Source organism: Methylobacterium sp. A49B, assembly GCF_053346215.1.
Genome location: NZ_JBKFBO010000136.1, coordinates 1 through 52,576 on the forward strand (window position 1 = coordinate 1; position 52,576 = coordinate 52,576).

The 52,576-nt window shown below is 67.1% G+C and carries 61 protein-coding genes; 52 read left to right on the top strand and 9 right to left on the bottom strand.

Going from position 1 to position 52,576, the window contains the following annotated elements; translation table 11 throughout:
* Positions 1 to 11 precede the first annotated feature (11 nt).
* The 5 genes from ACLBX9_RS27595 (at position 12) to ACLBX9_RS27615 (ending at position 4,485) form a co-directional block, all read left to right on the top strand.
* Positions 12 to 464, top strand: a complete 453-nt coding sequence (locus ACLBX9_RS27595; protein ID WP_447718774.1) for a MucR family transcriptional regulator — start codon at positions 12 to 14, stop codon at positions 462 to 464.
* A 248-nt stretch (positions 465 to 712) separates the two neighbouring features.
* Complete coding sequence (locus tag ACLBX9_RS27600; RefSeq protein ID WP_447718775.1) at positions 713 to 1,804, top strand: hypothetical protein; 1,092 nt, start codon at positions 713 to 715, stop codon at positions 1,802 to 1,804.
* 100 nt (positions 1,805 to 1,904) lie between these two features.
* Entirely contained in the window at positions 1,905 to 2,477 is a 573-nt protein-coding gene (locus tag ACLBX9_RS27605) for a TadE/TadG family type IV pilus assembly protein (protein WP_447718776.1), read from the top strand.
* Positions 2,478 to 2,492: 15 nt separating this feature from the next.
* Positions 2,493 to 3,125 carry a TadE/TadG family type IV pilus assembly protein gene (locus ACLBX9_RS27610; RefSeq protein ID WP_447718777.1) on the top strand — a complete coding sequence of 211 codons (633 nt, stop codon included), beginning with the start codon at positions 2,493 to 2,495 and terminating at the stop codon, positions 3,123 to 3,125.
* A gap of 460 nt (positions 3,126 to 3,585) precedes the next feature.
* Positions 3,586 to 4,485 (top strand): SPFH domain-containing protein, encoded by a 900-nt coding sequence (locus tag ACLBX9_RS27615; protein ID WP_447721169.1) that lies wholly within the window; start codon positions 3,586 to 3,588, stop codon positions 4,483 to 4,485.
* A 115-nt stretch (positions 4,486 to 4,600) separates the two neighbouring features.
* Here ACLBX9_RS27615 and ACLBX9_RS27620 read toward each other — a convergent pair whose 3' ends face one another.
* From ACLBX9_RS27620 to ACLBX9_RS27645, 6 genes are all read right to left on the bottom strand, one after another.
* A complete protein-coding gene (locus ACLBX9_RS27620) occupies positions 4,601 to 5,509 on the bottom strand; it encodes a hypothetical protein (RefSeq protein ID WP_447721115.1) in 909 nt (302 codons plus the stop codon).
* Between the two features lie 381 nt (positions 5,510 to 5,890).
* Complete coding sequence (locus tag ACLBX9_RS27625) at positions 5,891 to 6,844, bottom strand: hypothetical protein (RefSeq protein ID WP_447721116.1); 954 nt, start codon at positions 6,842 to 6,844, stop codon at positions 5,891 to 5,893.
* Between the two features lie 456 nt (positions 6,845 to 7,300).
* Positions 7,301 to 9,661 carry a bifunctional diguanylate cyclase/phosphodiesterase gene (locus ACLBX9_RS27630; protein ID WP_447721117.1) on the bottom strand — a complete coding sequence of 787 codons (2,361 nt, stop codon included), beginning with the start codon at positions 9,659 to 9,661 and terminating at the stop codon, positions 7,301 to 7,303.
* Between the two features lie 497 nt (positions 9,662 to 10,158).
* Entirely contained in the window at positions 10,159 to 11,223 is a 1,065-nt protein-coding gene (locus ACLBX9_RS27635) for an HD-GYP domain-containing protein (RefSeq protein WP_447721118.1), read from the bottom strand.
* 69 nt (positions 11,224 to 11,292) lie between these two features.
* Positions 11,293 to 12,777, bottom strand: coding sequence for a methyl-accepting chemotaxis protein (locus ACLBX9_RS27640; protein ID WP_447721170.1), 1,485 nt, complete (start codon positions 12,775 to 12,777; stop codon positions 11,293 to 11,295).
* A 234-nt stretch (positions 12,778 to 13,011) separates the two neighbouring features.
* Positions 13,012 to 13,491, bottom strand: coding sequence for a PAS domain-containing protein (locus ACLBX9_RS27645; RefSeq protein WP_447721119.1), 480 nt, complete (start codon positions 13,489 to 13,491; stop codon positions 13,012 to 13,014).
* A gap of 480 nt (positions 13,492 to 13,971) precedes the next feature.
* Here ACLBX9_RS27645 and ACLBX9_RS27650 point away from each other — a divergent pair, with 480 nt between their 5' ends.
* The 10 genes from ACLBX9_RS27650 to ACLBX9_RS27695 all read left to right on the top strand — a co-directional run bounded on the left by ACLBX9_RS27650 (position 13,972) and on the right by ACLBX9_RS27695 (position 18,254).
* Complete coding sequence (locus ACLBX9_RS27650; RefSeq protein ID WP_447721120.1) at positions 13,972 to 14,274, top strand: hypothetical protein; 303 nt, start codon at positions 13,972 to 13,974, stop codon at positions 14,272 to 14,274.
* Between the two features lie 132 nt (positions 14,275 to 14,406).
* A complete protein-coding gene (locus ACLBX9_RS27655; protein ID WP_447721121.1) occupies positions 14,407 to 15,291 on the top strand; it encodes a hypothetical protein in 885 nt (294 codons plus the stop codon).
* A gap of 800 nt (positions 15,292 to 16,091) precedes the next feature.
* Positions 16,092 to 16,358 carry a hypothetical protein gene (locus ACLBX9_RS27660; RefSeq protein ID WP_447721122.1) on the top strand — a complete coding sequence of 89 codons (267 nt, stop codon included), beginning with the start codon at positions 16,092 to 16,094 and terminating at the stop codon, positions 16,356 to 16,358.
* Between the two features lie 181 nt (positions 16,359 to 16,539).
* On the top strand, positions 16,540 to 16,686 hold the full coding sequence (locus ACLBX9_RS27665; protein ID WP_447721123.1) for a hypothetical protein: 147 nt from the start codon (positions 16,540 to 16,542) through the stop codon (positions 16,684 to 16,686).
* Positions 16,687 to 16,699: 13 nt separating this feature from the next.
* Entirely contained in the window at positions 16,700 to 16,930 is a 231-nt protein-coding gene (locus ACLBX9_RS27670; RefSeq protein ID WP_447721124.1) for a hypothetical protein, read from the top strand.
* Between the two features lie 147 nt (positions 16,931 to 17,077).
* Complete coding sequence (locus ACLBX9_RS27675; protein ID WP_447721125.1) at positions 17,078 to 17,233, top strand: hypothetical protein; 156 nt, start codon at positions 17,078 to 17,080, stop codon at positions 17,231 to 17,233.
* Entirely contained in the window at positions 17,230 to 17,523 is a 294-nt protein-coding gene (locus ACLBX9_RS27680; RefSeq protein WP_447721126.1) for a hypothetical protein, read from the top strand. The genes ACLBX9_RS27675 and ACLBX9_RS27680 overlap by 4 nt, the downstream gene beginning before the upstream one ends.
* On the top strand, positions 17,520 to 17,723 hold the full coding sequence (locus tag ACLBX9_RS27685; RefSeq protein WP_447721127.1) for a hypothetical protein: 204 nt from the start codon (positions 17,520 to 17,522) through the stop codon (positions 17,721 to 17,723). The genes ACLBX9_RS27680 and ACLBX9_RS27685 overlap by 4 nt, the downstream gene beginning before the upstream one ends.
* Positions 17,720 to 18,124 (top strand): hypothetical protein, encoded by a 405-nt coding sequence (locus ACLBX9_RS27690; RefSeq protein ID WP_447721128.1) that lies wholly within the window; start codon positions 17,720 to 17,722, stop codon positions 18,122 to 18,124. The genes ACLBX9_RS27685 and ACLBX9_RS27690 overlap by 4 nt, the downstream gene beginning before the upstream one ends.
* Positions 18,114 to 18,254 carry a hypothetical protein gene (locus ACLBX9_RS27695; RefSeq protein ID WP_447721129.1) on the top strand — a complete coding sequence of 47 codons (141 nt, stop codon included), beginning with the start codon at positions 18,114 to 18,116 and terminating at the stop codon, positions 18,252 to 18,254. Before ACLBX9_RS27690 ends, ACLBX9_RS27695 begins: the two co-directional genes overlap by 11 nt.
* A 72-nt stretch (positions 18,255 to 18,326) precedes the next feature.
* On the opposite strand, the gene ACLBX9_RS27700 is transcribed toward ACLBX9_RS27695, so the two are convergent.
* A complete protein-coding gene (locus ACLBX9_RS27700) occupies positions 18,327 to 18,566 on the bottom strand; it encodes a hypothetical protein (protein ID WP_447721130.1) in 240 nt (79 codons plus the stop codon).
* A 211-nt stretch (positions 18,567 to 18,777) separates the two neighbouring features.
* Between ACLBX9_RS27700 and ACLBX9_RS27705 the strand changes: the two genes are divergently transcribed.
* From ACLBX9_RS27705 to ACLBX9_RS27865, 33 genes are all read left to right on the top strand, one after another.
* On the top strand, positions 18,778 to 19,638 hold the full coding sequence (locus tag ACLBX9_RS27705; protein WP_447721131.1) for a recombinase family protein: 861 nt from the start codon (positions 18,778 to 18,780) through the stop codon (positions 19,636 to 19,638).
* Between the two features lie 4 nt (positions 19,639 to 19,642).
* Positions 19,643 to 19,903 (top strand): hypothetical protein, encoded by a 261-nt coding sequence (locus ACLBX9_RS27710; protein ID WP_447721132.1) that lies wholly within the window; start codon positions 19,643 to 19,645, stop codon positions 19,901 to 19,903.
* Positions 19,904 to 19,966: 63 nt separating this feature from the next.
* Positions 19,967 to 20,707, top strand: a complete 741-nt coding sequence (locus ACLBX9_RS27715) for a hypothetical protein (protein WP_447721133.1) — start codon at positions 19,967 to 19,969, stop codon at positions 20,705 to 20,707.
* A gap of 494 nt (positions 20,708 to 21,201) precedes the next feature.
* Positions 21,202 to 21,768 carry a terminase small subunit gene (locus ACLBX9_RS27720; RefSeq protein ID WP_447721134.1) on the top strand — a complete coding sequence of 189 codons (567 nt, stop codon included), beginning with the start codon at positions 21,202 to 21,204 and terminating at the stop codon, positions 21,766 to 21,768.
* Positions 21,728 to 23,836: a terminase gpA endonuclease subunit gene (locus ACLBX9_RS27725; RefSeq protein WP_447721135.1), complete on the top strand. Its 2,109-nt coding sequence runs from the start codon at positions 21,728 to 21,730 to the stop codon at positions 23,834 to 23,836. Before ACLBX9_RS27720 ends, ACLBX9_RS27725 begins: the two co-directional genes overlap by 41 nt.
* Entirely contained in the window at positions 23,833 to 24,078 is a 246-nt protein-coding gene (locus ACLBX9_RS27730; protein WP_447721136.1) for a phage head-tail joining protein, read from the top strand. Before ACLBX9_RS27725 ends, ACLBX9_RS27730 begins: the two co-directional genes overlap by 4 nt.
* A 12-nt stretch (positions 24,079 to 24,090) precedes the next feature.
* Positions 24,091 to 25,686 carry a phage portal protein gene (locus ACLBX9_RS27735; protein ID WP_447721137.1) on the top strand — a complete coding sequence of 532 codons (1,596 nt, stop codon included), beginning with the start codon at positions 24,091 to 24,093 and terminating at the stop codon, positions 25,684 to 25,686.
* An 11-nt stretch (positions 25,687 to 25,697) separates the two neighbouring features.
* Positions 25,698 to 28,259, top strand: coding sequence for a phage major capsid protein (locus ACLBX9_RS27740; protein ID WP_447721138.1), 2,562 nt, complete (start codon positions 25,698 to 25,700; stop codon positions 28,257 to 28,259).
* 81 nt (positions 28,260 to 28,340) lie between these two features.
* Positions 28,341 to 28,679 (top strand): DUF2190 family protein, encoded by a 339-nt coding sequence (locus ACLBX9_RS27745; RefSeq protein WP_447721139.1) that lies wholly within the window; start codon positions 28,341 to 28,343, stop codon positions 28,677 to 28,679.
* Between the two features lie 68 nt (positions 28,680 to 28,747).
* On the top strand, positions 28,748 to 28,981 hold the full coding sequence (locus ACLBX9_RS27750) for a hypothetical protein (RefSeq protein WP_447721140.1): 234 nt from the start codon (positions 28,748 to 28,750) through the stop codon (positions 28,979 to 28,981).
* Positions 28,978 to 29,331, top strand: a complete 354-nt coding sequence (locus ACLBX9_RS27755; RefSeq protein WP_447721141.1) for a head-tail joining protein — start codon at positions 28,978 to 28,980, stop codon at positions 29,329 to 29,331. The genes ACLBX9_RS27750 and ACLBX9_RS27755 overlap by 4 nt, the downstream gene beginning before the upstream one ends.
* Positions 29,331 to 29,921, top strand: a complete 591-nt coding sequence (locus tag ACLBX9_RS27760) for a hypothetical protein (RefSeq protein WP_447721142.1) — start codon at positions 29,331 to 29,333, stop codon at positions 29,919 to 29,921. Before ACLBX9_RS27755 ends, ACLBX9_RS27760 begins: the two co-directional genes overlap by 1 nt.
* Positions 29,922 to 29,959: 38 nt before the next feature.
* The gene (locus ACLBX9_RS27765) at positions 29,960 to 30,208 is read left to right on the top strand and encodes a hypothetical protein (protein ID WP_447721143.1); all 249 of its coding nucleotides are present in this window, start codon (positions 29,960 to 29,962) and stop codon (positions 30,206 to 30,208) included.
* Between the two features lie 6 nt (positions 30,209 to 30,214).
* Complete coding sequence (locus ACLBX9_RS27770) at positions 30,215 to 31,747, top strand: phage tail sheath C-terminal domain-containing protein (protein WP_447721144.1); 1,533 nt, start codon at positions 30,215 to 30,217, stop codon at positions 31,745 to 31,747.
* A gap of 65 nt (positions 31,748 to 31,812) precedes the next feature.
* On the top strand, positions 31,813 to 32,172 hold the full coding sequence (locus ACLBX9_RS27775; protein ID WP_447721145.1) for a phage tail tube protein: 360 nt from the start codon (positions 31,813 to 31,815) through the stop codon (positions 32,170 to 32,172).
* A gap of 2 nt (positions 32,173 to 32,174) precedes the next feature.
* Complete coding sequence (locus ACLBX9_RS27780) at positions 32,175 to 32,504, top strand: phage tail assembly protein (RefSeq protein WP_447721146.1); 330 nt, start codon at positions 32,175 to 32,177, stop codon at positions 32,502 to 32,504.
* 129 nt (positions 32,505 to 32,633) lie between these two features.
* Positions 32,634 to 35,210, top strand: a complete 2,577-nt coding sequence (locus ACLBX9_RS27785; RefSeq protein WP_447721147.1) for a hypothetical protein — start codon at positions 32,634 to 32,636, stop codon at positions 35,208 to 35,210.
* 45 nt (positions 35,211 to 35,255) lie between these two features.
* A complete protein-coding gene (locus ACLBX9_RS27790) occupies positions 35,256 to 35,729 on the top strand; it encodes a DNA circularization N-terminal domain-containing protein (RefSeq protein ID WP_447721148.1) in 474 nt (157 codons plus the stop codon).
* Between the two features lie 6 nt (positions 35,730 to 35,735).
* Positions 35,736 to 36,410, top strand: a complete 675-nt coding sequence (locus tag ACLBX9_RS27795; RefSeq protein ID WP_447721149.1) for a hypothetical protein — start codon at positions 35,736 to 35,738, stop codon at positions 36,408 to 36,410.
* A gap of 2 nt (positions 36,411 to 36,412) precedes the next feature.
* Positions 36,413 to 37,528 carry a phage baseplate assembly protein gene (locus ACLBX9_RS27800; protein ID WP_447721150.1) on the top strand — a complete coding sequence of 372 codons (1,116 nt, stop codon included), beginning with the start codon at positions 36,413 to 36,415 and terminating at the stop codon, positions 37,526 to 37,528.
* Complete coding sequence (locus ACLBX9_RS27805; RefSeq protein WP_447721151.1) at positions 37,525 to 38,616, top strand: phage baseplate assembly protein domain-containing protein; 1,092 nt, start codon at positions 37,525 to 37,527, stop codon at positions 38,614 to 38,616. The genes ACLBX9_RS27800 and ACLBX9_RS27805 overlap by 4 nt, the downstream gene beginning before the upstream one ends.
* 24 nt (positions 38,617 to 38,640) lie before the next feature.
* On the top strand, positions 38,641 to 38,874 hold the full coding sequence (locus ACLBX9_RS27810; RefSeq protein ID WP_447721152.1) for a hypothetical protein: 234 nt from the start codon (positions 38,641 to 38,643) through the stop codon (positions 38,872 to 38,874).
* The gene (locus ACLBX9_RS27815) at positions 38,871 to 39,395 is read left to right on the top strand and encodes a phage GP46 family protein (RefSeq protein WP_447721153.1); all 525 of its coding nucleotides are present in this window, start codon (positions 38,871 to 38,873) and stop codon (positions 39,393 to 39,395) included. The genes ACLBX9_RS27810 and ACLBX9_RS27815 overlap by 4 nt, the downstream gene beginning before the upstream one ends.
* 72 nt (positions 39,396 to 39,467) lie before the next feature.
* Positions 39,468 to 40,541 (top strand): baseplate J/gp47 family protein, encoded by a 1,074-nt coding sequence (locus ACLBX9_RS27820; RefSeq protein ID WP_447721154.1) that lies wholly within the window; start codon positions 39,468 to 39,470, stop codon positions 40,539 to 40,541.
* Complete coding sequence (locus tag ACLBX9_RS27825; RefSeq protein ID WP_447721155.1) at positions 40,538 to 41,251, top strand: YmfQ family protein; 714 nt, start codon at positions 40,538 to 40,540, stop codon at positions 41,249 to 41,251. The genes ACLBX9_RS27820 and ACLBX9_RS27825 overlap by 4 nt, the downstream gene beginning before the upstream one ends.
* Before the next feature lie 100 nt (positions 41,252 to 41,351).
* Positions 41,352 to 42,386 carry a hypothetical protein gene (locus ACLBX9_RS27830; RefSeq protein WP_447721156.1) on the top strand — a complete coding sequence of 345 codons (1,035 nt, stop codon included), beginning with the start codon at positions 41,352 to 41,354 and terminating at the stop codon, positions 42,384 to 42,386.
* On the top strand, positions 42,386 to 42,991 hold the full coding sequence (locus tag ACLBX9_RS27835) for a hypothetical protein (protein ID WP_447721157.1): 606 nt from the start codon (positions 42,386 to 42,388) through the stop codon (positions 42,989 to 42,991). The genes ACLBX9_RS27830 and ACLBX9_RS27835 overlap by 1 nt, the downstream gene beginning before the upstream one ends.
* A 35-nt stretch (positions 42,992 to 43,026) precedes the next feature.
* A complete protein-coding gene (locus ACLBX9_RS27840; protein WP_447721158.1) occupies positions 43,027 to 43,692 on the top strand; it encodes a hypothetical protein in 666 nt (221 codons plus the stop codon).
* 9 nt (positions 43,693 to 43,701) lie between these two features.
* The gene (locus ACLBX9_RS27845) at positions 43,702 to 44,979 is read left to right on the top strand and encodes a hypothetical protein (RefSeq protein WP_447721159.1); all 1,278 of its coding nucleotides are present in this window, start codon (positions 43,702 to 43,704) and stop codon (positions 44,977 to 44,979) included.
* A gap of 95 nt (positions 44,980 to 45,074) precedes the next feature.
* Complete coding sequence (locus ACLBX9_RS27850) at positions 45,075 to 48,266, top strand: hypothetical protein (protein ID WP_447721160.1); 3,192 nt, start codon at positions 45,075 to 45,077, stop codon at positions 48,264 to 48,266.
* An 11-nt stretch (positions 48,267 to 48,277) separates the two neighbouring features.
* A complete protein-coding gene (locus tag ACLBX9_RS27855) occupies positions 48,278 to 48,841 on the top strand; it encodes a hypothetical protein (RefSeq protein WP_447721161.1) in 564 nt (187 codons plus the stop codon).
* 55 nt (positions 48,842 to 48,896) lie between these two features.
* Positions 48,897 to 49,178: a hypothetical protein gene (locus tag ACLBX9_RS27860; RefSeq protein ID WP_447721162.1), complete on the top strand. Its 282-nt coding sequence runs from the start codon at positions 48,897 to 48,899 to the stop codon at positions 49,176 to 49,178.
* Positions 49,179 to 49,180: 2 nt separating this feature from the next.
* On the top strand, positions 49,181 to 49,594 hold the full coding sequence (locus ACLBX9_RS27865) for a hypothetical protein (protein WP_447721163.1): 414 nt from the start codon (positions 49,181 to 49,183) through the stop codon (positions 49,592 to 49,594).
* A gap of 146 nt (positions 49,595 to 49,740) precedes the next feature.
* Here ACLBX9_RS27865 and ACLBX9_RS27870 read toward each other — a convergent pair whose 3' ends face one another.
* On the bottom strand, positions 49,741 to 49,923 hold the full coding sequence (locus tag ACLBX9_RS27870; RefSeq protein ID WP_447721164.1) for a hypothetical protein: 183 nt from the start codon (positions 49,921 to 49,923) through the stop codon (positions 49,741 to 49,743).
* The gene (locus tag ACLBX9_RS27875) at positions 49,916 to 50,059 is read right to left on the bottom strand and encodes a hypothetical protein (RefSeq protein WP_447721165.1); all 144 of its coding nucleotides are present in this window, start codon (positions 50,057 to 50,059) and stop codon (positions 49,916 to 49,918) included. Before ACLBX9_RS27875 ends, ACLBX9_RS27870 begins: the two co-directional genes overlap by 8 nt.
* Positions 50,060 to 50,358: 299 nt before the next feature.
* Between ACLBX9_RS27875 and ACLBX9_RS27880 the strand changes: the two genes are divergently transcribed.
* The 4 genes from ACLBX9_RS27880 to ACLBX9_RS27895 all read left to right on the top strand — a co-directional run.
* Positions 50,359 to 50,592 carry an RlpA-like double-psi beta-barrel domain-containing protein gene (locus ACLBX9_RS27880; protein WP_447721166.1) on the top strand — a complete coding sequence of 78 codons (234 nt, stop codon included), beginning with the start codon at positions 50,359 to 50,361 and terminating at the stop codon, positions 50,590 to 50,592.
* A 315-nt stretch (positions 50,593 to 50,907) separates the two neighbouring features.
* Positions 50,908 to 51,129 (top strand): hypothetical protein, encoded by a 222-nt coding sequence (locus tag ACLBX9_RS27885; RefSeq protein WP_447721167.1) that lies wholly within the window; start codon positions 50,908 to 50,910, stop codon positions 51,127 to 51,129.
* 15 nt (positions 51,130 to 51,144) lie between these two features.
* Positions 51,145 to 52,200, top strand: a complete 1,056-nt coding sequence (locus ACLBX9_RS27890) for a peptidoglycan-binding protein (RefSeq protein WP_447718184.1) — start codon at positions 51,145 to 51,147, stop codon at positions 52,198 to 52,200.
* A partial coding sequence (locus ACLBX9_RS27895; RefSeq protein ID WP_447721168.1) for a hypothetical protein occupies positions 52,200 to 52,576 on the top strand: 377 nt, incomplete at its 3' end. The genes ACLBX9_RS27890 and ACLBX9_RS27895, both read left to right, overlap by 1 nt.

The window sequence follows — 52,576 nt, forward strand, 5'->3', positions numbered from 1 at the left end:
AGGAGAGCACCATGCCTGAGACCCTCGACCCCATCCTCGACCTCACCGCCGGCATCGTGGCGGCCTACGTCGGCCGCCAGGCCGTGGCACCCGAGACGCTGCCTGGGCTGATGCGCACGGTCCGCGACGGGCTGGTGGCACTGCAGGGGCTGCCCGTGACGATCGCCGTCCCGACCCCGCACGAGGCGGCGATCGACCGCCCGACGCCTGCTCAGATCCGCAAGTCGATCCAGCAGGACGGCATCGTCAGCTTCATCGACGGCCGGTCCTACAAGACGATCCGGAGGCATCTCACCGCCCACGGCCTCACGCCGGCGACGTACTGCGAGCGATACGGCCTGCCGGCGGACTACCCGATGATCGCGCCGAGCTACGCCGCGCAGCGCTCGAAGATCGCGAAGGCGATCGGGCTGGGCGTGCCGGGGGCACAGGCGAAGCGGCGGGCGGCGGTGGGGGCGGGCTGACGTCTTAGCCTCAGAGTTCCAAAGGACGTCAGGCCGTATGCCGCCCGTTTTGCAGGAACCCAGACAAGCTGACAGCAGACCAACATTTAGTTTTCATTAACCATACCAAAACTGGGAAGCGCACCTAATGCTTCAATATGATCGTCTAAATAACGGCAACAACCTGGAATTAATATTGTAACGCCAACGTGATCCCGCACCGTCTGCGCTCGCTGGTGAATGGTGGGACGCGCGTTGGGAGATCTCACATGCGTGGAAGCCTGTCGCGCTGGCTTCGTCCCTTCGCTGATGATCAAAGCGGCAACGTCGTGATGATCTTCGGGCTCAGCCTGCCGCTGCTCCTGGGCGCGGGCGGCCTCGTCATCGACTACGGCAATGCCGTGCGCATCCGGGCGGTCGAGTCCAGCATCGCCGATGCAACCGCGCTGCTCGTCGCCAACGCGGACACAGTCGCAGCAGCCACCGAGGGGCTACGTCTCGCAAGTGCTCAGCTCACCTCTCGCTTGGGCACCGCTGGCACGACCGGCGGGTATCAGGTGAACGGAAGCTGGATCGATGGCGCAAACTACCGGGTGACAATTTCGACGACAGTCAAGACGAACTTGCTCCATCTCCTGCCAGGCATGCCCCGACAACTCGTCGTCGGCACCGCGACCACCGTCAACCGAGTCGCGCCGGTCTACCAGACCAGTCCGCCGACTTTCAGCCAGCTGTCGCCCGAAGCAGCGGATTACAACCGCATCTACATGTACTGCTATTCGTCCGATCCCAAGCGTCAGGCAGAAGCCGATAAGGGCCGACGCGGCTTGGTCGCGATCGCCGACAACGGCACTCCTCCGACCGACTACTCGAAGGCCGCTCTACCCACCTGCGGCGCCAACGAGGCTCCGAGCTACATGCTGCACAACGTGCGCAACGCCCGAAGCAATAAATCGATCTGGAACGATCCAAGCCAGGAAACTTATGAATACTACACTGACACGACTATCGATACCGGGCTGCGGGTTCAGTCAATGAGCATGAAGGGCTATCGCGTTAATACGACCGGCAGCCTGACGACTGTGAACATGGTCTCGAACCCGATCTTGGAGACGATCGTCTGCGATAGCCTCAGCGCCTGCAAGAGCAAATCCGACGGTGGGATCCTGCCGAACAGCCACACGACCCACGATCCAGCGACGTCGACTGCGAGCTGCAGCGATGGCAAGTACATGTATTACGGTTGGGAGGACCGCCCACCCAACGCTGGCAGTGATCGGGATTACGACGACATCCGCGTTATCGTCTCATGCCCAACCTTGATCAAGGTAGCTGATAAGAAGCTCAGGATTGTTGAGTAATCCGAGTTCAATCGTTCATCTCTTCAACAGTATCATTCTGGGGCTGTAAATGCCATCCCGCTGCAGAGATCAGCTTCACTCGATCCGAGCGCGATTGCGTTTGGCAGCAAACCACCTCATCCGGAAGGAAGATGGTGCGGCCGCTGTCGAGTTTGCCCTGATCGCAACGCCGTTCCTGAGTCTGCTTGCGGTGATCCTCCAAACCGCCCTGCTGGTCTGGACGGCGCGAAACCTCGATGATGCTCTCCAGCGCGCCGGCCGAAAAATCTACACGGGTCAATTCCAGAAGGCGAATACAGGCCAGACGGACAGCAGCAAACTGCTCTCCGCAATGAAAGCGTCCATGTGCGGCACCAACACTGCACAGGTCGCGACGGCATTCGATTGCAGTTCACTCAAGCTCAACATCGCGTTGAGTACTTCCTTCGCGGCCGGCAGCGTGCCGACACCGCTCGATACGATGACGAAAGATTGGTCCACCGGTTTCGGGACCAGCTACGCTTGCGCGCAGCCGGGAGCGATCGTTGTCTTCACCGCCGCAGTCAAATACCGCGTCGCTTTTAGCTTCCTCTATGCCGGTCTGCCCGGCTTCGGTGATGGGGCGCGGCTACTTCAGTCGACGGCCGTTTTTCGTACGGAACCCTATGACACCTCGTCGGGACAGGGGTGCTGACCCATGAGATGGCCAATGCCCGACAGGATCCGTTACATCCGCAGGTTGTCCGACCTGCGTGACGACACCTACGGTGTCTCAGCCATCGAGTTCGCGCTAATCCTGCCGGTAATGCTGACGCTATTGTTTGGCATCACGGAATTTGGCCGCGCGTTCGATCACTATCGTAAAGTGACACTTCTGGCGCGTACTTTAGCGGACATCACCTCCCAGGGAGACACGCAGACACCGATGGCGGCGGCGACGTTGAGCGACATCTTCGCGTCAGCCAAACTTGTTCTGACGCCCTATCCGAACAGCACAGCTCAGATCGTGATCAGCGCGCTCGGCGTCGCAGCGGACGGTTCAGGGCAGCTGCCTCGAGTGTGCTCCAGTTACGCGACGAGCAACGGCACAGCACGGGCCGTCGGCGCGGCAACAGATCTGAAGGTGCCGGAGGGCTTCCAGCTCGCCGGAATGCGCTACGTCTTGGCCGAAGTGAGCGTGCCGTATCCAGCTTTATTCGGAAGCAATATTATGCGGCTTGTGGGTGGCGCCAATAACCAGTTCACGTTCAAAGCCAGCGTCCCCTGGCCGACCCGCGGCGGTCAAGCGGTAAAATCCACCTACAATGAAATCGTTTTACCCAATGGCAAGGCGTGCTCCTGATCCAACTTGCGATGCCCGAAATGATGCAAATCGAGCTTTAGGTATCCATCACCTTGTCTCAATCGACGCGTGCTGCAGCGATTATTCTGGCATTGTGTTCGAGCTTCGATTGAGCCGTGCGGCAACACTGAACGCGCATGAGCGGTATCCTGGCAACCGCGCTTGATCCAAGAACATGCAAGGAACGACCGGCGGCGCTTTCGGCCGCTCCACCGCGATTGATGCTCGCCCGCCCAGAAGGTCTCGAGCCCTTTCGTGAGCACGCGTCCTGCGCCGACGTCGGGCGCCGGCTGATAACGGCGTTCCGGGCGATGCCGTGCATCGCAATCTATGCGCCGCGCGGTTGGGCCCTCAAACGACATCGAATGGCACCAGTCGCGCTGTACAGTAGACGCGGACGGCAGCGTCGTGTGGATGCGATGAGGGGCCGATGGCCAAAGGCACACAACTGGAACGACAGATGGGTGATCGCGGTCCGACGCAGAAGGGAGCGAAGAAATTGAACTACGGCAGGCTCGGCCTCATCGGCATCGCGGGCCTCGTCGCCCTCTCCATCGTCGGCGGCTCGTTCTATACGGTCGACCAGCGCGAGCGCGTGGTGCTGCTCACCAACGGCGCCGTGGTCGGCGAGGCCGATCCTGGCCTGCACTGGAAGCTGCCGTTCGTGCAGTCGGCCGTGTCGATCAGCGTCGAGTCCCACCGGGTCGAGTTCGACAAGATGGAGGCCTACTCCCGCGATCAGCAGCCGGCCGTGATGAAGCTGTCTGTGCTCTACCACGTGCCGACCGACCGGGTGTCCGAGGTCTACAGCCGGTTCACCTCGACCGCGAACCTCGAAGACCGCGTAGTCGAGCCCAAGGTGCTGGAGCAGTCCAAGAACGTGTTCGGCCAGTTCGATGCGGTCACGGCCGTCCAGGAGCGCGTGCGCCTCAACGCCCAGATGGCTAGCGCCATCCACGAGGCGATCGGCGGCATGAACGCGCCGATCGTGATCGAGGCCGTGCAGATCGAGGACATCCAGTTTTCGCCGGAGTACATGCGCTCGATCGAGCAGCGGATGCAGGCCTCCGTCGAGGTCGACCGGCTCAAGCAGAACGCTTTGCGCGAGAAGGTCCAGGCTGAGATCGTCGGCACGAAGGCCGGCGCGGAAGCGAACGCGATCCGCCAGCGTGCCCAGGCCGAGGCCGACGCGACCAAACTCCGGGGCGACGCGGAGGCCAGCGCAATCCGGGCCCGAGCTGAGGCGCTCGGTTCGAACCCGGGCCTGGTCGCGCTCACGCAGGCCGAGCGCTGGGACGGCAAGTTGCCGACCACGATGGTGCCGGGCGCCACGATGCCGATGATGAACGTTGGTAAGTGATCATGGCGACGTTCCAGAGCACCTACCTCGCCACAGCGTCGACCTTGACAAGCAGGGCGCTGACCACCGCCGGGCACGTATCGTCAGTTGCCTATGACGCAGCGTATAGCTGTCGCTAATTGCGATCTGCAAACACCTCTAAATAAGCGACGTTGCGTGGCTGATCGCGGAAGATCCTATAGGAAGCCTTTGGGAAAGCGGCATCAGCAAGTGTTTGCAGGTCTTGCTCGTTGCGATAGATCAAGCACCAATCCATGAAACCGGCCATAAACCCGCGACCATGACTGTCTCGAGTGAAATTCGCAACCGAAAGCACACCCCCCGGCTTGAGCCGACTGAACATCGCTTTCATGAGCGCGACTGCCGTCGTGTCTTGGAGATAGTCAAATAACCCAGCAGAATACACGAGGTCGTACTTTTTGTGAATTGATCGACCTTTTAGAAGGGAGGTAAAATTCTTGTTTTCTCCAAATATATTATATTCCTTGTATGTCGCTCGAGCTTCTGAAATTGAAGATACATCTTGGTCGAGCGCTGTAAATATGATGTTTGTATCAGAAGTTATCTCTCTCAATCGGTCGAGTTCCCGCATGTGGCCTGAGGCTACCGACAGAACCTCTGCGATTTCGCGAGAACGCATAAGGCTTCCTAATAGAGTGGCCAGATAGTCCCTGCGCCATAAGATGCTTTTTGCATTAGGCAACGTTGTCGTCGCCTCATGTATCAACCCTGCTAAGCCGTCCAGCGACGATCGAGCCGGCCTATAGATGTAATCCAACATTACGGCGTCGCCGGCATAACCGCGCGGCTTCTCGAATGCGCGCCGCGAATATGGATCCGTCAACAGAAGTTTTGACAGCGGATGGTCGAGGCAGGATGATTGGAAGGTCTTTAGGCATCCATCAGCGATCGCCTCATCGAACGATGTCCCGAGTTCTGTCGCGAGCCAATCTATGACTGCGAGCCTCGGCTCGGTCGACAGGCTTGTATGAGCCTCATTCAGAATGCTCTTCAAGCGATCCATGTCCCGCTCCGAAGGTTAACGCTTGTTAACCTCGGATAGTGGGTATCATAAAGGTTTTGTTAACCACAATGGTTGCTGTCGGAATACCAACCCATATCCGAGAGCATGGTTAATTTGCCTGCGGACGATCAGCCGAAGTGGCCTTTTTGACGGGCAAAGGTGCCATTTGCTGTAAGATTGACTGTGGCTTATTGCGAAGCCCTGCCGGTCTTCCGCACCCGAACTCAATTGATGGCGAAAGATCAGGTCTCGATCGCAGCGTCAAAATCCGCCCCAGCCAATAATAGGCTCTGAGCAGGTCGGCTTCTAGGCCGTCAACGAACCGTCAGTCTACAATCAAATCTGAGTGAAAGCAGTCTGCGAGGCTTGCATATTCTCCAATCAGCCGCGCTTTGTGGCCGTGAGATAGACCACCGTATCTAACGGATCGATCCGGACGTCGATGCTCGCTATGCTTTCCTGAGAAAGCTTAGATGTAAGTGCTAACATATCATTCTTTGTCCGATATATTAGCCTCCAATCCATGACGATATCCATGTAGCCCCTTTCCCTGATGCTCGGAAGGAAATTCGCGAAGGATATCGATCCCCCGGGATTAAGAGCTTCAAAAGCTACGGAGATGACCTTTCTGGCAACGCGATCATCGAGATAATCGAAAAGACCTGCCGCATATATGAAATCATAGGTCTCACGCCATGATCTATTGCGTATGAAATCTATAATTGATCTGTGCCGAATTTCCACATTTCTGCCAATCAGTGACCTTGTTGCCTCATTAACAGCTAACACGTCACTGTCTGCGCCAACAATTCTGATTGTATCCTCGGTAACCGCACGAGAGAACAACGCTTCTCGCAAATGCCCGCAGGCAAGCGCCAGAGCCTGCGCACGCCCACTCCGCTCAGAAGCGATCCGATCTAGGAATGCTCCGTAGTACCCTCTTCGGAAGCGGATAGCATCACAACTGGGCGATCGCATAAATGTTTCGAAAATGAAGCGGCCTTGTTCAGTGATTGTCTGGCGGCCAGCTCCGTGGCCATAGAACAAGTCGATTAGCGATGCATCGCCGGGAAAACCGCGCGGCTTGTTGAAGGCGTGATATGAATACGGGTCTTGCATTAGCAGCGCGAATGATTTGTGCGCTCTGACAATATCTTGTATGTCGGAGATATTTTTATTGCTTTGAAGGTTTGATCTAAAATCATTCATCTTATCAAGTAGTAAATAAAGTCGATTGCCATCTGATCCATTTATTGCATCATACACTTCGTCAAGAAGTGTAATCAATTCGAGATTATTGGTTTCACCCAAACTATGATGCGCTAATTCGTCCATGAACCATGCTCGACTCACCACTGCTTTAGCCGTAAGTCACATGAAGAGCGTCATTCGGCAAGCCGTTTGTAATTCAAAATTCAGTCACATGCAGCGACAATGGGACGGCTGCAGACGTTTAGGACTAAGCAACCTGCATCGGCGTCAATTCAGGATTGATGCGCAATAGCCGCAATGATCCCGAGACGGGTTATCCGCTTCAGGAGCAAGAACCAAGATTTTCTTGCTCCTATCGAACGCAGATATGTTCACACACGCCGCTCCGCGGCCAGTGCGGTCGAAGCAGCCTTGAACGCAACCTCCGGAAGCTCACCTGCAAGGGTCACGTCGTCCAGAACTTGCTAGGAACGACAAATGGCGCTTTGGGCCGCGCCACTTTCGATATCGTCGCCCTCACCGGCATTGTGTCGAGTGCTTGATCCAAACTTCGATGCAGTGAGCTATTCTGAGAGCGCTTCAGGCTGCCTGCTTCATCTCGTTCAAGAACAGCTGGAATGCCGCGGCGGGTAGCGGCCGGCTAACGTGATAGCCTTGAACTTGGCCGCAGTGTTCCGCAGCGACAAATGCGTACTGCTCGGCCGTCTCCACGCCCTCCACCGTCGTCGACATGCCTAGGCCTGCGCCCATGGTGATGATAGCCCGGACGATCGCTGCACTTTCGGCATCGCCTGGCAGCATGCGAACGAAAGAACGGTCGATCTTGATTTTGGAAAAGGGAAAACGGCGCAGATAGCTGAGTGATGAGTATCCCGTTCCAAAATCGTCCATCGCGAGACCGACGCCGATCGACCTGAGCCGTGTCAGCATCCCGAGGGTACGTTCCTCGTCGTCGAGGAGGACACCCTCTGTAATCTCGAGTTCGAGCCTTTCGGCCTCCAAACCTGTCGCTTTCAGGACGGCAAGGACGGTCTCCGGAAGCTTGTCGTCGCGAAATTGCACCGGCGAGAGGTTGACGGCGATTTTGATCGCTTGGGGCCATGAAACAGCTTGCGAGCATGCTGCGTGCAGCACCCAAGCCCCCATCTGCATGATGAGCCCGGTTTCCTCGGCGAGCGGGATGAAGTCCGCCGGGGGGATTAGTCCATTCTTAGGATGACGCCAGCGGATCAGCGCTTCCGCCGCAGTCACAAACCCGGTCTGCACGTCGACGAGGGGCTGGAAGTGCAGTTCGAACTCACCGTCGCTGAGAGCGCGGCGCATATCGACTTCCATCCGGCTGCGAACCTGGATCCGCTCGGCCATCGCCGGCTCGAACACCCGGAAGGTCGCCCTTCCCGCCGCCTTGGCCTTGTACAAGGCGAGGTCGGCGTTCCGCAGCAGATCCTCCAACCTGCTTTCACTGGTCAATGCGAGCGCGATGCCAACGCTCACGCCCACATGGACGAGGTGGGTATCGAGCAGAAAGACACGGTTGATCGTCTCCACGATGCGCGCTGCGACGCTTTGCGGCTCCTGGTCATCCGCGACACGCATGAGCAGGACGCCAAATTCATCGCCGCCTAGGCGCGCGAGAACGTTTCCTTCGCCGATGATGCCCTGCAGACGCGCGGAGACCTTGCGCAGTAGCTCATCCCCCATGGCATGGCCAAGCGTATCGTTGACGGTCTTGAAGCGATCGAGATCCAGCATCAACACCGCGAGACCACCGTCCTGCTCACGCAGAGCCGCGATATGATGGACCAGAAGATCGTCGAACCGAGCGCGGTTCGACAGGCCTGTCACGGCGTCGGTGAACGCGAGGGTGCGCAGGCGAGCTTCGGATTGGAGGCGCTCCCGTTGATCGCGGAAGGCGATGACCGTCTGACGCTTGTGGCCGAGGGAGATTTCCTTGCGTAGGACTCGGACTGGCACGCCCTCGCCGTCTGCACCGACGAGTTCAGCGTCGCGTTCAACTTGCTCCGGGAGGTCGTCAAGAACGAGGCCTGGCAAAAGGCGCGCGATGCTGCAACCGATCAGGTCCGCCTGTGTCATACCCGAGAGCTGCTCAAGGCTCCGGTTGGCGGTCGTGATCACGGCCGCGTCGCAAACCGCGAGCCCTTCCAGGGCGAGGCTGGCCAGTTCGCGCAATCTCTCGCGATCCCGGCGGAGTCGGGCCTTCGCATTGAGGGTCATGCGTAGGCCGACGAACGCCAAGACCAGGAGGCCCAACGAGACAGCCGCGATGATCGGCGCGATGGTCGATGGCGATATAGCGGAGTCCGGCAGCGCAACCTGTGGATCGTAGGTCAGGACCAGCGCGGTCATGCCGCCGAGGTGCAGGATCACGATCGAGCCGAGCAGAAGTGCCACAGCGCAGTGGCGCAACATGCGGCTGCGTTCGCCGGCGACGATCATCGCTAGAGATGACAGGGCGAGGCTGATGACGATGGACCCAATCACGAGGTCCATGTTCCATGTGGCGTACCCGGTTACGCGGTGGGACACCTGTCCAACATAGTGGAGGCCCGTGACTCCGAGACCCAGGATCGCGCCGGCAGCGGCGCGACGTGTCCGGCTGCGTCGGCCGATGACAAGGCCGACCCCTGCACCGATGCCAGCGACTACGATCAGGAGGGAGAGCGCCGCCAGGGTGGGTTCGAAACCGGCGTCCATGCCAGGTCTGAAGGCGAGGAGGGCAATCATATGTGTCGCCCAGGCCGTACATCCGGAAGCGACGATGCTGGCGACCGCCCATTTGCGCCGTACCGCGCCCTCAGAACGAGCTGCATGCGCCGCTATGGCGGAGGCCGCGTAGATGCCGATGGCGCAGACGGAAGCCGCAAGGAACAATAATGCTTCATCGTGACGCTCTGTAATGCATGTAAATATCGTATGCATATCGGCCTCGCTTCCGTCCCAATAGAAGCAACGGGCGTTAATATAATCCAAAGAAACGTTTTAATGTCTGCCAATGAACAAACGAAGGTCCAGTGGTCGGGGTAAAGCAGCATATGTTAGTCTATAAAATGCCAGTTCACCGCTGACGAGCGGCGCTAAGCAGGTGGAGAAGATCACACAGCATAAGCGTCATGACATTTGCTTCGCAGTCGGTCGGGCCCCACGACTCGCCCGATCGGAGGTGACTGCCTCGATCAACGTGGCCGCGGAGCGACGGCAGACCTCCTTGGAACTTGCTGGGAACAACAAGCGGCGCATTGGGCCGCGCCACCGCGTTCGATGCTCGTCCGAGCAGAAGGACTCGATCCTATTCGTGAGCCCTGTGCTGGAGTTCGCAGTGAGCAATTTCAGTCGGTCCGCTCCAGAGCAGCTGAGGCTTCTGAGCGAACATCCGTAGCTCCAGTCCAAGCCGCGGTACGGATCTTCTCAGCGCGCCGTCAGCTCGGCAACGTCGCTGGGGGCAGCGATGGATCGTAGGCCGTCGCCACCGGCTGGAACGCCCGCACGAGGTCGCCGTCGAGACGATCTGTCATGCCGCTTAGGATACTGAAGGCCTTCGCGCCGGCCAGCGGAGCGCGGTAGGGACGGCGCTCGATCAGCGCACCGTAGACGTCGCAGACCGTGACCAACCGTACGAGGTCGGGGATCTCGCAGCCTTTGAGACGATCCGGGTAGCCGGTGCCGTCGAGCATCTCATGGTGTGAGCGCACCACCGTCAGCATCGTTTCCTCAAAGCCCCGGCCGACGAGCATCGCGTGGCCGTGGCTGGGATGCGTCCGCATGATCCGCATCTCGGCCGCATTCAAAGGGCCGGGCTTGTTCAGGATCGCGGGCGGGACGGCGATCTTGCCGACGTCGTGGAGCAGCGCGGCTTTCGCCAAGCTGTGGCGGTCCGGCGCGCCCAGGCCCAGTGACCCGGCGAACGCGACGGCGAGGCCAGCGACGAGCAGGCAGTGCTGGTGCGTGGCGTCTTCGAAGCGCCGGACCGCACGGATCCAATTCCGGATCCCGCTCTCGCGCACCGCTCCCGACACGATCTCTGTGCCGGTGTCGATGATCGCCGAGGACAGATCCCGGCCGGGCACGAACGTCTCGCGCAGGAACTGCCGCGCTTGATCGGCCTGCCGCCTCGTCTTCGACGGCGTAGCCTCGGTTTGCTCCTGCAGGCAGGCCAGCGCCTCATCGAGCAGACGCATGGCGGCCGCGCCGCTCAAGGTCCCTGACGCGCCGAGCAGATCGGCTTGGATGTGCGTGCGGGCCGAGTTGTCGTGCAACAGGAAGAGAAAGGGCGTGCCGGAGCTGCGGACGTGGGGGAGCACGCCGCGCAGGCGCAGGATCGCCTCGGACGTGAGATCCTTCACGTCGCTGATGATCAGTTCGGCTCTCGGCGGCGGCGCGTCGTCGTAGAGGTCGTGGATGCGGCAGGTCCGGAAGGCGCCAAGATGACGGGCGAGGCGCTCCGTTCGGCTCAGGTCGTCGCTGATCAGCAGTAACTCACTCATGGCGCGAACGTGATCGTCTCCCCGCGAGCCCCCTTGCGATAGTCCCAGTCCGATAGTGTCGGCGTGTGCTCAACCGACCGCGCGGGCCGCTTCGCGAACTTGGCGCGTCGCGAGATCGACCTGCTCGCTCGCCCTGGCGATCGCCTCCATGCCGCCGGCGATCGTCGCCACCCCGTGCGCGGCCGTGTGCATGCTGCCCGACATCTCGCGCGTGACGGCCGACTGCTCCTCGACCGCCGCCGCGATCGCGGCCGAGACCTCGTCCAGCGCTCGGATCGTGCCCTGGATCGAGCCGATCGCGCCGACAGCCTCGCGCGTGGCCCCCTGCGTCGCAGTGATTTGCACCCGGATCTGGTCCGTCGCTTTGGCCGTCTGCTCGGCCAGGGCCTTCACCTCAGAAGCCACCACCGCGAAGCCCTTGCCGGCGGCGCCCGCGCGGGCCGCCTCAATGGTGGCATTGAGCGCCAGCAGATTGGTTTGAGAGGCGATCCCCTGGATCATCGTCACCACTTCGCCGATCTGCGCCGCCTGCCCGCTCAGGCCCTCGACGATGCTGCTCGTGTGCCGGGCCTGTTCCACGGCCTCGCCGGCCATGCGCGCGGCGTGACTGACCTGCTGACTGATCTCGCCGACCGAGGCCGACAGCTCCTCCGCGCCCGAGGCCACAGACTGGATGTCGTTCGAGACTTGGCCCACCGTGCCGACGGCCTCGGCCGTCTGCCGTGTGACATCCTCGACCGCGGTACCGATCGCGTCGAGATCGGCGCCGATTGATCGCTGAGCATCGACCCGACGCTGGCGCTCGTGCACTTGCGCGGTGATGTTGGCGGCGAACTTCACCACCTTGAACACCCTTCCGTCCGCGTCGGTGATGGGGTTGTAGGTGGCCTGGATCCAGACCTCACGGCCGTCCCGGGTGATGCGCCGGAACTCGCCGGCCGCGAACTGACCCCGCGCGAGATCGGCCCAGAACCCACGATACTCCGAACCAGCCTGTTCAGCGCCGTCCACGAACAGGCTGTGATGCCGGCCGCGGATCTCGTCGAGGCGGTAGCCGACGGCGTCGAGGAAGTTCTGGTTGGCGTCGAGGATCGTGCCGGTCGGATCGAACGCGATCACCGCCTGCGAGCGGTGCAGGGCTGCGATCTGGCCGTCGCTGTCCAGCGCCCGCAGTTTCTGCGCGGTGACGTCGGTGGCGACCTTGACCACTTTCACGACATGGCCGGCACGATCGCGCACTGGGTTGTAGCTCGCCTGAAGCCACACGGTCCGGCCGCCTTTGGCGACGCGCTTGAACTCGGCGGTTTGGAACGTGCCTTGTCGCAGGGCGTCCCAGAATGCGCCGTACTCGATGCTGGCGCGCTGCTCCGCCTCGACGAACATCGCGTGGTGCTGCCCCCGCACCTCGGGCAGGGTGTAGCCCATCGCGGTCAGGAAGTTGGTGTTAGCTGTCAGGATAGTGCCGTCGGTCAGGAACTCCACAATGGCCTGCGAGCGCTCCATAGCCTCGAACTTGGCCGCGAGGTCGGCATGCTTTCCCGTCCCACCGAACATGGCTTTTCTCTCTCGGGCGCGCTGAGATCGCTGGACGACGGATCGAGCTTCCACGACCGGCGAGGCATCACGCTTGCGGGCCGCGTTGCCATAAAGGCTCTTGATCACAAGCTGCGCGATAAGCGTTACTTGCTGCTTAATCACAGCACGAAGCCGCATCTAAAATCACGAATGTAACTCAAGTTACATTTCAAACACTGCTATTACCAAGTCCTCAGCGGCTATCGATAGGGCTCATGCGTGCTCGAATACGGCGAGCGCGCGGAGCAGCCCGGTTAATAGAGTCTTGCTTTCAAAGGCGGGCTCGTAGCGGCCAGCGCCGTTGACGGCGGGGCGGCCGATCCGGCGGAGCACCTCGCGCTCGAACGAGACGAAGTTCTCGATGCGCCCGTCGGCCGCGCGCAGGGGGCGGCAATCGATCTCGGCGCGGTACTTGGCGCCGTCGGCGCGGTAGTTGGTCAGATAGCCATGGAAGCGCTCACCCGACGCCAGGGCGCGGTGAAAGGCATCGAGTGTCGCGCGACGTGTCTCTCTGCCCTGCATGAAGCGCGGGCTGCGGCCGATGACGTCGGGCAGATCGCGACCAACTAGGTGCCCAAAGGCGGGATTGGCGTAGAGGATGGTCGGGCCTGGTGCGTCGACCACTGCGTCAGTGACGAGGACGCCGATATCGGCATCTTGCGCCAGGGCGCGGATGAGTTCGAAGGCTGTCATGACGCCATAACGCTACAGTCGTGCTAGCCCTAGTAGATCCATCGCACGCATAGCCGTTGAGCGGAATGCGCGCTAACCTCAACGCAGGCACGACGCATCGCTAATCGCCCGGGTGGTATCGAGACTTTCATAACCCCATCAGAGGGTAGGCGCCCACGCCAACGGCCGGCGTTTGGTCGCCTTCTGGAAGCCCTAACGATCATCGTCATGCCCGCCTCGGGTCGCAAGCGGCCCCGGCGTGACATTTAGCTGTGGGGCGAGGCTAATTACGGATCTTTCGCGGCGCTGAAGCCACCTCGCTGGAGGCTTGCTTCAAACCCTCTACCTGGCGGCATCCCGGCAACGGTCAGGCCGCCTGAAACATGGTAGGAACTGAATGCGGCAGTTTGGGCCGCGTCTCCGCGCTCGATGCCGCTTCGCCAGGAAGGCCCGCCGCTCCACCCCGCCCTCGGCCACACACCCAGCTGGACGAGCGGAGACGTGTTGCTCTGGATGAAGCGGGCGATGCACACGGATCCGCGCGTGCGCGGTCCCGCGGAGATCCGGCCCGTCATGTGGCCGAACGATTACCTCGACATCCTCGACCCGCTCTGGGCCCGCAAACGGGATATTCTACTGGCCTGGGCCAGGTGCCGAGCTGCCAAGGAAAGCTTCCAGGAGTTCATCCGCGGACGCGGCTGGGGTTCGGCGGCGACGATCTACCGGCTTCGTGATGAAGCCGCCGAACAGATCGCTGATGGGATCAACGCGGCGATCGTGCGCAGCCTCGCCGGTAAGAATTGAGCTTGACACTGAGAAAACCAGCACCGGATCAACGGTGCGTTGCTGCTTCGTTTTTGAACCGGCACAGCATTGGGGACCGCCGTGCCGGCAACGACGCAGAGGACCGCCCAGAGCGCAGGCAAGCGCCGTAAGATGACGATTGAGGACGCCCTGCGCTGGGCGATCCGCGACGAACTGCCGAAGCGCCGCCAGGACGCCCCAATCCGCGGGCCGCAGTGCGCGTCGGACCCGGTCTGGCGCATGGTGGCCATGGGCGGTCCGGTCGACAACTGGTCCCGCGAACCCGGCATGCCGCCGGCGATGGGCGACCCGCATCCCGACGCGATCACGATCGAGGCGCACCTTCAGGTCCTCAGCGAGACGCTGAAGCGGGCGGCTGTCGGATCCGCGGTCTGCCCGCTCGATCTCTCACCCTATCCCATCCAGGTCGCGCTGCGTGGCAAGGCCAGCCTCGAGGTAATGATCTCCGCCGCGATGGACGCCACGCCCTCCTGGCTCGTGACCGGCGCGATCCGCAGGCCTCCCGAGATCGCCGGCGGCATTGAGGTCGAGCCGGTGAAATCGACGAACGGCAAGATCACCCTCTGGCGGACCGTGCGCACGCCCTGCGGGGAAGGACCCGACGGCCAACCGTGGTTCACCAGCCACGATGAGATTGCGACGTCCAAGGGCGACAGCCGCGACGCCGGCCTGTTCTGCAAGCTGAATTACACTCGCACCGGCATCGAGGTCCTGGAGGAGCAGCTGCGCTACGGTTACTGGCACGCCGCGCTCGTCTACCTCGTGCCAGCGCTTCAGTTCCTCACCAGCATCGAGGTCTTGCCGCCGAAGGCGCCGATCGCGCCGTGGCTGGAGCCGGAGGAAGAGGGGCGCGCCCCGCTGCCGAACCTGCGCCCACGCCGTCACATCGAAAGGGATCGCCGAGTTGCCGGGCGCCGTGCTGCGCCGCTGCGCGCCTCGCCGGTTCGGAAGATCGACCCGCGGGACTGGACGCTGCAGAGGGAGTGGCGCGCCTAATCAAGCCAAAAATCAAATTAGGCATTTGACTACTGCTTAGGCGTCTGCTGTCTTGAACCGACTATAAGTCCGGTTCGAGTGGATGCCGCGATTATGGCTATCTTCCAAGGTACGCTTGAAGAATACATGAGGCATGTTGGCCCACGTATTAGAAATAAGGTGCAATCGTATGCTCGCTCCGAACGATCCCGTAAAAAAGGAGTTTGCGACGCGTGTGGCAAGGGCGACCTTAAACTTGAGGCTGCTCACTTAATGAATTTAGGACGTTCGATCTTCATTAAAATGGCTCTTGCGCCCTACTCAGACTGTTACGGTGTTATAACTTGCGATTTAGAGGCCGCCGAAGATCGGATCATGGAACTCCATGATCGACACGGTGGGCTTGCCGGTGCATTCCGATACCTCTGTTCATCATGTCACTCTGAGTACGATAAGGTGCGGCCGGCACCCTTTTTGGGAGCCTGAGGCATCCTGGAAGTGGCAATCGAGCTTGACCGGGAGAACAGCTTGCGTTAGTTCGGACCCTGCAGAGATTTAGAAGGCCCTGGCGGACCCCCGCCGGGGCCTTCGTCGTTCCGGGCCTTGTCCGGACGAGTGGTGCGGCGGCGCTGACGTCGCAGAAGCCCGGGCCCGGCACCGCGCCGGCTCGGTGGATGTCCCGCAAGAGGCTCCACGTCGGCGTTGCGCCCCGGCCCGCACCTTCCCCCTTCGCCCGATCGCGACCCGCTTCACTCCCTCAGATCTTGGTGTGACGCGACGGGCGAACTCTATATGGTCAGAGCCATGCCGGATCCGCTGCCGTGACAGAGCGCGAGATCGCCGAGCGCCTCAGGCTGCTCTGCACCCAGGCCGACCGGCTGAAGATGCCGAGCCATCGGCACAGCGCCGAGTCGTTCATGGTCGACCGCGACGAGATCCGCGACGGCCTGCGGCGCTTCTATCGCGAGCTCACCGGCCACTGGCCCGGCCAGGAGCCCTCCGGCCCGCCACGCCGCGCGCCGGCGCCGATCCCGGCCGCCGTCCTACGCCACCGAGAGCGCGTTCGGAGCGCCGCGAAGTCGGCGTGATCGGTAGCAGCGGACCGGGCTATGCTGAGGGGCATGAACGCCCGGCCCGCCGGCTTCACGGGGCTGCCTGAGCGGCCTCGATCCGCTCGAATACAGTATTTCGCCCGCGGGACCGTCACAACCGAGCCGCGACGATAGATCTCATGCCCCGCTTCGGCGGGGTTTTTCTTTGCGAGTATCCATGAATGCCGCCCAGCGCGCCGCGCTCCTCGACCTGTGCGTGGCGATCCTGCGCTGCGACTGCGCCATGCCGGACATGCGCTTCCGCGCCCGCAACCTGCAGATCTGGGTGAGCCTCGAAGGCTCGCTGGGCAGCATCTTCGCCTGAGGGCCGCGCTCGCATGAACCTCAGCGCCTCCGACCTCGTCGACCAGGCGGTCGAGCAGCTCGCTCCGATGGTCGGCACCTCAGCCGCCAGCCTGCGTGAGGCGGCCGACGCCTTCGACGCCTACGCGGCCAAGGCTCCGACCGCAATGCACGAGCGGATCGCCGCCGTCGTCAGCGAGGAGTGCCGCAACGCCGCTGACTGCATTCAGGTCCGCCGCGCCTTCCTCCAGGGCTTCCGATCGTGAGCCTCCTGGCACGCGTGGCCTTGCTGATCGGTCTGCGCCGCGCTGATCCTGCTCCAGCCCGCTCCTGGCGTGATCCGGCGCCGGCGCTCTGTGTCGGCCGTCCGGTGCACGCCGGCCGCGCTCTGTCCGTCGGCGAGGCCCCCTGACATGGACGGTCTCATCCTCGACGTTCCCGCCCCCGAGCACGTCGCGCCCTTTGTCCCGCCGGTCTGCCTGTCGCCGCTGACCACGCAGGTCCTGGCGATCGCGCTGGTACTGCTGCTCGGCGTCGTCCTGTTTCCGGGCAAGAGCTCACGGCGATGACGATCCGCGGCCTGCTGGCGCTTCTCATCCTGGAGATGGCGCTGGCGGTCGCGATCCTGCTCGGCGCCATGGAACTGGGCCACGCCGCCGTCCTCGGGTGGCGCATCGAGGTCCAGGCGTGCACCAAGGCCTGCCGGGTGATGCTCGGCCGCGAGCGGACCGAGAGCAAGTACGTCTGCATGACGCGCGCCGGCCGCATCGCCGAGTTCGCCGACCTCACCAAGCTGCTGCCGGCCGGAGCGCGGATCACCGCCCGCTGCCTGCCCGTCGAAGAGATGCCCGGCGCATGAACACGGTCTTCGCCCTAATCCTGGTGTGCGCTGCCTCGACCGCGCAGCCCGAGTGCACGCGCGAGACCGCGCTCAACGTCGCCACCATCAAGGTGCCGTCCGTCTTCGCCTGCCTGATGACCGGCCAGACGACGGTCGCCCGTGAAGAGCTGCTCGGCGATGGCCGCTACACCAAGGTGGTGTGCGGCGGACGGCCATGAGCTCGCGTCGCCGCCTCGCATGGTCGAACGAACTGAGCCGGATCCGGTCCGATCGCTCGACCCGCCCCGAGGTCCGTGAGGAGCGCCTTCGCGCGACCCGCTCGTCGGCTGTCGCCCTGTCCGCGTGGCGTGGTGTCTCCGGACGCCGCTACGTCGTCGCCGTCTTCACGCTCGACCAGGCCGTCTCATCCGACGCGCCCGGCGCCGTGTTCCTGGCGGTCCGCCGCGGTGATGACGGCCTCGCCCGCATCGTCGGCGCCGGACATCGCGGCGCGATGTGGGAGGCCCTGGACTGGGTCCGGGCCGACCGCGCCAACGAACTGCACCTCTACCAGCTCGCCGAGTCGGACGAGGAGCGCGATCGCATCGTCGAGGACCTGGTGGGCGACGATGTCCTCTGAACCGCGCCACCAGCTCGACCTCTGGTCCCTCCTCGACGTCTACCGCTGCACGGCGGAGATCTGGATCGAGGCCAACACCCAGCTGCCGTTCGCGATCGCGGACGCGTGGCTGAAGCTGATGCGGGCCTGACCGTGTTTCGGGCTTGGTACCGTTGCTTCGCGCTGGGCGTCGCCCTGGCGCTCACCGAGTCGACCTGATCAGTTACTTCGGGCCGCACCCGATGCAGATGCCTCTGGCGATCGTGTCCTGATTGAGCTGGTTCTGAGTGCGCCGACCGGGATCGTTCCGAGAGGTGGGGCTCGCGTTGCGGCTCGGTGGTTTGGTCTGCCCAAGCGCAGTCGTATCGCGGACCGGCGTGATGGACGCGCCGGTCGTCTGTGCCTGTGCGGCGCTGCCGCCGGCGAGGATGAGTGCGAACGCCGTGATGCGCAGGAAGGTCATGGGGCTCTCCAATCATCAGGGTAACCCCTGAGCCCCCACGGATTGCGTGCGGCCTCTTGACCGGGTGCAGGCCTGCGCCGTGAGCGAGGCGTCGTCACCCGATTTGACCAGGATTTGATCCTGTAATCCGCAGGCTGGAACGGGCGATTTCCAAGGTCTTAAAAGACCTTGGAATATTTCGCTATTTAGAGCCAAAAAGCGCAGCAATTACATGGGCTTGCAGCAGGTTTCGGGCTCGCGCCGCGTGGCCCGGTTGCGGGCCCGGAATAAAGTCCAGGCTGAGGCGAAGGCCACGGCCTCGACCCGCGCGATCATCTACACCCGCGTCAGCACCGACGAGCAAGTGACCGGCCACGGGCTGGAGGCGCAAGAGCGCGCGGTGCGCGCCTTCGCCGAGAGCCAGAGTTACGAGGTCGTCGGCATCGTCTCCGATCCCGGCGTCTCCGGCGCGATCCGTCCATCGGACCGCCCAGGCTTCGCGACAATCCTCCAGATGGCGGAGGCGAAGAGCTTCGAGATCCTGCTGGTCGCCAAGATTGATCGCCTGTCGCGTGATGTGCGGCACGCGCTGATGACGGTTTCCGACCTCGCCGAGTTGCACGGCGTCGCGTTCCGGTCCGTCACCGAGGCCGTGATCGACACGTCCAACTCGATCGGGCGGATGTTCTTCACCTTCTTTGCCGGCATGGCGGAGCAGGAGCGCTACCTGATCCGCGATCGCACCGCGGGCGGCCGCACCACGAAGGCTCGCAAGGGCGGCTTCGCTGGCGGCCAAGCGCCGTACGGCTATGAGCGCGATCTGGAAGGCGGCCTTCGGATCGTCCCGGCCCAGGCGAAGATCGTCCGACGCATCTTTGAGGCCCGGAAGCGCAAGACGACGCTGAAGGCGATCGCCGAGGCCCTCAACGCTGACGGCATCCCTGCGCCGAAAAGCGGGCGCTGGTCCATCTCGACGGTCGCCTACGTGACCGACAACATGAAGTACCGCGGCGCCATCGAGTACCTGTTCCGCTGGAACGGGCAGGAAACCCACGTGCTCGCCGATGGCGACCATGAAGCCATCGTGAAGTGAGATCATGGCCCAAGAGATCGACCGCCAGCTGGACCGCCTCGAGGTCCGGCACGGCGACATCCTGGTGCTGCGCACCCGCCAGAAGCTGCAGCCGGAGACGGCCGCGAAGTGGCAGGACGAACTCATCGGCCTGTGCCGCGACGCCGGCGTGACGGACGTCACCATCCTGGTGCTCGACAACGCAACCGAGCTGACGGTCGAGCGGCCGCAGACGCGCCTGGTGCAGCAGCACCGGGACGTGCCGCAGCCGATGCAGGCCTGCTGACCATGGCCGCCCAGACGCTGACGATCCTCGATCCCGTCTCGGGCCAGGTGAAGATCATCACCGTTGGGCGCTGAGGTGCTGAAGCTCGATGCCAGCGAATTCGGCCTGAAGGCGGAGGCCGTCGGCCGAGCCGCCAAGCAGGTCCCCTTCGTCGCCGCCTTCGCGCTGACCAACGCGATGAAGGACGCGCGCGAGGCCGAGCGCGAGACCATGCGGTCTGTGTTCGACCAACCGTCGAGGTTCACGCTCAACAGCCTGATGGTCCGGCCGGCCACGAAGCAGCGGCTCTCCGCCGAGCTCGGGTTCAAGGAAGGCAACGGCTCGATCCCGGCCTGGAAGTATCTCGGCCCTCAGGTCGCCGGCGGCTCGCGCCGCCACAAGCGGTTCGAGGTCCTGCTGATCCGCAAGGGCCTCATGCTCGCCGGCGAGTTCGCGGTGCCGAGCACGCGCTGCCCGAAGGACGGCAATGGCAACGTGTCGGGCGCGTTCATCACCCGCATGCTCTCTGCGCTTGGCGCCCGGTCCGACCGCTACCAGAACACGACGGCGCGCTCGAAGCGCCGCAACGCCGGGCGAAACGTCGAGTACATCGTTTTCCGGAACCACGGAAAGGCGCCCGACGGGATCTACCTGCAGAAGGACAAATTTGCGGTACCCATGTTCCTGTTCGTGAAGGGCGTGAGCTATAAGAAGCGCTTCCCCTATTATGAAAAGGCGAGCGCCGTAGTGCCGGTCGCTTTCCGGAAGCAGTTCCGGGTGGGCTGGGAGCGCTTCGTCGTCAACGACGTGCGTCGCAAGGGCTGAACACGTAGAGGCTGATGACGCTCAATTGCAGGTCGCTCTGCGCACCGCGGTGCGATCGCCCGTGGCATCCTCTTTGTTCTCGGCCACAGTGGTGCAGCCATCGCCGTAATCGTGCCTCGTGAGTGTCTTGTCCTCATCTGTCGGATGTTGGACCACGATGGGAGCAGGGTCATCCCGTTGGACGGTGATCGATTGCGCTTGAACGCCTGCCACTCCCAAGAGCAATAGCGAGCCAGCAGTAGAAATCAGCGTTTGACGCATTTCCGCACCCTGTAGACACGAATATCTATCCGAACGGAGCTCAGAGTTGGCCGTTCCGGCCCTCGATCCCTGCTTGCAGGGATGGTTACCGGGAGCGGTGCGGGAAAGCCCTTCGGAGGGCGCCCCGTCCCCGGGCAATCCCAGGGTCCTTCCCAGGAGGGGGTGCCAGTGAGGGGAATTCGGACCCCAGTGGTTCACCGTCTCTGAAATTTTGAAAACCAGGGTTGTTGTTGATGTCCGGCGCGATCGACGGTCGGCTGCTCAACCGCACCGAGCTCGCCAAGATCTTCGCCGTCAGCACCAACACCATCTCGACCTGGGTCGAGAAGGGCTGCCCATACGTCGAGCGCGGCAGCAACGGCGTCGAGTACCAGTTCGACTCGGCCGCCGTAATCGACTGGAAGATCCAGCGCGCCGTCGAGAACGTCGCGATGAACGCCGGCGACGACAGCAGCAAATCACGGCGCGAGGACGCCGATTGCCGCCGTGCGGTGGCCAACGCGGTGGTGGCTGAGATCGGCGCGGACGAGGCGCTGAAGTCGGTCGTCTCGCGACACGATGCGCTCGCCGACTTGGCGACGTTCTGCCAGGTCCTGCGCACCGGCCTGTCGAACATGGCGGCCAAGATCGCCGCGCGCGCCACGACGATGGACAGCGCCCCGGAGATCGAGGCGCTGGCCCGCAAAGAAACCAACCGGGCGTTCGCCGCCGCGCGGCTGGAGCTCGGCCGACGCTGGCTCCCGGAGAGCGACGCTAACGATGGGCCTGTCGGAGAGGATCAGCAGCCACCGGAGGGGTGAGTACCCGGCCGGACGCGAAGCCCTGCGCGGATCGATCGACGCGCTGTTCGACGAGGCGCTGGCCTTCAAGGCCGAGATGACCGGCTCGGCCTGGGCCGAGGAGTACGGGCGGATCCCGAAGAGCACGGGTGCCGAGAGTGGCGCGGTGACCCTCTACGGGTATCAGCGCGGCCTCCTCGACACGATGTGCGACCCGACGGTCCCGCTCATGACGGTCCTGAAGGCGGCGCGCGTAGGCTACACCCGCTGCGCCCTGCTCGCACTGGGTTACCACCTCCACCAAGAGCCGACGCTGTGCGCCTTCGCGCAGCCGGTGGCGAAGGACGCGGAGGAGTTCGGGGCTACCGAGATCGCGCCGATGCTGCGCGAGACGCCGGTGCTGGCCGAGATGCTGCGGCCGGTCCGCAAGGGGCACAAGCAGGACAGCAACACCTTCTTCCAGCTCGCGAACGGCGCCATCGTGCGGGTGCCCGGCGCCGCATCCGACGACGCCTTCCGGCGGTACTCGGCCCGGTTCCAGGTAGGCGACGAGTACGATGCGGGCGGCTGGACCCCGGGGGCGGGCAGCCAGGGCGACAAGGCCAAGCTGTTCTGGACGCGTGGCGAAACCTTCTACAACCGCAAGCAGATCTTCGGCTCGACGCCGCTCCTGGAGAGCACGAGCCGGATCTGGAAGCGCTGGCTGGCCTCGGACCAGCGCCGGTACTTCGTGCCCTGCCCGCGCTGCGGCGTGTTTCAGTACCTCGACTGGGGCGGCAAAGACCTGCCCCACGGGTTGAAGTGGGACTTAGGGCCCGACGGGTCACTCAAGGACGTCTGGTACCAGGGTACCTGCGGCCACACGATCGACGAGGGCCGCAAAGCCTGGATGGACGAGAACGGCATCTGGCGCCCGACCGCGGTGCCGAAGACGCCTCACGCCGGCTTCCACCTCTGGACCGGCATGTCGCTCAACGCGAACGCCGCTTGGCCGGTAATCGTGCAGGAGTGGCTGGAGGCGTGCGACGACCCCGCCGGCAAGGTCCAGACGTTCAACAACAACGTGCTCGGCCGGGTCCACCGGCAGAGCTACGGCCAGGAGATCCGGCCGGACACTTTCCTGGAGCGCCGTGAGGCCTACGGAGCCGAGCTTCCGGACTGGGTCCGCACGCTGACGCTGGGCGGCGACGTCCAGTCCGGCGCCAACGCGCGCCTCGAAGGTGCGGTCTGGGGCTGGGGTCCCGGGCTCGAATGCGCGCTCATCGGCCACTTCGTGCTGCCGGGCGACCCGGCCAAGCCCGAGGTCTGGCAGAACCTCGATCGGCTGCTGCTGCGCGGGTTCACCCGCAGCGACGGCGTTGCGCTTCGGATCAGCGCGGCCGCCATCGACTCCGGCGGCCACCACACGTCCGAGGTCTACGCGTTCTGCAACGAGCGCCGCCGCCGCAAGGTCTGGGCGATCAAGGGCAAGTCTGAGGCCCGGGGCGCCCGCACGCGGGTCTGGCCGCGGCTGCCGACGACGAAGCTCGGCGCGAACCTGTACATGATCGGCGGCAACGCCGCCCGCGACTTCGCCTACGGCTCGCTGGCGCTGGTCGAGCCCGGCCCGCGCTACGTGCACTTCCCGCTCGTGCCGGCCTCCGGCTCGCGCCCGATCGACGCCGAGTACTTCGAGCAGCTCACCCGCGAGAAGCCGCTGGTGAACGTGCGCCAGGGGTACAGCGAGTGGGAGAAGCCCAAAGCCGCCCACGAGGCCGGCGTGTGCTTCGTCTATGCCTACGTCGCGATGTGCGGCCTGCAGGCTTCCAGCGGGCGCTACGTCGCGCTGGGGCGGATGCCGGAGCGGGACGAGGCCGACGACGCCACGACTGCGCCCGGAGCGACCGCCCCGGAGGACGGCGACGCCGCGCCGGGTTCGGACGAGCAGGGCTCGGAGCTCGCCGCGGCCGCCTCGGTCCCGGCGCTGCTGCCGCCACCAACGCCGCCGCCCGCGCCGCCGCCACCGTCCGCGCCCGTCTACGCCCGCCCACAGCACTCGGGCTTCATCAACCATGGCCGGCCCGGTGGCTGGATGAGCCGGAGAGAATGATGGCCTTCACCCTGGCGCAGCTCGACGCGATCGAGGCCGGCATCGCCGCCGGCGTCACGTCGGTCTCCTACGAGGGCAAGACGGCCACCTACCGCTCGCTCGACGAGATGCTGCGCGTCCGGTCCATCATCCGGCGCGCGCTAGGCCTCGACCCGCAGAAGTCCGCGACCATCCTGGTGGCGCACGACCGCGGCTTCCCGGGCGGGATCTCGGCCGACGGCTGCCTCCGCTCGGGCTGGTAGCGGATCGCCCCGATGAACGTCCTCGACCGCGCGATCGGCTGGGTGGCGCCGCGCGCGGCGCTGTCCCGCGCCCGCGCCCGCCACGCGCTGCGCATCTACGAGGGTGCCAGCGCCGGCCGGCGCGCGTCCTCGTTCAAGGCGCTGAACACCTCGGCCAACGCCGAGATCCAGAGGGCGCTGCGCCCGCTGCGCTCGCGCGCCCGGGATCTTGCGCGCAACACGCCCTACGCGGCGCGCATGCTCGACATCATCACCTCGCACGTGGTGGGCACCGGCATCACGCCGATCCCGGACACCGGCTCGGACGTCCTCGACCGCCGCCTGGATGACCTCTGGGGCGACTGGGAGGGGCAGGCGGACGTCACCGGCCGCATGGGCTTCTACGCCATGCAGGCGCTGTCCGTGCGCGGCATGGTCGAGTCCGGCGAGAGCGTGATCCGCTTCATCGACCGGCCGTTCGACGATCCGCGGCGCGTGCCGCTTCAGCTGCAGCTGCTCGAGTCCGACTTCATCGACCAGTGGCGCGACGGGATCTACGGCAACGACGGGCAGGCTGGCGCGGAGGGCCTGGAGCACACCCGGCTCGGCGTCGGCCTCGGCGAGTACGATCGCCGCGTCGGCCTGTGGCTCACCCCCAACCACCCCGGCGAGATCAACACGGCCAACCTCCGGCCGGGCGTGTCGGCCTTCGTGGCGCAGGACGAGCTGATCCACCTGTTCAAGGAGCTGCGGCCCGGGCAGGTGCGCGGCGTCTCGTGGTTTGCGCCGATCCTGATGACCTCGCGCGAGCTCGCCGACTTCCTGGACGCGGTCAACGTCAAGGCGCGGGTCGAGGCCTGCTTCTCCGGCTTCGTCACCAACAACGACGACGCGGGCGTCGACGTGTTCGACCAGGCCAACCCGGGGCTCGCGGGGCGCGATGGGGCGAACCCGGACGCGCAGCTGACCTCGCTCGAACCGGGCATGCTCAAGGAGCTGCGCTCGGGCCAGGACATCAAGTTCGCCGCCCCCACCGGCACGACGCAGGTCGAGCCGATCCTCCTCTTCAACCTGCAGGCCATGGCCGCGGGCGTGGGCTGCACCTACGACCAGATCTCGGGCGACCTGCGCGGCGCCAACTTCTCCAGCCTGCGCGCGGGCAAGGTCGAGTTCCGGCGCCTGACCGAGCAGTTGCAGAACCACGTCGTGATCCCGCAGGTCTGCAACCGGACCTGGGACCGCTTCGTGTCCCGCGCGGTGCTAGCGGGCCTCCTGCCGGCGCGCGCCGAGCCCTACCGGGCACAGTGGATGACGCCGGCCTGGGAGCCGATCAACCCGAACGACGACATCGAGGCGGACATCAAGGCGGCGCGCACCGGCCGGATCAGCCCGCAGGAATACGTCGCCAGCTTCGGCAACAACTGGCGGAAGGTCCAGGACATGACGGCCGCCTTCTACAAGCGCGCCGACCGCCTGGGCCTCGCCTACGACATCGACGCGCGCCGCACCGACCAGTCCGGCAAGCTGCAGCCCGTCGACGGTGAGGGCGGCGGTGATGCGACCGGCGGAAAGCCGAAGCCCCCGAAGGACGATTTCGGCGAGCCGATCACGGCGCCCGCCTCCAACTGACGGATCCCCCCATGGCAACGAAGAAGACCGGGCAGCGCGCCGCTGCCGCGGGCGGCTCCGCGCGCCCGATCGACCTCAAGGCGCTCGGCACCCGCGGCCGCCGCTTCCTTGAGGTCGCGCCGGCGAGCTACGACGCCAACGAGCATACGATCGAGCTGATCCTCTCCGAGGGCTCGGACGTCGTGCGCTGGTATGGCACCGAGCGCCTGTCGACCGACGAGGCCGCGGTCTGCGTCGATCGCCTGGCCTCCTCCGGCATCCCGTTCCTCGACAGCCACAACAGCTACGGCCTCGGCTCGGTGCTGGGCCGGATCGTCGACGTGTGGTTCGCCGAAGGGCGCATCCTCGGGCGCGCCAAGTTCGCGGCGACCGAGGCCGGCAAGACCGCCGAGGGCATGGTCGCCCGCGGCGAGATCAAGGGTATCTCGATCGGCTACCGCGTCGACGCCTGGGAGATCACCGACGCCGACGGCACCGTGATCGATCCCGAGAAGCAGATCCTCGACGTCGACGACGGCCTGACCTTCACGGCGACCCGGTGGGAGCTGTTGGAGGCCTCGCTCGTCTCCGTCCCCGCCGATCCCGCCGCGATGGTGCGCGCCCACGAGGGCGCGGCCGATCCGACCGCGGGGCCCGACCTGCGCGCCAGCCCGATGGGCCGCGGCGCGAAGGAGATCACCGTCACCCGGGGCGATGCCTCGATCACCTACCGGTACGGCTCCACCGGGCCGCACGAGCGGGCTTGGCCCGAACCCAGAGAGGACAAGCGTATGGCCAAGCACACCCCCGGCAAGACCGCCCCCGGCAAGAACGCGCCCGGCAAGCGGCAGGTCCGCGCCGAACCGGCCGTGAACGAGGACGGCTACTACGTCGATGCCGACGGCAACTTCGTGGACGCGTCCGGCGCCCCGGTCGACGAGCCGGTGAAGGCCGAGCGCGCCGAGGTCAGCGTCAACGAGGACGGCTACTACGTCGATGCCGAGGGCGAGTTCGTCGACGCCGAGGGCAACCCGGTCGACGAGCCGGTCAAGGCCGAGCGCGCCGAGCCGGACGTGAACGAGGACGGCTACTACGTCGACGCCGAGGGCAACTTCGTCGACGCCGAGGGCGAGCCGAGCGACGAGCCGGTGAAGGCCGAGCGCGACGGCGAGATGGACGGCGACGACACCCGCGCCGCGCCGCGCGGCCGCAGCGCCGCCCGCACTGCGCCGACCAAGGACAAGCGCGCGGTCAAGCCCGCCTTCACCCAGGCGCACGCCGCCAAGCTCGTCGCGATCGCCGAGCAGGCCCGGGGCCAGGGCGTCACCCTCAACGTGGTCGACGCCATCACCCGCGGCCTGAGCGCCGCCGCCTTCCGCAAGATCGCCTTCGACAAGCTCGCCGAGAAGAGCAAGGAGACCGCCGTGAGGGGTTCCCACAAGGGTTCGGACGCCGGCCGCATCCAGTTCGGCCGCGACGAGCGCGAGGGCCGCGCCGACGCCATGACGCTGGCGCTGGTCACCCGCACGCTCGCCTCGCGCGGCTCGGACGGCATCGACTATGCGCCCAAGCGCAAGGCCGACAAGAAGTGGGTCGAGAAGCATTCCGAGCGAGCCGAGCAGTACGCCGGCATGGGCTTCGTGGAGATCGCCGCCGAGTGCGTCGGCCACCGCGGCAACATCCGCACCGCCCGGCAGGCGATCGACATCGTCGAGCGCGCCTTCCAGTCCACCTCGGACTTCCCGGCGATCTTCCAGAACGTGCTCAACAAGAGCCTGCTCGCCCGCTACGAGCTCGCCGAGCCGACCTACAAGCGGATCTCGATCGAGCGGCAGTTCAACGACTTCCGCCCGCACCCGATGATCCGCGCGGGCGAGTTCCCGATGCTGCAGCCGGTGACCCAGACCGGCGAGCTCAAGGCGGGCACGTCGGCCGACAGCGGCGAGAACATCTCGCTCGTGCCCTACGGCGTCGTCTTCCCGATCTCGCGGCAGATGATCGTCAACGACGAGCTCGGCGCGATCGACCAGATCCTCGGGTCGTCCGGCGACGCGGTCCGGCTGTTCGAGAACGTCACCTTCTTCAACATGTTCAACGCGAACCCGGTGCTGGCCCAGGACGGGACCGCGGTCTGGCACGCCAAGCACAACAACCTCGCGGCCGCCGCGGGCGTGATCTCGGTGCCAACCGTCGGCGCGGGCCGCGCGGCGCTGCGCGGGATGAAGTCGCTCTCCGGCTTCCTCCTGAACGTGCCGCCGCGGATCATCCTGACCGGCCCGAACCAGGAGACGTCGGCGGATCAGCTCGTCGCCACCATCTCGCCGCAGCTGACCACCTCGGTGAACCCGTTCTCTGGCAAGCTGCAGTCGGTGTCGGACGCCAACATCACCGACAACAGCTGGTACCTGATGTCCGATCCGGCTCAGGTCCCGTGCTTCGTCCACGGCTTCCTGAACGGCTCGAACGGCCCGCGGGTGAAGACCTACGAGCCCTTCGGCACGCAGGGCGTCCAGATCTCGCTGGAGCACGACTTCGCTTGCGGCGCGATCGACTTCCGCGGCGCCTACAAGAACCCGGGCGCGCTGCCGCAGTAATCGCACCCCCGCCGAACTCGCGGCCGGCCTCGATCTCCGAGCGCCGGCCGGTCCGTTCCCCAAGCCTCCGGAACCCATCCCATGAAGAATTTCCTCCAGAACGGCGACGCGCTCAACGTCGTGGCGCCGGCGGGCGGCGTCCTCAGCGGCCAGCCCCTCGTCGTCGGCAAGATCTTCGGCGTCGCCGGTTCGACCCGCCTCGTCGGCGAGACCTTCGCGCTCTGGCGCAAGGGCGTCTTCAGCTTGCCGAAGACCAACGCCCAGGCCTGGGCGCAGGGCGACAGCCTGTACTGGGATGCCGCCAACAGCGTCGTCACCAACGTGAACTCCGCTTCGCTCCTGCCGGTGGGCTACGCGGCCGACGCCGCCGCCAACCCGTCCTCGATCGGCCCGGTGCTGCTCGGCCAGACCCCGTCCTGAGGCGTCGGCGCCCGGTGATCCTCACCGGGCCCGACCCCGGACGCCCCCGTTTCTCGCTGGAGCCAGCCATGAGCGTTTCGATCAAGGTCCTGCCGACCGCCGATGAGCATGTCGGCCTGGTGCATCCCGTCGATGGCGCGCTCGCGGCCGAGGGCAGCGTCTGGACCTATGACGCCTGGACCGAAGCGCGGCTCCAGGAGCAGGTGATCCGTCGCTTCGAGGCTGGCGTCGACGATGCCGAGGCCGCGGCGCCGGCCGAGGCCAAAGCCGCCGCCAAGCCGAAGCCACAGGCCGCCGCGTGATCGACTTCGCCGCGCTGGCCCTCGGGCCGGGCATCGCCACGTTCGGGCGCCCGGTGACGGTGACGCCGCTAGCCTCCCGGCCGGCGCGGCCGCCGTTCCCAGCTTCGGGCGTCTGGTCGGTGCGCAACGTCGACGTAGCGCTGGGGCCGAACGAAAGCCTGAATACGACCACCATCACGCTGGGCATCCGGTTGGCTGATTGGCCGGTCCCGCCCGTCCCGCAGATGCAGATCCGCGTGCCCGCCGCCGGCTCGTATCCGGATGAGGGCACGCTCTGGATCGATGACGTCGATCCGGATGGACAGGGCGGGGCGACCCTAACCCTTAAGAGGAAGCCGAAGGGGGCCTGATGCCGTCGGAAGCCACGAAGATCCGCGAGGCGATCATCGAGCGCCTGAGCGACCAGGATTGGCTGCCGGTCAATGGCCTGCGCCGTCAGGTGCGTCCGCAGCTTCAGGAAGAAGAGCTCCCCGCCCTCCTGGTCGTCATCGCCGATGAGCTGGAGAGCGCCGAGGACGAGGCCAATCAGGGCCAGCCCCGGTTCATGAACGAGGTCACGATCGGGATCTCGTACTGCGTCGGATATTCCTCGCCGGAGGATCTCGACGAGGCGCTCGACGCAGCCACCAACGGCATACGCAAGCGGCTCCTGCAGGACCCGACCTTCGTGCGCGGGATTGACCCGTCAAAGGCCTTGGATGATCCGGATCGCTATCCGCTGTTCGAGGCGGTGACCAAGGTCCGGCGCGGTCGCCTGTTCCCGCAGGAGGGCGCCTCGTACTTCGCCGAGGGGCGGATCGAGATGACCTTCGTGTTCCGCACCGCCTACGATCCGGACATCGACGACGTGCTGGAGCACGTCGTCATCACCGCCAAGCCCGCCGGCGCCGGCCCGGGCACGCCCGAGATCGGGCTGACGATCGACATCCCCACGACCTGAGCCGGCCCGCGCCGCTCCCCATCCCAGAGGACATCGCCATGGCCGGTGAAACCACGGTCGCCGTCGAGGCGACCGAGGCGCGCTACCGCGCGCTCAAGCACTTCCCGTCGGGGACCGGCTTCGAGGCGGACGGCACCGCCCGGTGGCCGGCCGACCAGTTCACGTTCCGGCTCCGGGACGAGGGCGCGATCCGCCTCCTCGAGGACCTGCACGACAGCGGCGCCCCCGCCGCCTCCGCCTCCGCCGCGCCCGCCGGCGCTCCCGCCGCCACCGCGCATCAGGAGTAAGGCACGATGGGCCTCACCCGCATCCCGGACAACTACAAGATCCCGGGCCCGAACACCCAGTTCGACCCGTCGCAGGCCGGCACGCCGACCTCCCTGAAGTGGGCGCTGCTCGTCGGTCACCCGATCGCCGCCGGCACCGCGACGGCGAACCAGGTCATCGCCTGCGGCACGGGTGCCGACGCCGACGCCCTGTTCGGACCGGGCTCGATGCTCGCGCGCATGTTCAAGACGTTCTTCAAGGGCGTCCGGAGCGTGCCGATCTTCTGCCTGCCCGTCCCCGCGCCCGCCGGCGGCGTCGCCGCCACGGGCTCGATCACGGTCACGGGCGACCCGGCGGTCGCCGGCACCTATCCGCTCTACATCGCCGGTCAGCTCGTCTCGGTCGGCATGGTCTCGGCCGACACCCCCGCGACCGCGGCCACCAAGATCGCCGCGGCGATCAATGCGGTCCCGGACCTGCCGGTCACGGCCGTGGTCGACGGGACCAACCCGGCCAAGGTGAACCTGACCTGCAAGTGGACGGGGCTCACCGGCAACGACGTGACGGTGCTCGACTGCTATCTCGGCCGCTACGGTGGCGAGCAGCTGCCGGCCGGCCTCGCGCTCACCTATCCGACCGGCAACCAGCTTTCGGGCGGCACCGGCACGCCGGACTTCACCTCGGCGATCGCGGGCCTGGGCGACGCGCCCTACAAGTTCGTCGGCCTGCCGGTGAGCGACTCCGGCTCCTACAACGTGTGGGACGCCGAGTACGGCTTCACCGACTCGGGACGCTGGGGTCCGTATCGCCAGAGCTACGGCCAGATCTTCTCGGCCAAGCGCGACACCTATTCCGGGCACATGATCTGGGGGCCGAGCAACAACTCGGCGCTCATCTCGACCATGCCGTTCGAGCCGCAGAGCCCGAGCCCGTGCTGGGAGTGGGGGGCGGCCTATACGGCGGCGGCCGCGTTCTCGATCAACGCGTACGCGGCCCAGCCGCTGCAGACCCTGCCGCTGGTGGGCGTCCTGCCGGCGCAGAAGGCCTACCGCTGGAACAAGACCCAGCTGAACGCGCTGGCGCAGGTCGGCCTCGCGATCCAGGGCACGGACCTCTACGGCGGCACGACCAACCAGCCGGTGATCCTGCGCGAGCAGACCCAGTACCAGGTCAACAGCTACGGCCAGGCCGACAACGCCTACGAGCTGGTGACCACGCTGGCCACGCTCGACGAGCGCTACACGCGCCTGCGGCAGGCACTGACGAGCAAGTTCCCGCGCTGCTCGCTCGCCGACGATGGGACCAAGTTCGCCGCAGGCCTGCCGATCGTCACGCCATCCTCGATCAAGGCTGAGCTGATCGCCGAGTATCGGGACATGGAGTACGACGGCCTCGTCGAGAACGCGGCCCTCTACATCGCCAACTTGGTCGTGCGGCGCGGCACCGAACCGAACACGATCGAGATCCTCGATCCGCCGGACGTGATCAATCAGCTGCGCCGGATGAACATCCTAGCGCAATTCCGTCTCCAGTACCCGATCAGCGCGTCCAGCAACTGATCAGCCTCGCCCCTGACCGCAACCTGACCCGCCCTTGAGGCGGGTTTTTCTTTGGAGAACCGGCCATGGGCCAGAGGATCGCCGGCATCGCCTACGTCAAGGTGAACGGCAGGCAGTACGGGCTGCGCGGGTCGTTCATCGTCTCGCCGTCGAGCGTGAAGCGCGAGGGCGTGGCCGGCCAAGACAGCGTGCACGGCTACATCGAGACGCCGCGCGTGCCGTTCATCAAGGGCGACCTGTCGACGATGGATGGGCTCACCATCGCGGAGCTCGACGCGATGGTCGACGAGACCGTCACCGCCGCGCTCGCCAACGGCAAGACCTACGTGCTCGCCGGCGCCTGGACCAAGTCGGCCCACGAGATCGACACCGGCGCCGGCAAGGTGGCGGTGAACTGGATGGGCCTCACCTGCGACGAGTTCTGATCATGAGCGAGATCACCACGCCCGCGCGCGATCCGCGCGAGATTTCCTGGCCGCTGGAGTACCCGCTGGCGAAGCCGATCGTCGTCGGCCAGGACACCGTGCAGGTTCTGATCCTGCGCGAGCCGACCGGCGAGGAGGTGCTGAAGTACGGCCTCCTCGAGGGGCTGTCCGCCGACCAGTTCTTCCCGCTGGTGGCGGATCTGTCCGCCACGCCGCCGCCCGTGCTGAAGAAGATCGGCGCGCGCGACATCCTTCAGCTCGGCACGGTGCTGAGCCGTTTTTTCGTGTGGGCGGCCCTGCCGCCGGCACCGTCGACGACTGCCTCCGCCTAGGCCTCGCGTATCACGCCTGGCCGTTCCGCGAGCCGCCGGGCGCCCTAGCGCCAGCGACCGTCGCCCACCTGATGGGCCGCACCCTGGCGCTGATGCCGCGGCGCGCCGCGCGCGAGGACGAGGACGAGGATGGCTGACGACAAGCTCAAGATCGTCGCCACCGTCGAGGATCAGTTCACCGGACCGCTCTCGAAGCTCCAGAAGGGGCTGAAGAGCGTCGGCGATGAGACGGCCAAGCAGGGCGCCGCCTGGAAGAAGGACTGGGAAGGCGTCCGCGGGGAAGTCTCCAAGTTCCAGGGCGTTCTGCGCGGCTTCGACCCGATCCTCTCGGCCGTGGGCGTGGGCAGCCTCGGCGCCGCCATGTCGATCGCCGGCATGGTCGCGGCGGTGAAGAACTTCTCGGGCCAGACCCGCGATCTGAGCCAGATGGGCCGCCAGATCGGGATGACGGTCGATCAGCTGCGCACGCTGGGCTCGCTCGGCGAGAAGTTCGGTGTCTCGGCCGACGCGATGCGCAGCGCCATCGGCCAGTTCGCCACCAACATGGTCGACCTGCGCCAGCGCTGGGGGCAGGTCTACGGCGAGCTCAAGAACATGAACCTCGGCCATCTCGCCGAGGAGCTCGTCAACGCGCCAAGCATGGAAGCCGCCGTCGAGACGGCGATGAAGGCGCTCCAGAATATCCCGGACTCGATGAAGGCGGCGCGGGTCTCGACGCTGATCTTCGGCACGCCGGACATGGCGACGATCTCCCGGAGCATCACGGGCAAGATCAGCGACGCGCTCAAGCAGACGCAGGCCGATATCGGGCACCTCGACAAGGAGACCGAGGAGTCCGCGCGGCGCTTCGAGGAGCACTTCAGCCGGATCGGCCGCGCGGCCGAGAAGCTGAAGCTGAAGGTCCTGGGGCCGGCCTTGAAGGGCATCGTCGACATCATCGACGACGCCGACAAGAACGGGCTTTCCGGCAACGAAGACCAGCAGGCGCTGCGCAATCAGCTCAGCCCGTTCGGCGGCCCCGCGGCGACCCCTCGGGAGAAGCTGGAGGGGCGTCGCGCACAGGTCCAGAGCCAGCTCGATCTCCTGGAGCGCGGTCCGCACGGCGCCGACTACGAGCGCAAGCACGCGCGCATGGTCGAGGAGCTGAAGCGGGTCGCCGACGAGCTGCAGAAGCTTCGCGAGCAGGGCAGCAGCGCGAGCATCAGCCCCTCGGGTTACAGCGATCCCGCATCCGGCGGTGGTTCGCTGATCCAGAAGGCCGCCTGGGGCGGCTTCGGTTCGGCGGGTTACGGGGCTGCGATCCCGGCCTATGGCAGTCCGGGCGGCATCGGCGGCGGTGGCGGGTCAGGTGCTGCAGGTGGTGCCGATCTCGGCGATGGCATCCGCGGCCGCCCGTTCGGCAGTCGTGGGTCTCTCGGCGGATCGCGCGGCGCCGTGGGGGAAGTCCCAGTCGGTGACCGCGGGCTGCTCGACCTGATCGCGCACGCGGAGGGTACGACGCGGCGCGGCTACAACGACAGCTTCGCACACCAACTCGGGGGCGATCTGACGGGGAAGACGCTCGCGGAGATCGAGCAGATCCAGCGTCGCATGCGCGGCTCCTCCGCCATCGGCCGCTACCAGTTCATGCGCGGCACGCTCTTCGGAAACGGCCGTGGCGACCACGGCCTTGTCGGTGAGCTCGGCATCGGCCGCGGCGAGCGGTTCACGCCCGAGCTGCAGGACAGGCTTGGGAACGCCCTCATCGAGCGGCGCTACCGCGAGGCGCAGCGAAACCAGCGCCGGTACGGCGGCGACTTCATGCGCCACTTCCGGACGGCGCTGGCCCGCGAGTGGGCGAGCTTCCCCGGCGATTACGGCCAGCGCGGCCGGAACGGCGGCATGTATCCGGGGCAGAGCGCCAGCATCGGCCGCGATCGGCTCACGCAAGGCGCGCAGCGCTGGCTGGACGAGCGCGAGGGGCGGACCGCCAGGAGCGGACCGCGGGCGCCTGCATCCTCAGCGGGCGACGGCATCCGACAGACGCAACCGTGGACCCGGGCGCCGGCGATCCCGCCAACGGGGAATAGGGCCGACAACGTCTCCCTACGCAGCCGCGACCGCAATGAGCGCGCGTCGATCGACGACTTCCTGATGGAGAACGAGGCTCAGACGCGCCAGCAGCGCCAGGGCGAGACGTTCCAGGACTTCTATAGGCGCAGGGCCACCACAGCCGACGGCTACACGGGCCACTCTTGGGGTCAGCGCGAAGACGAGGTCCAGAGACGTCCGCGCGATGGCTCGGGCGACAGCATGTTCGGCAGCGCCAGGACGATGACCGACGAGCTCAACGGGACGCATCGAGACAATGCGACCCGGCGGGGCCCCGACGGTCTGACCTACGAAGAGTATCTGGACAGAGGGGTTCAGGACCGTAAGCCGCGCGAGAGCGAGTTCACGCCCCAGCGGGAGCTCTCCCTCGACGAGATCAGGAGGTTCCGCGGGCCGAACCGAGGCGTGGGCGATGCCTTGATGAACCGCTTCTACGGGAGCGGAGCACCCGGCGGCGGTTCGTCGGCGCAGATGCCGGGTGGGGCCGGGCCGGGTGGGCGCGGAACGCTGCACATCAAGGTGGACGGGCCACCCGGCACGCAGGTGAAGCCCGACATGAGCGACCTGTTTAAGGACACCACGGTCTCGCGAGGCCGGTCGCAGATGGATCTGTAGCCTCGCCCGCCGGGCGCCTTCGTATCGGCCGATTGGGAGCCCCGGATGTCCTGGCGTGACGATCTCCGCCCCGCCTCGTTCCGGGGCGTGCCGTTCTACGTGGCGGCCAACTCCCGGACCAACGGGCGACGCGGCTTCACGTACGAGTTCGCGAAGGGCGACCGGTCGCTCGACGAGGATCTGGGCAAGCGCGTCACCCGAGTCTCCGTCTCCGGCTATGTCATCGGTGACGATTACGATCTCCAGGCCGACGCGCTGGAGCGCGCGCTCAACCGCGAGGGCGGCGGCACGCTGATCCTACCGATCCTCGGGCGCATGTTCATGCGCTGCGAGTTCGGTCCGCGCGCCGAGCGCAAGGAAGAGGGCGGCATCGCCTACTTCGAGATGGCCTTCGTCGATGCCAGCGGCCGGTCGGCGACGACGATCGGCGAGAACACGCAGGCCACTTCGTCCGCCTCGGCGGCACAACTCGCCGACGCCTCCGAACTGTCCGCCGGCACCGACGACGACTGGAGCTGAGAGCCGATGACCTTCGCGCAGCGCCGCGTCGCCGTCGCGGCGCTGAAGGCCGTCCTCGACGCGCTGCTCGCCTCGGGCGTCGATGCCACGAGCCAAGACGGGGCGACGCTCCGTCAGCTCTGCGGCGCGCTCTCGGCCGACGCGGTCGATCAGGTCCAGGCCGGCACCTTCGGGACGCCGCTGCGGGCCTGCTTCGCCGCGGCCACGGCGGCCGGCGCCACCTTCGCCGGCATGGATCAGGTCCGCCAGGAGGCACAGAGCGTCGCTGCCGCGGATCTCCCAGTTCAGCGCGTCGCGCAGACGGCGGCCCGGTTCGCGCTGGTCGAGATCGCCCGGATCTTGGCCGCCACGACCTTCACCAGCCGCCAGGACATCGACGCGGCGCTGGCGCGGGTGAACGCGGCCTTCATCCCGGCCGAGGACTTCGCGGCGGCCCAGTTCAACGCCGCGGTGTGGCGCGCGCTGCTCGCCCTCCACGGCGCCGTTGTGCGCGACCTGAACACCCGGGCGCGCCCGCTGCCGCGCATCGTGCCCTACAGCTTCCCGACCCGCATGCCGCTCCTGACGCTCGCCAACCGCCTCTACGGCGACGCTGGCCGCACCGAGGAGCTGCTCGCGGAGAACCGCGACACGGTCCACCCGCTGTTCATGCCGGCCGACGGCCGGGCGCTGTCCGCCTGATCATGCCGAGCCCCGATCTCTACTGCGAGGTCCGCACCACCAGCGGCACCTATCGCGATTGGCTGACCGTCCAAGTCTCCCAGGACATCGAGACCCGATGGATGCGCACCTTCCGGCTCACCTGTGCTGAGCCGAGAGATAAGGTCATCCAGCGCCTGAAGCCGGGCGACCGCGTCGACATCGCCATGGCCGGCTTCGTGGTCATCGACGGCGGCTTCATCGAAACCCGGCAGGCGGCTTACGACGCCAACCGCCACGGCGTGCAGATCTCCGGCTACAGCAAAGCCGGCCCTCTCACGAAGGTGTCGGCCGACGCCGGCACGGGCCAGTTTCGCGGCTACCCGATCGAGGCGATCGCCAACCGCCTGCTGAAGCCGCACGGTCTCAAGTTCAAGGTCCAGAACGGGCCGGATGGCTGGGACACGCCGTTCCCGAACGTGGTGATCCACGACGGGGAGACGCCCTTTGATGCGATCTCGCGGCTGTGCCGGCAGCGGGGGCTGTGGCTCTGGGCCGAGGCCAACGGCGATCTCGCCGCCGGGTCGAAGGACGCCAGCAATGGTGGGGGTCTCGTCTTCACGGAGGGCGTCAACATCCTCTCGGCGAGCTGCACGATCACCATGCCGCTCGCGGAGGCGATCAAGGGCAACGCCCAGCAGCCGGGTTCGGACAGCCTGTTCGGGCGTAAAGCCGCGGAAATCTCCGCGCAGTCGAAGCTCTCGGACGGCATACCGGGCCTCGCACGTAACGTGCTCGCCGAGATGCCGCTGTCCCAGAAAGAGCTGCAGCTGCGCACCAACATGGAGGCGCAGGCGATCGAGGCGTCCCGCCTGCAGGTGAGCCTCGCCTACCAGGGCTGGCTCAACCCGGCCGGCAAGCTCTGGGACCTGTCGGAGTTCGTCACGGTGAAATCGCCGATGTTGTTCCCGACCGAGAGCGGGCAGCTCGACCTCAAGGCCTGGGGTTACACCTACGCCCAGACGCCCGAAGGTCAGACCACGGCCTCGGTCGACCTGCGCAACAAGGCAGCCTGGAACGTCCAGCACCCGGACGCGACCACCTCGGACGGCTTCTTCGGCGCCAACCCGTCACCGGCCCAGCCCGAGGCCTCGACATGAGCACGCTGCGCTCGGATGCGGACGACGCCGCGCGGCGCACCTATCTCGGCATAAATCGCGGCACGCTCGTCGCGGTCGACGACTCGACCAAGATGCAGGAGGTCACCGTCCGGGCCCGGTTCGGTCGGATGCTGACCAACGTCGAGCACTGGCACCCCTACGGCTTCACCAGCGTCCCGCTGAAGCCGGATGACCAGGAGCAGCGGCAGGCCGAGGTTCTGATCTCGTATCTCGGCGGCAGCCTGGATCACCCGGTCGTTATCGGCATCGGTGATCGGCGCCATCGCCCGAAGAACCTGAAGCCCGGCGAGAGCTCGCACCATGACGACCAGGGCCAGCACAACCACCTGACCCGGGCCGGCATCAATCAGACCGGCAAGAAGGTCACGATCACGGGCGGCGACGACGGCTCGGGCCGGGCCATCAAGCCGGCGACCGACAACTTCGAGCTCAACGAGCAGCTGAAGGGCCTCGCCGCCCGGCTGTCCCAGGTCGAGGACTCACACCACGCGCTGTTCGACGTGGTGTCGAAGTTCCGCCAGAACGCCGAGGCGGTCGTCCAGGGGCTCGCCCCGCTCAATCTCTCGACCCAAGTCACGACCGCGCTGAGCGGTGCGCCGACGGGCCTCGACGCGATGAAGCAGCTCGCTCAGGGCAAGCTCAAGGGCTACCTGCAGAACGCCCTGCAGCGCGGCCTACAGTCCTTCCTGAACCCGGGTCAGCTACTCGGCATGTCGAGCCTGCTGTCGGGCAGCAGCGAAGGCCTGATCAAGGGCCTAGAGGCGCAGATCGCGGGCCTGATCAAGAACAATCCGATCGTCTCGGCGGTCGACGACCTGGTCGACGAGCTGGGGGCCCTGAACGCCAGCGGCGGCCCCGAGGCGGCGATCGCCGCGAAGGCGGCCGACCTGACGGGCCAGATCGACCAGCTGACGCGCGCCAACCCGGTAATCGGCCAGATCGCGTCCCTGCGCTCGACGCTGCAGCGGCTCACCGACCAGGCCGGACCGGCGCTGAACTTCCTGGAGCCGCAAAAGCGGCTCGTGCAGGGCCAGACGAAGTCGATGCGCTTCGGTGGCCCGGGCTGAGATCCACCGAAACCCGAGGCGACTATGGCCATGCGCTACATCCGGCCGGCGCCCTCGTGCGCCAGCTGCCACCACTTCGCGCTCAACCCGCACCCGTCCGAGTTCGGCGCCTGCCGTCGGCATGCCCCGCGCCCGGCCGACGGAAAGAAGGTCAAGGCGGCGATCTGGCCGGGCGTCCTCGGCACCGATCGGTGCGGCGAGTACCAGTTCGACTACCGGCGGGCTGAGGACTACGCGGTCGGCGAGAGCCGCGCGTGACCGACGTCCGGATCGCCCAGACGGGTTCCGCCCCCGGCCAGCCCTTCCAGGCCATCGACCTCGACCTGCTGCTCAGACCGGCGGGCCAGCTCGACACCTCGGACGAGCTCGCCACCGCGGTGACGATCGCGCTGATGACCGACGCGCTCGCCGGCCCGGACGACGAGTTGCCGGACAGCAGAGACACCGACCGCCGCGGCTGGTGGGGCGACGTCGACGCCGCCGAGATCTGGGACGGCTGGCCGATCGGCTCGAAGCTCTGGCTCCTGTCCCGGACCACGATCACCGGGACGGCCGCCCGGAAGGGCGCCACCACCGTCCAGGTCGAGGACTACATCCGCGAGGCGCTCCAGCCCTTCCTGGACCGGAAGATTGCGAGCCGCTTCGATGTCACCGTCGTGCGCGCCGGCGTCGAGCGGATCGCCGCGTCCATCGTGATGTACCGGGGCGACGAGCTGCTGCTCGACCTTCGCTTCAGTGACCTCTGGGCTGGGATCACCGTCTCCGCGCCGACCTGCTGACCGCCGCCACACCCGACCACCGCCCGAGCCGACCCACCGAACGCTGCCCCTGCGGCGCGCGAGAGGACGTCCATGCCCTTCGCCCTGCCGGACCTGCCGACCGTCCGGCGGACCAACCGCGATAATCTGGCCGCTTTCCTCGAGGGCGCCGACGCCTCGGTCCCGAACAGCGCGCTGCGCGTCCTCTCGGACCAGAACGCTGGCGGCGCGTTCCTGAACCTGAAGTACCTCGCGTGGCTCGCGCGGAACTTCCTGCCGGATCTCGCCGAGAAGGGCTGGCTCGACCGCTGGGCCAACATCCTGTTCGGCGGGCGCAAGGCGGCGACCTTCGCCTCCGGCACGATCACGGTCACCGGATCGCCGGGGACGAAGCTCCCCGCCGGCTCGCCACTCGCGACCGCGGACGGGATCCAGTACCAGACCGCGGCCGACGTCTACCTTTCGGCCACGGCCACCCCGGTGGCGGTGACCTGCCTCACCGCCGGCGCGATCGGCAACCGCGATCCAGGCGCGTTGCTCTCGCTCTCGGTCGCGGCGTCGAACGTCAACGCACAGGCGGTCGTCGTCCTGATCGACGGCGGCGCCGACACCGAGAGCGACGACGACCTGCGCGTCCGGATCCTGCTGCGGATCCGCAACCCGCCGATGGGCGGGTGTGCCACCGATTACGAGCAGTGGACCCTGTCCCTTCCGGGCGTGTCCCGCGTCTGGGTCGCGCCCATGGAGATGGGCATCGGCACCGTCACGGTGCGGTTCGCCTGCGATCAGCTGCGGGCCTCGAACGACGGCCTGCCGACGCTCGACGACTGCGCGCTGGCCAGGGCCTACCTCGACACGGTCCGGCCGGTCACGGTCGCCGACCTGTTCGTGGTCCCTTCGATCCCGCAGGGGATCGTGCCGCGGATCCTGAACCTGACCGATACCTCGTCCTCGACGAAGCTCGCGATCGCGGCCTCGCTCCAGGCCATGCTGCTTGAGAAGGCCGCGCCCGGGCAGACCGTGTTCGCCTGCTGGATCTCGGACGCGGTGACCGAGGCCGTCGGTGACGCGACCTTCGACCTCGCCACCGGCGACTTCGCGATGGCCAACGCCGGCTCCATCGCGAGCCTGCGGCCGGCCTTTGGCGGCGGGGTCGCGTTCACATGAGCGATGACGCCTTCATCTGGCGCGACGGCGAGGATTACGCCGAGGCCTTCGCGCGGCTCCTGCCCACCGGTGCGGCGTGGTCGCGCGATCCCGCCTCGACGCTGATGCAGCTCGTGCGCGGTCAGGCCGAGATCTGGGGCACGGTGGTCGACCCGCGCGCGGCCGACCTCCTGGAGATCGAGACCGACCCGCGCTTCACCCTGGAACTGCTCACGGACTGGGAGCGCGCCTACGGCCTGCCGGACCCGTGCGTGCCTGTGGTGCAGACGCTGCCCGAGCGCCGCCAGCGCCTCGCGCAGAAGATCGCCAGCCAGGGCGGCCAGTCGCGGGCCTTCTTCATCGGGGTCGCGGCCTCGCTCGGCTACGCGATCACGATCACCGAGTACCGTGCCTTCCAGTTCGGGCTGTCGTCCTTCGGCGGCGTGCGCGGCAAGATGAACCCGCCGGGCTTCCGATACTGCTGGACGGTCTCTGTCACCGGCCAGCGCCTCACCCGCTTCCAGTTCGGCGTCTCCTCGTTCGGGCGCGATCCGCTGCTCGCGATCCGCAGGGCCGAGGACCTGGAGTGCATCCTCGCGCGCCTCAAGCCGGCACACACGAAGCTGTTCTTCAACTACGCCGCGCCCGCCCCGACCGTGCGCCAGCAGCGCTTCTCGTTCGGCGCGTCGAGCTTCGGCGGCGACCCGCTCCTGCGCCTGATCAGCTCCTGATCGCGCTCTGACGCGCCGGCCCGTCCGCGCGCCGGCCCACCCGCACACCCGATCCGGCCGCCCGCGCGGCCCTCACCCGGCTCCCACCGGAGGCCTCGCCTTGCGCAAGCACTACCCGCTCAACAGCAACGGCGCCGAGGATGCCGGGCAGCTGCCCTGGAAGGATGGCGTGCCGTCCACCGGCGTTGAGGGCTCCTACCCGGGCTCAGCCTTGTTCGTCGACACCGAGGCCGAGATCCTAGCCGCGATCGACGCGGCCGGGCTCGTGCGCAGCGGCTCGAACCTGTCGCAGCTGATCCAGGCAATCGCTCGCGGGATCTGGCTCGGCCAGTTCGGCGGAACGGCGAGCGCGATCACCGCGACCGTCCCGAACGGCGCGGTGATCCCCGCGCTGCTGAGCGGCATGCGCGTGCGTGGCATCGCAGCCTCGAACTTCACCGGCACCGGCGGTACGCTTGCGATCACTGGCATCGGCTCGGCCGGCAACACGGTGTCGTGCCCGCTCGTCGCCTCCGACGGCGTCACGCCGCTCGCCGCCGGCGCTTGGACGGCCGGGCAGTTCCTGACCTTCGACGTCGACGCGTCGGGCAACGCTCGGTTCGGCGCTGGAGGCGGGTCCGTCAGCACCACGCAATTTGCCACGTACATCACCGGCAACCGCATGCCGACGAACTTCAAGCGGCTGTCGAGCAATATCCGCACAACCGTCTCGGGCACGGGCAGCGGAATGGTCACCGGGCTTACAATGTCCGGTTACACGAAGATCGGCGCGGCCAACGCGACAAACCTGCTCATCTTCGCCGAAGTCGGCGCGTACGGTGGAAATACTGCCGGCCAAGCCGGCCCGGTCGTGCAGTCGATGAACGACGGCAACGGCCACGCCGACAGCAAGGGCTACAGCTCGGACATCTACCTGTCCGGCGTCGGGGCCGTCTCGATCAAGAACATGGCCGTGTTCCTGCTGCAGGGCGTCGCGCCCGGCCCGGTGATCCTGTCCTCGCAGTTCGGCGGGCAGGCGCCCGGCGTCTCCTGGTCCACCAACATCAACCCGGACAGCCTCGATTACGGGCAGGGCGGTAGCCACACCGGCACCGGCGGCAATTCGTACTACACTATCATGGAGATCCCGGTCTGATGGCCGCCGAACTGGACACCCCCCAGGCCTTCGACCTGACGCACGACTGGGACGCCCTGCAGGCGCTCTCCCACACGCAGAACGGTTTTAGTCGCGTCGTCCCGACCTTCGACAAGGGCGGGACGCTCAACGGCTTCGTCAGCTACTATCCCATCGACGCCACGGATTACGCCGCGGCTGCAGCTGCGGCGCTCGTCGCGACCAAGACCGCCCTGAAAGCCCAGGTCGATGCCCGAGCCGAGCAGATGCGGCTCACGCTCATCACCCCCGGCAGCGGCCAAGCGATGGAGTATCAGGAGGCCTTCAACGAGGCTGTGCTGGTCACCAACGCCCTGGCCGCCAACGCGGGCGCGACCATCGACCCGGCCAAGTACCTGATGCTGGCCTCGTCCATCGGGTTCGACACCGACCCGCAGACCGGCCGGCCGACCACGGACGTGCCCGGCGAGGCCCGCGCTGTCCTGGCCGCGTACGATGCTTACCAGCGGGCCGGCGCGGCGATCCGCGGCGCCCGGCTCAAGGGCAAGGCAGACATCGACGCCGCAGCGAATGACGCCGCCGCACAAGCCGCCTTCGCGGCCATCGTCTGGCCCGCGCTGGCCTGACCCAACCGCCTCTTCCTGCGTGAGGGCCCGCCCCCGTGTCGAACCTCGCCCTCATCCGGCCGCGCCAGATCGTGTTCCGCACCTCGCAGAACACCGACTGGCTCGACGGCCTGCCAATCATCAACCAGCCTGCCGGCGGCGGCGTGGTGGCGCTGCTCGGCAACGTCGGCAACGGCGCCCTCACGCTCGCCTCCGTCGCTGTCGGCACGCGGATGGGCCCGCATGTGGCCGCCATCACTGCGGTGGCCGGCGGCCTCGCCCAGTTCACCGTCACCGACCCGCTGGGGGTTGTGACGGCGCAGGGTGTCGTGGGCTCTGCTCTCTACGCGGGCGGCCTGACCTTCACCCTGGCCCAGGGCACCACCCCGTTCGCGGTGAGCGACAGCTTCGCGGTGTCGGTGCTGCCCGGGCCGCTCGACATCACCGGCCTGCGCTTCGACCTCGATGCGCGGGCCAGCAAGGGGGCGGCGACCCAGGTGCTGGTCGCCTCGTCCGCCCCGGCCGATGGATCGGCCGCCACCATCGTGGCCGGCACCACCGCCGGCACCACCGCCATGCGGGTGCTGAAAGCCACGATGGCCCGTTGCCCGGTTGGTGAGTACCCGTTCGACATCCTCGCCACCGACCCCGTCACCGGCCTGACCGTGACCGCCTTCTACGGGGTCATCAAGCACGCCGCCGTCGCTTCACTGCAGGATTGAGGGACGGCCATGCCCATCGAGACCTTCGGCGACGTCATCCCGATGGGTGGCCCGGCCGGCCCGGCCAATGTGCTGACCCTCGGCCCGGTGCAGACCGGTTCCCCCGGCTCCCAGGCCCTGGCGCTGCTCACCGGCACCGCCCCCAACCAAACCCTCAACCTCACCCTTCCTCAGGGCCCGGTGGGCGCGACCGGCGCGGTGCCGTGGGCGCCCATCGAGCAGTGGGCCGCCGGCCTCGTCTGTGTGGCCAGCGCGCCGGCGACCACGATCTATGTCGGGGGGACGGCCTACGTCTGCGCCGTCTCCCACATCGCCGGCACCTTCGCGGCCGACCTCGCGGCCGGCAACTGGCTCCCCGTCGCGCCGGGCGGGTTGCAGCCCTGGAAGACGCCGCCGGCCGTTTGGAACATCCAGACGGTCTATGGCGCCTTGGCACCGGCCGATTGCGTTACCTATCAGGGTGGCTGCTACGTCTGCTCGGTGTCCCACACCTCGACCAACTCGTTCGACCCGACGAAATGGGTGCAGATTTCCGCGCCCGGCAGTATCTCCGGTGTGCCGCCGGCCTTCAACTGTCGGCTCGCCTTTACAAGCACGACGCAGGTCACGCTGTTGCCGTGGTTCGGCAACAAGGTCTTCATCAACGGCGCCTTCTATACGATCCCGAACGCCGGTGTAGCCATCGGCCCATCCGGTACGGTCGGGGCGCTCATGGCCGTCTACGCCACGCCCAACGGAGGCTCGGTGTCGCTGCTGCTCAGCGCCACCCAGCCGAGCCAGGGCCAGTATGGCACATGGATCCTGGGCAGCGACGAGACCAAGATCCACGTCGGCGATGTCCTGATCCAATCGGGCACCGCGTTCGCGAACTACTTCGTCGTCTCGCGCTACAACCGGCTCGATATTGAACTTGCTTCGCCTAACGTCTCGGCGAACGTTTCATCGACGACGCCGGCCATCACCAACGCCAACTGGACACAGATCCTGCTCGTCGCCGCCGGTGAGCCGGTCAGCATCGAGTTCATAGGCAGCGGCTACAACTGGGCGGGCAGCGCGGGGTCTTCCGTCATCGCCCAGCCGTTCATGTCCATCAACGGTGGCACCACACAGTCGCCGCAGCCGGCCTACGGCCCGTCGAACGTGACCAGCCAAGTCACGATGTACCAGCGCGCTCGGGCGGTCGCCGCCACGACACAGTCGGTGCAGGGGAGTGTGAACCACTGGGCCTCCTCGACCACGTCGAACACGACCCTCCAGGGCGCAACCGTGTTCAGGACCAAGCAATAAGACTGGGCTCGACCGCGCCATCGATCCCGCGCCCTTCGCGCTCGCCGCACTGCGCTGAGACCCGCCCGCATCGCCGAGCACGAGGACCGCCGCGCGTGTCGATTTCCAGCGTCGCGGCGTTCTCGGCCGCCAGCACCTCGGTCGCGCTCTCGGGCATCGTCGCCGGCGATCTCCTCATCGCGGTCGCCTACCGCAACGCCAGCGCCACCGCGGCGACGATCCCGTCCGGCTGGACGGCGATCGCCGGTGCCACGGGCGGAGGCAGCACCAATGCCCTGGCGGCCGCCTACAAGATCGCGGCCGGCGGCGAGACCACCAGCGGTGTGTGGACCAACGCCACCCAGGTCGCGGTCTCGCAGTACCGCTCCAGCGGCGGCGCGAACGCCTGGAAAATCGGCGCGGGCGCGGCCACCGGCGCGACCTCTACATCCGCCTCGATCCCGGCCCTGACCCTGCAGAACACTGCGGCAGCGTCCTGGGTGTTTGGCGCCATCGGCTCCAAGACCGACACCACGCTGGCCAGCACGGCCCCCACGAGCATGACCCGCCGGACCTCGGTGGGCACGGCAGGCGGCCTGGGCGCGTACGACACAGCCGGCACCGTCGCCAGCTGGGCAGCCGTAACCAAGGCCGTCACCAGCGGCGCCTACCGCTCGGTCGCCGTCGAATTCTACGAGGACGTGACCCCGCCGACGATCGCGCCAACCCGCGGATCGGTCATCGGCGACGGCGCAACCGCCTTCTCGACCACGCTGGTGGCAAACAAGACCGTTGCGTCATGGGCCATCGTCGCCGGCAGCAATGCGGCGGGGTTCAGCCTCAACACCGCGACAGGCGCTCTCAGTCTGCCCGCGCAAACGTTCGCCGCAGGCGGCAACAACGCCCGAACTGTCCAGATCACCGCGACGGACCCGGCCGGAAACACTTCGGCCGCCACCACCTATACGCTGACTGTTAAAGATCCCGCCTATCGAGACTGGAACCCACTGACCGATCTGCCGGCGGGCACGCTCGCGGCGTGGCACGACGTCAACGATAGCTCGACGTTTGACCTGTCGGGCGGCCTCGTCACCCAGTTCAGAGACAAGTCGGGAAACGGGATCACACTCACCGGCAGTGCCGGATCTCGGCCGACCTACAGCGCCGCAGGTTACAACGGCCTGCCGGCGATGATCTTCGACGGGTCTACGACGTTTCTCGGCACGTCGGGCAACGTTTCGACGCTCCCGTCCGGGGCTGCGAACGGCACCATCGTCGCGGTCGCTCAGTGCGCCTCGACGCCTCAGGGCGGCTCAGTCCTCGCTGGCTACGGTGGCGGTGGCGGTGGCAATTATCGTTCGGTCGGTCCGGTCTACCCGAACCCGACCGTGGGTATGGGCACGATCGGGTTCGACCGGGGAGGATCCTACACCTGGGTTGGGTTCGACCGGATCGCCGTCGTCGAGTTCAACGCGGCAGATTGTGGCATTTGGACCGATGGCAACCCGCGCGAAAGCTTCGGCGCTACCACACTGACCACGACGTCGCCGAGCCAGTATTTCATCGGCAAGCACTACGTTTACGGGATGAACTGGACGGGTGCCGTCCAGGAAGTCTTTGTCATCAACGGCATCCTGTCCGATAGCGATAGGCAAAAACTGGAAGGCTACTTAGCTTGGAAATGGGGGCTGCAGGGGCAACTTCCTGCCGGCCACACCTACGCCTCCGCACCGCCGACCGTGGCTACGGGCAGCGGCGGCACGGGCGGCACGACCTACACCGCCACCATGGCGCTCGGCCTCACGCCTTCGCACGGCGTGGCCGCGCTGCTGTCCGGCGTCAGCGCCGCGGCGCTGGCCGCCACCCCGGGTCTCACGACTTCGGGCGGCGCGGTCTACGGCGCGTCCGTCCCGCTCGCCGCCGCCGCCGCGCTCGCCGGGTCGCCCAGCGTCACCGCGGCCGTCACCGCGGCGCTCGCGGAGGTCGCCGGGATCACCGGCTCGGCGCAGACCTCGGCCGCCGCCGTGCTCACCCTCACGGCCCTGGCAGGGCAGTCCGGGTCGGGCGGCCTCACGGCTGCCTCGGCCCTCACCCTCGCCCAGGCCGCGGGGCTCATCGACACCAGTGCGATCACGGCCGCCCAAGGGGCCGCGCTCGCGATGGCGCTGGCAGCAGTGGCGAGCACCGGCGGGGCGTCCTACGCCTCCGCGATGGCGCTCGCGGCCTCGGCCGTCGCGGCCGTGGCCGGCCAGGGCGCATGGGCCGGGGCGGCCTCGCTCCAGGCATCGCCCGCGCACGCCGGGGCCGCGCAGCTCGCCGCGGTCGGGGCGGCCGGCCTCGCCCAGATCCCGGGCGCGGCGGCCACGTCCTCGGCGATCCTCGCCAGCGCCGCGGCGCTCGCCGAGGCGGTCGGCGCGCAGGCCTCCACCGGCGGCGCGCAGGCCTACGCGGCGGCGGTGAGCCTCGCGGCGCAGGCACTGGCGCAGGCCTCGGGCTCCGGTTCGGTCGCGGTCTCCGCGCCGCTGTCGGTGTCGCTGGGCCTCTCCGGGGCCGCGGCCGGGCTCTACGCGGGCGCGGTGGCGCTGGCGCAGGCGGAGGGTCAGGGCGCGCAGGCGAAGGCCGTGGCGGTCGCCGCGGCGGCGCTCGCCGAGGTGCTGGGCACGGACCTGCGCACCGACGGGACGCAGGCCTACACGGCGGCCGTGGCGCTCGCGGCGTCAGCGCTGCAGGCGGCCACCGCCAGGACCGGGACGGCCGCGCTCGCCGCGCTCGCCGCCTCGGCGGGGTCGACTGCCTCAGGCACCTCGACCGGCAGCGCATCCGTCGCGCTCGCCGCGGTCGCGGGATCGACCCACGCCGGCACCCTCGGCGCCAACGCCGCGGCCGCCCTGGCGGCGAGTGCGGGCGTCTCGGCGCAGGCGGCGCTCACCATCGCGGCCTCGACGACGTTCCAGGCCGCGACCCGGGTGCTGGCGACCGGCGGCCTCGTCGTCACCGGCACGCTCACGCTGCCGGCGGTCCCCGGGCTCGCCGGACAGTCCACGGCCGCGGTCGGACCGAGCCTCGCCTTCACGGCCCGGCTCGATCAGGCGGCGGCCTCGACCATCAGCGGCGCGGCCGCGGCGCAGCTCGCCGCCCAGGCCGCGCTGCAGGCCCTCCTCCAGGTGGGCGACCCCTACGCGGATCTCCCGCGGCTGCAAGGGCTGCGCACCGTCACGCTCACCCTCGAAGGCCGGCGCTTGGGCATGCGCACCCTCGCCGGCACCATGCAGGTCACGCTGACCCTGCGGGGCACAACGCGCCACTAAGGACTCACGACATGCAGGGACGTTTGGGCGCCGGCCTCGCGGCCGTGGGCGGGGCGATCGCGCGCGCGCTGCTCGGCGGCGCCGTCATGCCGCGCACCTTCCACACCCTCCAGTGCATCGGCCCCGACGGGCAGGTGAAGTGGGAGGAGACCATCGAGAACCTGACGGTCAACGTCGGCCTCGCGTACATGCTCTCGACCTTCTGGAAGGGCTCGAACTACACGGCCGCGTTCTACGCCGGCCTCAAGGGCACTGGCACGATCGCGGCCGGCGACACCATGGCGAGCCACGCCGGCTGGTCCGAGGTGACCGGGTATTCGCAGGCCACGCGCCCGGCGCTGACCTTCGGCTCGGTCACGGGCACGACCACCGCCTCGCTCGACAACTCGGCCTCTCCCGCGCCCTACAGCATCAACGCCACCGTGACGGTCGCCGGCGCCTTCATCACCACCGACAGCACCAAGGGCGGCACGGCGGGCACGCTGATCGGCGCCTCCGACTTCGCCACGCCCCGCTCCATGGGCAGCGGCGACACGCTGAACCTCACGACTTCGACGTCGAACACGAGCGGCTGATCGCGCCCTCGACGCCGGCAGCCCCACCCCCGTCATCCGATCGGAGACCCGCGCCATGAAGGCCGTCCGCTTCACCGAGACCGTCGAGCATCGCTTCGTCCACGAGAAGGACGAGGCGATCACGCCGCACAACGAGGTCGCGACGCTCGGCGCCCGCCAGGTCGCGCAGGCGGAGATCCCCGAACTCGACATGGTCGGGTCCGTCTGGAAAGTGCCCGAGGGCGCCGAGATGAGCGTGCCCGACAAATGCGCGGCGAAGCTGATCCAGTTGGGCTACGCCGAGCTGCTGGCCGATCCGGTCCCGGCCGCGGCTGAGACTCCCGCAGCGGTCGCCTGACCATGGCCGCCCCCCGGAACGGCCCGGCCCGCGATCAGGGCGTCAGCGTCTTCCAGGGCGCCGGGGTCCAGTACACGGTGCCGATGAGCGATCCGGACGGCACCCGCCCGGATCTGACCGGCGCGACGGCGGCCTGGTATCTCGGCGCGATGCCGGTCGGGCGTCCGCAGGGCCCGCAGTTCTACGTCGCGGACGCCCCCGAGGCTTTCACGAAGCCTCTGCCCATCGTGCCTGACCCGGCCGTCCCGGGCGCGTTCATGGCTGTCCTCGCCATCGCGCCCCAGGACTACGCGGGCTTCTCGCCTCTCGGCTCCTACCAGCATGAGATCTGGATCACAGAGGTCGGCAAGGATCCCTATCCGGCGACCATCGGCCCGTTCGTGATCCACGGCACCGTCAAGGGTAGCACTACGTAGGTGGCTACCGACAGTGTAGCCACTGTCCTTGCCGCCATCTCGGTGAAACCTAGATTGATTTTATTCGGGCAAAGGAAGCTGGACGATCATGCAATCCCTGTTCAGCCAGGATGGCGCGATCGTTGCGATTTATGTTCTAGGGCTCCTCAAGTTTGCTCACCTGTGCCGCAACGCTCCTGTTTGTCCGGGATGTAGCGGTGAGACTGAAGGTGGATGCGACTGAGACCGACGCGGCGGACGACGTAAAACCCGGCGGGGCGCAATGCAGCGGCCACCAGCAGGTCCGCCATGAACTCCAAGACACGAGGCGCGGTCGCCTGATCAGTCATCGGCTGGATCTTTGAGGCGCCGATAGGTGGCCACGAAGGCCTCGGCGTCCTCGCGCGACAAATCGGCGAGCACCAGCCCAGGTAGCGTCACGCTCCAGCGGCCATTGATGTCTTGCAGCATTTCAATGTTGGGCATCGTCGCGCTCGTCATCCGCACTCAAGAGTAACAAGCAGAACTGCAGGCGTCTGTTCCTGGAGACTGCTTAGGCAAGTGAACGCCCGCCTATCCCGGCCCGCGGACCACTCACCATTACCATCACAAGGAGATCGTCATGCTCCTGCAGCGCCTCGCGCTGCGGGCAGTCGTCGCTTGCGCGCTGCTGCTCGCCCCCGCGTCCGCTCGCGCCTGGGAGGGCATCGCCTTCGACCTACGGCCGAGAGATCTACCGCATCAATCCGAAGGGGCTGACAGCAAACGGCGAGCGGTTCAGGCCGATGGGCAGGACCGCGGCGATCTGGGACGTCCCGTTCAACACTCGTCTGCGGGTAACGCACCTCGCGACCGGTCGCAGCATCGTCGTACGGGTGAACGACCGTGGCCCACATCGGCGGCTCGGCCGGCTGATCGACCTCTCGACCGGATCCTGCCGAGCGCTCGGTGCGTGCGGTCTCGCCCGGGTGCGGGTCGAGATCGTGTCGCCCGGGCGCCGCGTAGCGGATGCACGGTAAGCGGCAATCGCCGCGGCGGTCGTGTTCAACCACTGCCTCCCGCGCCGGCGACCGAGCTCATCCACCGCAAGGCGGCCACTAGCAGAGCGACGTTCCAGGTCAGCGTGAGCAGACCACCGGCGATCAGCACCGGCACGACCAAATGCTCCCGCCAGGAGCGTCTGATCTGCGGCTCGAACTGAGATCTAGTGTTTTGAACAGTCATTGGGCGCCTCCGGTGCCCACCTGTTCGGTCGGCAGGTCACGCTCCCAACGAAGTCCGTCCTCGGGCTTGCGTATGTATCGCTTCACACACGAACCGGATGCGAGGCGGCGATGCTGCGAAGGTCAACCCTCGCGTGTGCGCTGGCGCTCGTGAGCGCGCCCGCCATCGCCGCTCCACGCCCGCACGCGCCGCATCGGCCGAGCGCCGCGACCCTCCTAGCCGCGGCGCCAATCGCGCCGAACGGCACGCTCATCCGCGAGGCTGAGCGCCTGCGCACGCTGGAGCTCGACGAGCTCGCGCCGCTGCGCCTGCGGATCTCCATCCCCTTCTGAACCCTGGTGCCCGTCATGACCGACTGGAAGCGGATCCTGCCCGCGGTCGCAGCCCACGCGCGCGCCGACATCGTGGCCGCGTTCATCGCGGCCGATGACCGGATCGCGGCGGCCGAGATCATCACGCCGCTGCGCATCGCCCACTTCGTCGCCCAGGTGGCCACGGAGACCGGCGGCCTGACCAAGCTCGAGGAGAGCCTGTTCTACACGGCCGAGCGGCTGTGCGCGGTCTGGCCAAAGCGCTTCCCGAACCTCGCCGCGGCCAGACCCTACGCCGGCAACCCGAAGGCGCTGGCCGAGAAGGTCTACGGCGGTCGCCTCGGCAACGTGCAGCCCGGCGACGGGTGGCGGTACCGCGGCGGCGGCGCGCTGCAGACCACGGGGCGAGCGAACTACCGCGCCGCCGGGTTCGAGGCCAATCCGGATCGCCTGCGCTCGCCGGCCGGCGCGATCGCGGCCGCGCTCACCTACTGGACCGACAACGACTGCAACGCGCTCGCCGACGCCGACGACGTCGAGGCCCTGCGCCGCCGCGTGAACGGCGGCACGATCGGGCTGTCCGAGTGCCGCGCCTACCTGGCCAAGGCGAAGGCGGCGCTGCGCGTGATCCCGGCCCAGGCGAAGCTCAAGGCGCTGCGCTATCCCGTGGGCAAGGTCGACGGCGACCACGGCGACCGCACCACGGCCTCCGTGCAGCTCCTGCAGAAGAAGGCCGGCCTGCCCGTCACGGGCGAGCTCGACGACGACACGCTCGCTGCGCTCGACACCGCCGAGGCGCTCCCCGTGGCGGCCAAGGACGCGAACCTGGCGCGGAGCCGCACCGTCCAGGGCGCGGGCGTGGCCGGGTCCTTCGGCTTCGCCGAGGTCGCCCAGAGCGTCAGCGAACTGAAGGACCAGGCCGAGAGCGCGCAGGCCCAGATCTCGGCCGGCACCGTCTTCGGCTTCGTCATGGGTGCGCTGATCGTCGCCGGCGCCCTCTACGCCCTGTACGCGCGCTGGGACGATGCCGGCCGGCCCATGCCGGACGTCCTCGCGCGCCGCTTCCCGAAGCTCACCGGAGCGCGCGGCTGATGTTCGACTTTTCCTGGACCGCCATCCTCCTGGCGGTCGCGCCCCTCATGCGGGCCGCGATCTCGCCGGTGACGCTCAAGATCCTGGCCGCGGCGTTCGCCGTCCTGGTGATCGGGCGGATCGTCCTGCCCGCGCGCCTGCGAATGGTCTCCCGGACGATGGCCGCCGGCGTCGCGGCCTTCGCCTTCTGCTGGCAGGTCGCGGTGACCGACGGGGCGCAGCGCATGCTCGCCCACGACCACGCCGTGGCGCTGCAGGCCGAGCAGCTGCGCGCCGAGAAGGCGGAGGCGATCACCCACGAGGCGCTGGAGCTGCGCGCCCGCGACCAGGCCGCCCACGACGCCGACCTCTCCAAGATCAAGGAACTGACCGATGC

Bases quoted from the DNA above. Each gene is read 5' to 3' on its own strand.
- ACLBX9_RS27595 (WP_447718774.1), top strand. From the start codon at position 12: ATGCCTGAGACCCTCGACCCCATCCTCGACCTCACCGCCGGCATCGTG.
- ACLBX9_RS27600 (WP_447718775.1), top strand. From the start codon at position 713: ATGCGTGGAAGCCTGTCGCGCTGGCTTCGTCCCTTCGCTGATGATCAA.
- ACLBX9_RS27610 (WP_447718777.1), top strand. From the start codon at position 2,493: ATGCCCGACAGGATCCGTTACATCCGCAGGTTGTCCGACCTGCGTGAC.
- ACLBX9_RS27615 (WP_447721169.1), top strand. From the start codon at position 3,586: ATGGGTGATCGCGGTCCGACGCAGAAGGGAGCGAAGAAATTGAACTAC.
- ACLBX9_RS27620 (WP_447721115.1), bottom strand. From the start codon at position 5,509: ATGGATCGCTTGAAGAGCATTCTGAATGAGGCTCATACAAGCCTGTCG.
- ACLBX9_RS27625 (WP_447721116.1), bottom strand. From the start codon at position 6,844: ATGGACGAATTAGCGCATCATAGTTTGGGTGAAACCAATAATCTCGAA.
- ACLBX9_RS27630 (WP_447721117.1), bottom strand. From the start codon at position 9,661: ATGCATACGATATTTACATGCATTACAGAGCGTCACGATGAAGCATTA.
- ACLBX9_RS27635 (WP_447721118.1), bottom strand. From the start codon at position 11,223: ATGAGTGAGTTACTGCTGATCAGCGACGACCTGAGCCGAACGGAGCGC.
- ACLBX9_RS27640 (WP_447721170.1), bottom strand. From the start codon at position 12,777: ATGTTCGGTGGGACGGGAAAGCATGCCGACCTCGCGGCCAAGTTCGAG.
- ACLBX9_RS27645 (WP_447721119.1), bottom strand. From the start codon at position 13,491: ATGACAGCCTTCGAACTCATCCGCGCCCTGGCGCAAGATGCCGATATC.
- ACLBX9_RS27655 (WP_447721121.1), top strand. From the start codon at position 14,407: ATGACGATTGAGGACGCCCTGCGCTGGGCGATCCGCGACGAACTGCCG.
- ACLBX9_RS27665 (WP_447721123.1), top strand. From the start codon at position 16,540: ATGAATGCCGCCCAGCGCGCCGCGCTCCTCGACCTGTGCGTGGCGATC.
- ACLBX9_RS27670 (WP_447721124.1), top strand. From the start codon at position 16,700: ATGAACCTCAGCGCCTCCGACCTCGTCGACCAGGCGGTCGAGCAGCTC.
- ACLBX9_RS27675 (WP_447721125.1), top strand. From the start codon at position 17,078: ATGGACGGTCTCATCCTCGACGTTCCCGCCCCCGAGCACGTCGCGCCC.
- ACLBX9_RS27680 (WP_447721126.1), top strand. From the start codon at position 17,230: ATGACGATCCGCGGCCTGCTGGCGCTTCTCATCCTGGAGATGGCGCTG.
- ACLBX9_RS27685 (WP_447721127.1), top strand. From the start codon at position 17,520: ATGAACACGGTCTTCGCCCTAATCCTGGTGTGCGCTGCCTCGACCGCG.
- ACLBX9_RS27690 (WP_447721128.1), top strand. From the start codon at position 17,720: ATGAGCTCGCGTCGCCGCCTCGCATGGTCGAACGAACTGAGCCGGATC.
- ACLBX9_RS27695 (WP_447721129.1), top strand. From the start codon at position 18,114: ATGTCCTCTGAACCGCGCCACCAGCTCGACCTCTGGTCCCTCCTCGAC.
- ACLBX9_RS27700 (WP_447721130.1), bottom strand. From the start codon at position 18,566: ATGACCTTCCTGCGCATCACGGCGTTCGCACTCATCCTCGCCGGCGGC.
- ACLBX9_RS27705 (WP_447721131.1), top strand. From the start codon at position 18,778: ATGGGCTTGCAGCAGGTTTCGGGCTCGCGCCGCGTGGCCCGGTTGCGG.
- ACLBX9_RS27710 (WP_447721132.1), top strand. From the start codon at position 19,643: ATGGCCCAAGAGATCGACCGCCAGCTGGACCGCCTCGAGGTCCGGCAC.
- ACLBX9_RS27720 (WP_447721134.1), top strand. From the start codon at position 21,202: ATGTCCGGCGCGATCGACGGTCGGCTGCTCAACCGCACCGAGCTCGCC.
- ACLBX9_RS27725 (WP_447721135.1), top strand. From the start codon at position 21,728: ATGGGCCTGTCGGAGAGGATCAGCAGCCACCGGAGGGGTGAGTACCCG.
- ACLBX9_RS27730 (WP_447721136.1), top strand. From the start codon at position 23,833: ATGATGGCCTTCACCCTGGCGCAGCTCGACGCGATCGAGGCCGGCATC.
- ACLBX9_RS27735 (WP_447721137.1), top strand. From the start codon at position 24,091: ATGAACGTCCTCGACCGCGCGATCGGCTGGGTGGCGCCGCGCGCGGCG.
- ACLBX9_RS27740 (WP_447721138.1), top strand. From the start codon at position 25,698: ATGGCAACGAAGAAGACCGGGCAGCGCGCCGCTGCCGCGGGCGGCTCC.
- ACLBX9_RS27745 (WP_447721139.1), top strand. From the start codon at position 28,341: ATGAAGAATTTCCTCCAGAACGGCGACGCGCTCAACGTCGTGGCGCCG.
- ACLBX9_RS27750 (WP_447721140.1), top strand. From the start codon at position 28,748: ATGAGCGTTTCGATCAAGGTCCTGCCGACCGCCGATGAGCATGTCGGC.
- ACLBX9_RS27760 (WP_447721142.1), top strand. From the start codon at position 29,331: ATGCCGTCGGAAGCCACGAAGATCCGCGAGGCGATCATCGAGCGCCTG.
- ACLBX9_RS27765 (WP_447721143.1), top strand. From the start codon at position 29,960: ATGGCCGGTGAAACCACGGTCGCCGTCGAGGCGACCGAGGCGCGCTAC.
- ACLBX9_RS27770 (WP_447721144.1), top strand. From the start codon at position 30,215: ATGGGCCTCACCCGCATCCCGGACAACTACAAGATCCCGGGCCCGAAC.
- ACLBX9_RS27775 (WP_447721145.1), top strand. From the start codon at position 31,813: ATGGGCCAGAGGATCGCCGGCATCGCCTACGTCAAGGTGAACGGCAGG.
- ACLBX9_RS27780 (WP_447721146.1), top strand. From the start codon at position 32,175: ATGAGCGAGATCACCACGCCCGCGCGCGATCCGCGCGAGATTTCCTGG.
- ACLBX9_RS27785 (WP_447721147.1), top strand. From the start codon at position 32,634: ATGGCTGACGACAAGCTCAAGATCGTCGCCACCGTCGAGGATCAGTTC.
- ACLBX9_RS27790 (WP_447721148.1), top strand. From the start codon at position 35,256: ATGTCCTGGCGTGACGATCTCCGCCCCGCCTCGTTCCGGGGCGTGCCG.
- ACLBX9_RS27795 (WP_447721149.1), top strand. From the start codon at position 35,736: ATGACCTTCGCGCAGCGCCGCGTCGCCGTCGCGGCGCTGAAGGCCGTC.
- ACLBX9_RS27800 (WP_447721150.1), top strand. From the start codon at position 36,413: ATGCCGAGCCCCGATCTCTACTGCGAGGTCCGCACCACCAGCGGCACC.
- ACLBX9_RS27805 (WP_447721151.1), top strand. From the start codon at position 37,525: ATGAGCACGCTGCGCTCGGATGCGGACGACGCCGCGCGGCGCACCTAT.
- ACLBX9_RS27810 (WP_447721152.1), top strand. From the start codon at position 38,641: ATGGCCATGCGCTACATCCGGCCGGCGCCCTCGTGCGCCAGCTGCCAC.
- ACLBX9_RS27820 (WP_447721154.1), top strand. From the start codon at position 39,468: ATGCCCTTCGCCCTGCCGGACCTGCCGACCGTCCGGCGGACCAACCGC.
- ACLBX9_RS27825 (WP_447721155.1), top strand. From the start codon at position 40,538: ATGAGCGATGACGCCTTCATCTGGCGCGACGGCGAGGATTACGCCGAG.
- ACLBX9_RS27835 (WP_447721157.1), top strand. From the start codon at position 42,386: ATGGCCGCCGAACTGGACACCCCCCAGGCCTTCGACCTGACGCACGAC.
- ACLBX9_RS27845 (WP_447721159.1), top strand. From the start codon at position 43,702: ATGCCCATCGAGACCTTCGGCGACGTCATCCCGATGGGTGGCCCGGCC.
- ACLBX9_RS27855 (WP_447721161.1), top strand. From the start codon at position 48,278: ATGCAGGGACGTTTGGGCGCCGGCCTCGCGGCCGTGGGCGGGGCGATC.
- ACLBX9_RS27860 (WP_447721162.1), top strand. From the start codon at position 48,897: ATGAAGGCCGTCCGCTTCACCGAGACCGTCGAGCATCGCTTCGTCCAC.
- ACLBX9_RS27865 (WP_447721163.1), top strand. From the start codon at position 49,181: ATGGCCGCCCCCCGGAACGGCCCGGCCCGCGATCAGGGCGTCAGCGTC.
- ACLBX9_RS27870 (WP_447721164.1), bottom strand. From the start codon at position 49,923: ATGACTGATCAGGCGACCGCGCCTCGTGTCTTGGAGTTCATGGCGGAC.
- ACLBX9_RS27875 (WP_447721165.1), bottom strand. From the start codon at position 50,059: ATGCCCAACATTGAAATGCTGCAAGACATCAATGGCCGCTGGAGCGTG.
- ACLBX9_RS27880 (WP_447721166.1), top strand. From the start codon at position 50,359: ATGGGCAGGACCGCGGCGATCTGGGACGTCCCGTTCAACACTCGTCTG.
- ACLBX9_RS27885 (WP_447721167.1), top strand. From the start codon at position 50,908: ATGCTGCGAAGGTCAACCCTCGCGTGTGCGCTGGCGCTCGTGAGCGCG.
- ACLBX9_RS27890 (WP_447718184.1), top strand. From the start codon at position 51,145: ATGACCGACTGGAAGCGGATCCTGCCCGCGGTCGCAGCCCACGCGCGC.